Raw genomic sequence first — 57,671 nt, 5'->3', positions numbered from 1 at the left:
CGGGCACGAAGCCGGGGAAGTCGAACGCGCGCTCGTAGCCCGCGAGCTTCGCCTCGCCCCGGATGGAGTTCCCGTAGTCGAAGACCTCGGCCCCCGCGTCCTGGAAGCCGACCATGGCCTCGACGTGCCGGGCCATCGACTCGCGCGCCCGCAGGGTGAAGTCGGCCGGGTCCTCGGCGGCGCGGTCGGCCATCTCGTCGAAGGCGACGCCGGCCGGGAGGTAGGAGAGCGGATCGTGGGCCGAGGTCTGGTCGGTGACGATGTCGACGGGCGCGCCGGCCGCCAGCAGCCGGGGGAAGACCTCGGCCGCGTTGCCGAGGACGCCGACGGAGAGCGGCCGCCGGGCGTCGCGCGCCTCGACCGCGAGGGCCAGGGCGTGGTCGAGGGAGTCGGCCCGGACGTCGAGATAGCCGTGCTCGATACGCCGCTCGATCGCGCGCGGGTCGCAGTCGACGCAGATCGCGACGCCGTCGTTCATGGTGACGGCGAGCGGCTGCGCGCCGCCCATGCCGCCGAGGCCCGCCGTGAGGGTGATCGTCCCGGCCAGGGTGGAGCCGAACCGCTTGGCGGCGACGGCGGCGAAGGTCTCGTAGGTGCCCTGGAGGATCCCCTGGGTGCCGATGTAGATCCAGGACCCGGCGGTCATCTGCCCGTACATCGTCAGGCCGAGGGCCTCCAGCCGCCGGAACTCCTCCCAGTTGGCCCAGTCGCCCACCAGGTTGGAGTTGGCGATGAGCACACGCGGGGCCCATTCGTGGGTCTGCATCACCCCGACCGGCCGGCCGGACTGGACGAGCATCGTCTCGTCCTGCTTGAGGGTCCTCAGGGTGCGCACCATCGCGTCGAAGGAGCGCCAGTCGCGGGCCGCGCGGCCGGTGCCGCCGTAGACCACCAGCCGGTCGGGGTGTTCGGCGACCTCGGGGTCCAGATTGTTCTGGAGCATGCGCAGGGCGGCCTCCTGCTGCCATCCCAGGGCGCTCAGTTCCGTACCGCGCGGGGAGCGTACGGGGCGTGGTCCTGACATGGGCGGTGCCTCCTCGCGACGGCGCGCCGCCCGTCGCGGCGGGGCCGGGGGACGGCGGCGGGCCCTCAGTGTGTTGGGTTGCCTATTCACATCCTGAACACATGAATACTCCTAGTCAACAGCTGCGCGGGGCACGCCCGGGATGGTTGGCTGGCACATATGACTGTCGAACGTCGGAATCAAGCCGTACGAGCCGCTGTCGAACAAGGGCTGCTCAGCGAGGACCAGCCCGTCGCCGCCCTGCTGGACGTGGCCGGGATCCGGGAGTCCGCCGCCGCCCTGCGGGCCGCGTTCGCCGCCGTCACCGACGCCCCGGTGCTGCACGCCTTCGCGGTGAAGGCCACCCCGCTGGTGCCCGTGCTCGCCCTGCTGAACGCGGAGGGCATCGGCGCGGAGGTGGCGAGCCCCGGTGAACTGGCGCTGGCGCGCGCCGCGGGCGTACGCCCCGAGCACACGGTCCTCGACTCCCCCGCCAAGACCACCGCCGAGCTGCGCGAGGCGTTCGCGCTCGGCATCGCCGTCAACGCCGACAATCCGCAGGAGCTGGCCCGTATCGACGCGCTGGCGGCGGACGGCGTGGCCTCCCCGGTCGGGGTGCGGGTCAACGCGCAGATCGGCGCCGGGTCGATCGGCGCGCTGTCGACGGCGACCGCGACCTCCAAGTTCGGCGTGGCCCTGCGCGACGAGGGCGCGCGCGAGGCGGTCGTCCGGATGTATCTGGACCGGCCCTGGCTGACCCGGCTGCACACCCACTCCGGCTCCCAGGGCATACCCCTGGCCCGGATGGCCGAGGGCGTGGCGGCGGTCTACGAGCTGGCCGAGGAGATCAACGCGGCGGCCGGGCGGCAGCAGATCGACACCGTGGACATCGGCGGCGGGCTGCCGGTGAACTTCGCCTCCGACGAGACCGACCCGACCTTCGCCGCGTACGCCCGGCTGCTGAAGGAGCGGGTCCCGGGGCTGCTGGACGGGCGGTACGGGCTGGTCACCGAATTCGGCCGGGCGCTGATCGCCAAGCACGGCACCACCCTGGCCCGGGTGGAGTACGCCAAGGTCTCGGGCTCCCGCCCCATCGCGGTCACCCACGCGGGCGTCCAGGTCGCCACCCGTACGGTGTACGACCCGGTCTCCTGGCCGCTGCGGATCGCCGCGTACGACGGGAAGGGCCTGCCCAGCACCGCCCCCGAAACGGTGCAGGACATCGCGGGGCCCGCGTGCTTCGCGGGCGATCTGCTGGCCGAGGGCCGGTCGCTGCCCCGGCTGAAACAGGGCGATGTGATCGCGGCGCTGGACACCGGGGCGTACTACTTCTCCAGCCACTACGGCTACAACAGCCTGCCCCGGCCCGCGGTGTACGGCTTCGGGGTGCGGGCCGGCGCGGTGGAGTTCTCGCCGGTGCGGGCCGCGCAGAGCGTCGCGGAGATCGTCGCCGAGGCGGGCGGCGACCGGGCGGACGCGCTGCTGGGGTGAGCGTCCGGGCGGGCGGGGCGGGCGTCCGGGGGCGGTCGCCGCGCCCGGCTGCTTTCCTGGAGTCATGGCGAACAGAAGCGTGGTCGTCGAGCGCCGGATCGCGGCCCCCGCCGAGCGGGTCTGGCGGGCGCTGACCGATCTGGAGCGCGCGCCCGCCGTGCTGAGCGCGGTGGAGTCGGTCGAGCTGCTGTCCGAAGGGGCCTTCGGCGTCGGCACCCGCTGGCGCGAGACCCGGCGGATGCTGGGGAAGCGGGCCACCGAGGAGATGTGGGTGACCGCGAGCGAGCCGCCGCTCGGCTATGTGGTGGAGGCCGCGTCCCGGGGCGCGCGCTATGTCTCGGACTTCGCCCTGCGGCCGGCCGGGCCCGCGGCGACCGATGTCCGGATGACGTTCACGGCCGTGCCCCCGGGCGGGGCCGCCGGACTGGCGGCCAGGCTCCTCGGCGGGCTGGGCGCGCGGGCGGTGGCCAGGGCGATCGCCAAGGATCTCGAGGACGTGGCGGCCTCGGTGGAGCGGGAGGGGCCGCCGGGCGGCGGCTGAGCCCCGGCGCGCACCCGGTCGCCCACGCGCCGGATCGCGGCCCCGGCCGAGCGCCCCCGCTCCCGCCCGCACGCCGGGCCGTGCCCCGCAGCGCCCGTGCTTCCCGTACTCGCCGGGCCCCGGCGTCCCTCCCGTGTCCTCCCGGCCCCGGCGTACCTCCCGTACCGGCCGGGCCCGGCGCCTCCCTCCGTACCGCCCGCGGCCGGCCGCCGGAGACCGTTCCGTACCGCCGTTCCGTACGGCTCCGGCGGGCCCGGCGGGGCGCGACGGCCGCATTACCTCCACATCCCCGAGGCATCACCGGCGGCCGTCCGGGCAGTCCTCCTCCCGTACCGCACACCAGCGTTACGCACATCAGCCGTACCGCACGAGCGAGCACCGCGCGACGACCGGGGGAGAGCCCTTTGACCACCACGACCGCCACCGACAAGAGCCCCGGAGCCCCCGACGGGGACGGCCCGCTGAAGCGGGCCATCGGGCCCAAGCTGCTGATCCTCTTCGTCATCGGCGACATCCTCGGCACCGGCATCTACGCCACCACCGGCAAGGTCGCGGGCAAGGTCGGCGGCGCGCTCTGGCTGCCGTTCGTGATCGGCTTCCTGGTGGCGATCCTGACCGCCGCGTCCTATGTCGAACTGGTCGGCAAGTACCCCAAGGCCGCCGGGGCCGCGCTCTACACCCAGAAGGCGTTCAAGGTCCCCTTCCTCACCTTCATCGTCGCCTTCATGGTGATGTGCTCCGGGCTGGCGTCCGCGAGCGCCGCGGCCCGCGCCTTCAGCGGGGACTACTTCCTGGAGTTCACCGACGCCGTACCGGCGACGCTGATCGCGGTCCTCTTCATCCTCGTGCTCGCCGCGCTCAATCTGCGCGGGGTCTCGGAGTCGGTGAAGACCAATGTGGTGCTGACCATCGTGGAGCTGTCCGGTCTCGCGATCATCCTCGCGATCGGCGCGTGGGCGGTGTTCTCCGGCGACGGCGACGCCTCCCGGCTCACCCAGCTGGAGTCGGGCGGCACCGGATACGCGCTGATCACCAGCGTGCTGGGGGCCACCGCGCTGGGCTTCTTCGCCTTCGTCGGCTTCGAGGACTCGGTGAACATGGCCGAGGAGACCAAGGACCCCGTCCGCACCTTCCCCCGGGCGATCTTCATCGGGGTCGCGGTCACCGGAACCGTCTACGTCCTGGTCGCCCTGGTCTCGTCGCTGCTGGTCGACCACCGGACGCTGGCGGGCTCCAGCGGGCCGCTGCTGGAGGTCGTCAAGGCGGGCGGCATCGCCATCCCGCCCAAGCTCTTCGCGCTGATCGCGCTGTTCGCGGTCACCAACTCGGCGCTGATCAACATCATGATGGCCTCGCGGCTCTGCTACGGCATGGCCAATGAGCGCATCCTGCCGAAGGCCATGGGCCGGGTGCTGCCCAACCGGTGCACCCCGGTCGTCGGCATCGTCTTCGTCTCCGTGCTGGCGATCGGCCTGGTGCTCACCGGCGAGATCGAGGGGCTCGGCGACACCACGGCGTTCCTGCTGCTCTGTGTGTTCGCGGTGGTCAACATCGCGGTGCTGGTGCTGCGCCGGGACCCGGTGGCGCACCAGCACTTCCGTACGCCCACCGCGCTGCCGGTGCTCGGCGCGATCACGGCGCTGGTGCTGGCCAGCCCGCTGGCCGACCGGGACGCCGAGGTCTACATCCGGGCGGGCGTGCTGGTGGCCATCGGCGTCGCGCTGTGGGCGGTGAACCGGGCGGTCATGAAGGCGCGCGGGGAGGACGCCCCGCGCGAGGCGGCGGGGGACCCGAAGCCGTAGCGGAGCCTGGTGCCCGGGCCGGGGGCAGGGCCTGGTGCCCGGGCAGGACGCAGGGCCTTGTGCCCGGGCCGGGTGCAGGGCCGGGTGCTGCCGGGGCGCGCCGGGCGACGGCCGGGCTCAGCGGCGACGGGACCGGGTTCAGCGGCGGCGGGCCCCGCCGGGCGCCGCGTCGCCCGCCGCGACCCCGGTGGTACGGAAGCCCTCGGCCGCCCGCCCGGCCGGGCCGGAGACGATCCGGTCGGCGGGCAGCCAGAACAGGGTCTCCGTGTCGCGTTCCCGGCGGCCGAGCCACACGGCCTTCGCCCACAGCCCCGCCCCGGCTCCGGCCATCAGCATCCCGCCCGCCGCGGGCAGCGCGAAGGAGGAGCCCAGGGCGGCGAGGAAGGCGATCAGCAGGGGCCACCGGCGGGCCCGCCGCCAGGTGCGCAGGGTGACCCGGCGGTCCTGGAGGAAGTCGCCCCGGCCCGCGCGGGACGCGCCGTCCGCGAGCCGGGTGTGCCGCCCGCGCCCGGCCAGCGCGGTCACGACGGCCGTCACCAGCAGCAGAGCCGCTCCGGTCAGCAGCCCGATCCGGCGCCCGGTGAGCCCGGGGAGCAGCGCCCCGATCGCCGCGGCCGTCAGCCCCAGCCACCACAGGGGCGCTGCCCCGGCTCGTACCACGACCGCCACTCTCGCCAGCGCCTGTGCCCCGCGTCCCACGTCAGCACTCCCTTTCCGCTTCCCCGACCGTCGGTCCGTCCTCTCGCGGGCGGAGATTAGCCGCGGTTTCTGAGGGCCGTCTGAGAACGGCCGCGAAGGCGAGGGCCCGAGGGGCGGGCGGTCACTCCGCGAAGAGGCCGCGGGCCGCCGCCCGGGCGTCGAACTCCTCCAGCCGCGACTGCGCGTCCGGCAGTCCGTCGCACATCGCCTCCAGCAGCACCCGGCCCAGCAGCATCGGCGCGCAGACGGTGTCGAAGGAGAGCCCGGTGCCGACGGCGGCGGGGATCAGCAGATCGCTCTCCCCGGCGACCGGCGCGAACGCCGAGTCCGCGACGGTCACCACCGTCAGCCCGGCGGTACGGGCGTACGCCAGCGCCTCCACGACCTCCTTCGGGTGCCGGGGGAGCGCGAAACAGAGCAGCGCGCTCGCGCCCGCGCGCCGGGCGGCGTCGATCCGGTCGGCGAGCAGGGAGCCGCCCTCGTCGAGCAGCCGCACATCCGGGTGGACCTTGGCGGCGAAGTAGGCGAAGCCCCGGGCCTGCGCGGCGGCGGCCCGCAGCCCGAGCACCGGCAGCGGGCGGGAGGCGGCGAGCAGCCGGCCCGCGCGCTCGACCGGGGCGGGATCGGCGAGCAGCTCCGCGAGCCGGCGCAGATTCTCGATCTCGGCGCGCACCGCCTGCTGGTACTCGTTGGGGGCGGGGTCGGCGGGCTCGCTCGGCGCGGGGGTGATCTCGCGCAGATGGCGGCGGAGCGCGGGGTAGCCGTCGAAGCCGAGGGCGACGGCGAAGCGGGTGACGGACGGCTGGCTGACCCCGGCGACCTCGGCGACCTCCACGCTGGAGAGGAAGGGCACATCGGCGGCCCGGCGCACCATGCTGTGGGCGATCCGCCGCTGGGTGGGGGTCAGCCGGTGGCCCTCGAAGAGCTGTTGCAGTCGTGCGGCCGGGCTGTCGCTCACGCCGTCCACCTCATCCTCGTCACTCGCACCGTCATGGCTCGGCCACGCGGTCCCGCACGGTGGCACGGACAACCTATTCAGCCACCGAGAACTCTGCATGCCCATATGCAGAGGAGCAAGGGAGGGGTGGTCCCGGGCGCTCGCGGGCGGGGTGCGGCGGGCGGCGGGAACCGGTCCGGGGAATGGGGGGATACCCCCACTGACGCGGGCGGCCGGGATCCGTAGCGTGCCGGTATGGACGCTCACGACCAAGAGCTCAAGAAGGAGCTCGACGCCGCCCTGCACGCCCGCCGCGAGCTGGGCGAGGAGTACGAGTCCGCGCTCGTCGAGTCCTTCCTGGCCAAAGTCGAGCAGCGCCTCGACGGGACGGTGGACCGGGAACTGCGCCGCCGGCTCGCCGAACAGCAGATGACGGTCGCCCGCGGCACTCGCTCACCGGCGCGGCCCGCCGACGACCCCAACTTCGGCGAACGCTTCGGCTTCGGCGTCGTCTCGCTGATCCTGGCCGTCCCCCTCTCGGCGATCGGCGTCACGAACGCCGACCTCCCGGGGTTGGTCGTGGCCTGGGCGGGGATCGTGGGGGTGAACGCGGTGCACGCGGCAGGAGGGTTTTCGCTGGCGCGGGCCAGGAAGAGGCGCGCTCCCTCCGACTGGCAGGACTGAACACCGCCGTTGCCCAAGCCCCGGCCCGGACACCCCGCCACCCGACGGAGCCCCGCAGCCCAAACCCCAGCCCGCCCGCCGCTTGAGGACGAACCCCAGCACGGACACCCCGCCACCCGACGGAGGCCCGCAGCCCAAACCCCAGCCCGCCCGCCGCTTGAGGACGAACCTCGGGCTCGGGCACCCCGCCTCCCGACATGAGCCCACGGCCCAAACCCCAGCCCGTCCGGCGCTTGAGGACGAACCCCGGCCCGGGCACCCCGCCACCCGACGGAGGCCCGCAGCCCAAACCCCAGCCCGCCCGCCGCTTGAGGACGGACCTCGGGCTCGGGCACCCCGCCACCCGACGGAGGCCCCGGGGGGCAGGGCAGGCTCGGGAAGCCCCGGACAGCAGCACCGGCAGGCTAGGCCCCTACCCCGCGCGGCCCCACGTCGGGGGCCAGCCCCCGAAACCCCCGCGCCTCAAACGCCGGCGAGGCTGAAGTGGTCCACATTCACCCCGCCCGGTAACCCAAACCCCAGCCCGTCCGGCGATTGAGGACGAACCCCGGGCTCGGGCACCCCGCCACCCGACATGGGCCCACGGCCCAAACCCCAGCCCGTCCGGCGCTTGAGGACGAACCCCGGGCTCGGACACCCCGCCACCCGACATGGGTCCACGGCCCAAACCCCAGCCCGTCCGGCGATTGAGGACGAACCCCGGGCTCGGGCACCCCGCCACCCGACAGGGACCCCAGGCAGCAGGCCCAGGCTCGGGAGGTGGAGTGGATGCGGCCGTCGGGCGGGACGGTGGGCGCGGGGCCCGGGTGGGGGCGGTCCGGCGCGGGGGACACGGTGGGGAAGGCTGGGGCGGGGGCCGCCGCACCCCCGGCCGGGGCCGGAGGGCGGGACGACGGCGGCCCCCGCGAGGGACACGCGACCGGTCGGAGGACCGGTCGCCGCGCCCGTGACGCCCTCGGTTCCGGGAGCCGCTCCGGAAGGCGGGAGACGCCGTTCAGGCGTCGGAGCGGGGCCCGGAAGGGGCCCCTGCCGACACGCACCACTCTGCGGGACGCGTGTTAAGCCGGTACTGCGCGCGTGTGACATACGCGTACCGATCGCGCGAACGGCTCCCCGCCCCCGGGGGCGGGACCCGTACCCCCGTACGGCTACTTGGCGCCGTTGGCGAGGAACGCGAGCAGGTCCTGACGGCTGACCACGCCCTTCGGCTTGCCCTCCACCAGCACGATCGCCGCGTCGGCCGCGCCGAGGACGGTCATCAGATCGCCGACCGGCTCACCGGAGCCGACCTGCGGCAGCGGGTCGGACATGTGCTTCTCCAGCGGGTCGCCCAGCGAGGCGCGCTGGGTGTAGAGCGCGCCCAGCAGCTCCCGCTCCACGACGGAGCCGATGACCTCGGCGGCCATCACATCGGGGTGTCCGGCTCCCGGCTTGACGATCGGCATCTGGGAGACGCCGTACTCGCGCAGCACCTCGATCGCCTCGCCGACGGTCTCCTCCGGGTGCATGTGCACCAGGCTGGGGATCGCGCCGCCCTCCTTGTGGCGCAGCACGTCGCCGACGGAGGCGGAGGGGCCCGCGTCCTCCAGGAAGCCGTAGTCCGCCATCCACTCGTCGTTGAAGATCTTGGAGAGGTATCCGCGTCCACTGTCCGGGAGCAGGACGACCACCACGTCGTCGGGCCCGAGCGGCTCGGCCACCCGCAGCGCGGCGACCACGGCCATCCCGCAGGAGCCGCCGACGAGCAGGCCCTCCTCCTTGGCCAGCCGGCGGGTCATCTGGAAGGAGTCCTTGTCGGAGACGGCCACGATGTCGTCCGTGACGTTCTGGTCGTACGCCGTCGGCCAGAAGTCCTCGCCGACGCCCTCGACCAGATACGGGCGGCCCGAGCCGCCGCTGTAGACGGAGCCCTCGGGGTCCGCGCCGATCACCTTCACCCCTCCGCCGCTGACCTCCTTGAGATAGCGCCCGGTCCCGGAGATGGTGCCGCCGGTGCCCACGCCCGCGACGAAATGGGTGATCTTTCCCTCGGTCTGTTCCCACAGTTCGGGACCGGTGGTCTCGTAGTGCGAGCGGGGGTTGTTCGGGTTGGAGTACTGGTCCGGCTTCCAGGCTCCGGCGATCTCACGGACGAGGCGGTCGGAGACGTTGTAGTACGAGTCCGGGTGCTCGGGGTCCACGGCGGTGGGGCAGACGACGACCTCGGCCCCGTACGCACGGAGCACATTGATCTTGTCGGTGGAGACCTTGTCGGGGCAGACGAAGACGCACTTGTAGCCCTTCTGCTGGGCCACGATCGCCAGGCCCACGCCCGTGTTGCCGCTGGTCGGCTCCACGATCGTGCCGCCGGGCAGCAGCGCTCCGCTCTCCTCGGCGGCCTCGATCATGCGCAGGGCGATGCGGTCCTTGACCGAGCCGCCGGGGTTGAAGTACTCGACCTTGGCCAGCACGGTGGCCTGGATGCCGGTGGTGACACTGTTCAGTTTCAGCAGCGGGGTGTTGCCGACGAGGCTGATCATCGAGTCATGAATGCGCACAATGCTTCTCCGGGGTCTCCGTAGTGAATGCGGTCAGAGTATGCGGACCCGGGCGGGATTGGGCGACGGTCGCTTCGGGGCAGTTAGGTCATGACCGGCTTGGCGGGCCCGACGGGGCGCGGCGGCCGGGGCCCGCCCGGCCGTGACCCGCCGGGCGCGGCGGACGAGAAGCGGACGGCCGAGGAGCGGAGGAGCGGACGGTGTCGAGGGCGAGAGTGGCACGGCGCATCGCGGCGGGCGCGGCCTACGGCGGCGGCGGCATCGGCCTGCTCGGGGCGGCGACCGTCGGGGTGGTGCTCGCGGAGGTCCAGCTCGCGAAGCGGTCGGTGGGCGGCGGCGCGGCCCCGCTGCCGCCGCGCGCGGACGGGCTGTACGGGCTGGTCTTCGGGCGGACGGACCCGATGCTGCTGGGGATGCTGGGCGATTCCACGGCGGCGGGCCAGGGGGTGCGGCGGGCGGGCCAGACGCCCGGGGCGCTGCTGGCGTCGGGGCTGGCGGCGGTGGCCGAGCGGCCGGTGGAGGTGTGCAATGTGGCGCTGCCGGGGGCGCAGTCGGACGATCTGGCGCGCCAGACGACGCTGCTGCTCGCGGACGCCTCCCGGCGGCCGGACGTCTGCGTGATCATGATCGGTGCCAACGATGTCACGCACCGGATGCCGCCGACGCAGTCCGTTCGCCATCTGGCGTCGGCGGTGCGGCGGCTGCGGACGGCGGGGGCGGAGGTGGTGGTGGGGACCTGCCCCGACCTGGGGACCATCGAGCCGGTGTATCAGCCGTTGCGGTGGCTGGCCCGGCGGGTGTCGCGGCAGCTGGCGGCGGCGCAGACGATCGTGGCGGTGGAGCAGGGGGGCCGGACGGTGTCGCTGGGGGATCTGCTGGGGCCGGAGTTCGCGGCGAATCCCCGCGAGATGTTCGGGGCGGACAACTACCACCCGTCGGCGGAGGGGTACGCGACGGCGGCGATGGCCCTGCTGCCGACGGTCTGCGCGGCGCTGGGGGTGTGGCCGGAGTCGGACCGGCCGGAGGCGGCCCGGGACGAGGGGATGCTGCCGGTGGCGGAGGCGGCGGTGACGGCGGCGAAGGAGGCCGGTACGGAGGTCACGGGGGCCCGTGCGCCCTGGGCCCTGCTGAAGCACCGCCGGCGTCGGCGGCTGCCGGACGCGTCGCCGGACCAGTCACCGCCGCCGGACCAGTCGTCGTCGCCGTCACCGTCGCCGTCGCCGTCACCGGGCTCGCCGCCGGAGACCACGGCGCAGTGAGCGCTCGAACGAGCCCCGCCCAAGTGAGCGCTCGCTTAGAATTGAGGCCCGAGTCACACTCCGAGCCCCGTGACCCCGCCGCTACCTACAGGTAACTTCCCAGCGAGTCCACCTTCTCCCCTCCTGGAGCCGTGATGCCTGAAGCCGTCATCGTTTCCGCCGCCCGCTCCCCCATCGGACGGGCCTTCAAGGGCTCGCTGAAGGAGTTGCGCGCCGACGACCTGACCGCGACGATCGTTCGGGCCGCCCTCGACAAGGCGCCCGGGCTCGATCCCCGGGACATCGACGATCTGATGCTGGGCTGCGGGCTGCCCGGCGGGGAGCAGGGCTTCAACCTCGGGCGGATCGTCGCCGTACAGCTGGGGATGGACCATCTGCCCGGCTGCACGATCACCCGTTACTGTTCCTCCTCGCTGCAGACCTCGCGGATGGCCCTGCACGCCATCAAGGCAGGCGAGGGCGATGTCTTCATCTCGGCCGGCGTCGAGATGGTGTCCCGTTTCGCCAAGGGCTCGTCCGACGGTCTGCCCGACACCCAGAACCCGGTCTTCGCCGAGGCCGCGGCCCGGACCGCGAAGACCGCCGAGGGCGGGGCCGACTCCTGGCACGACCCGCGCGAGGACGGGCTGCTGCCCGACGCCTACATCGCCATGGGGCAGACCGCCGAGAATCTGGCCCGGCTCAAGGGCGTCACCCGCCGGGAGATGGACGAGTTCGGCGTACGGTCGCAGAACCTCGCCGAGCAGGCCATCGCGAACGGCTTCTGGGAGCGGGAGATCACCCCGGTCACCACGCCGGACGGCACGGTCGTCAGCACCGACGACGGCCCGCGCGCGGGGGTGACCCTGGAGGGCGTCGAGGGGCTCAAGCCGGTCTTCCGCCCCGACGGCCTGGTGACCGCCGGAAACTGCTGCCCCCTCAACGACGGCGCCGCCGCCCTGGTGATCATGAGCGACACCAAGGCCCGCGACCTGGGCCTGACCCCGCTCGCCCGGATCGTCTCCACCGGGGTCTCCGGCCTCTCCCCCGAGGTCATGGGATACGGCCCCGTCGAGGCGTCCCGGCAGGCGCTCTCCCGCGCCGGGCTCACCGTCGGCGACATCGACCTGGTCGAGATCAACGAGGCCTTCGCCGCCCAGGTCATCCCCTCCTACCGCGACCTCGGGATCGACCTCGACAAGCTCAACGTCAACGGCGGCGCGATCGCCGTCGGCCACCCCTACGGCATGACCGGCGCCCGCATCACCGGCACCCTCATCAACAGCCTCCAGTTCCACGACAAGCAGTTCGGCCTCGAAACGATGTGCGTGGGCGGCGGCCAGGGCATGGCCATGGTCCTCGAACGCCTCAGCTGAACCCGTCGGGCACCCGCCTGAACCCCTCGGGCACCCGCCCCCGCCTCCCGGCCCGCCCGGCCCCGGACCGCTGCGGTCCGAGCCGGGCCGACGGCGGACAACGCGTCGGGCGGGTGCCGGCGCGGGCGGACCGGGCCGGGCGCGAGCCGGGCGCGGCCGCCGGGCCGCGCGGGCCCGGGCGGCGGCCCGACGGGCCGGGCCCGGAGAGCCCCCGGGACCCCCGGCGCAGGGGGTGGAGCCCAAGTCGTGACCGAAACTCGCCCAGGATGTGACCTGCCCCCCGGGGTGGCGCTATTTCCCCAGCTCAAACCCTTGGAGCGGTAAACACCAGGCCAAAAGTCCTGTCCATTTCATGACGTAATGCACTGCCAGGAGGAGCGGGCTCCCCGCAAGCTGATGTAGGAAGTCGGGGGTGTCGAATGAAACCGGGAGTACGTCAGTGAGCGCCATGTCTCTTGCCCTGCTGCTGACCACCGCCGCGGCCACGGTGGTGGGAGCCGCCGCCCTGCACGCCGCGTACGGGCTCCGTAAGCAGGTCACGGCCCTTCGCACCGAACTCTCCGCCGCGACCGCCGCCGGTGTCCGCCCGGTCGCCGCCGTACCGCAGGCCCGCCCCACCCCCGCCGCCGAGATACGCGCCGCCGTCGCCGAGGCCCTCGCCGAGGAGCGGGAGCGCGAGCTGGCCGAGGCGCGCGCCTTCTGGGCCGCGCAGGAGACGCGCGACGCGGCCGACGCCTCCGCCCGTCTCGGCGGCGACGCCCCGCTGACGCCGCTGGGCGGCGGCGGTGTGGGCGCGCCCGGCGACGAGCTGCCGTTCTATGTGCCGAGGCAGGCCGATTTCGCGGGGCTGGAGTCGATGGACCTGGACGCGATAGAGGCGCTCGACGAGCCCGCCGACCTGCCGGAGGTGACCGGCTTCGCCGAGGACTCCCCCGAGCTGGCCGCCGCCCGCCGCCGGCACCCCTCGCACCCGGACTTCGTCCCGGTCCAGACCCCGGTGGTCACCGACCACGAGCGGACGGTCCGCCGGCTGGAGGAGCTGGCGCTCGCCCACACCGAGCTGGCCGATGTGCGGCCGGGCCCGCTGGGCACGCTCGACGTCTATGTCTTCACGGACGGGACGACGCTGTGCATGACCCCGGGCCACCGGGAGACCGCCGAGCTGCTCGCCGACGCGCTGCGCCGCGGCGACATCCCGGTGCTGCTGGGCGGCTCCAGCATCTCGGGCGCGTACGCGCTGACGTTCGTCTGCGGCGAGGAGACCGTCTACATCCTCGCGGACCGCGTCATCGCCTCGTTCTGAGCGCGCCGGAGCGCGCGGGCCGCGAGCGCTCGCGCCCCGGCTACAGCCCGGTCCGCTCCGCCGCCGTACGTACCAGACGCGCGGCCTCGTCCACCTCCGCCTGACGGCGGGACGGGGCCGTTCTGAGCGCTTCGGCCAAATCCTCGGCGGCCACAGTCAGCTGGTCGGCGACGGCGAACACACCCGCGTCGGGCATGATCCTGGGCGGTTCGTCCGGGGCTTCGACGCGCTGGGCACGGAGTGCCAACTCCCTGGCCAGCCCGAGCGCCTCCGCCGCCGCGCCCCGCTGGAGGCGGCTCTGCGGCGCGGCGCGCAGCCGGTCGGCGAGGCGTTCCACGGCAGCGGTCAGATCCGTCGTATCAAGCACACCGCGACCTTATGCGCACGCCGGGGAGTGTTGCCAATACGCGAACGCTCAGGCACGGTGGCCTGAAGGAGCACACGCGCGACGCGTCCGGAGGCGCCGATGTCCCCAGTCTTCTCCGAAGAGACCCATCGAAATCTGCTCTCCCGTATCCCCCAGTGCACCGGTCGTGAGATCTCCGACTGGCTCCGCGCCGTCGAGGACGGCCCGTCCCTCTTCCGTTTCGAGGAGAAGGTCAGCTGGCTCCGGAGCGAGCACGATCTGTCGTACGGCCACGCCAAGGCGATCGTCCACGAGTACGACCTGAGGCGGGCCGCCCGCAAGCTGCTGTAGGTCCGCGCGCGACACCGGCGACCCGGCGGACCGGCGACCCCGGCGGACCGGGCGACCGGAGCCGAGGACCGGATCTGCCGGGCGGACCCGGGCACCCCCGACGACCGGGCAGACCAGCCAGACCGGGCAGACCGGGCAGACCGGAACAACACGAAGGGCCCGCGGGCGGTGCGCCCGCGGGCCCTTCGTCAGCCGTCGGCCGCCGGTCGAAGACCGCCGGCGCCGGGCCGGGTACCGGCTAGTCGTTGCCGGTGATGATCGAGACCAGCCGCAGCATCTCCAGGTAGATCCACACCAGGGTCATGGTGAGGCCGAAGGCGGCCAGCCAGGACTCCTCGCGCGGAGCGCCGTAGGTGAGCCCGTCCTCGACCTGCTTGAAGTCGAGGGCGAGGAAGCAGGCGCCGAGGATGACGCCGATCACACCGAAGAGGATGCCGAGGCCGCCGCTGCGGAAGCCGAGGCCGTCGCCGCCCCCGATGAGGGCGAAGAGCAGATTGACCGCCATGAGCAGCACGAAGCCGAGGGCGGCGGCCATCACGAAGCCGTAGAAGCGGCGGTTGACGCGGATCCAGCGCATCTTGTAGGCGATGAGCACGCCGGCGAAGACCGCCATGGTGCCGAGGACCGCCTGCGGGACGGCGCCCGCGCTGATGTGCGTGGTGACCGCGCTGGAGAGCACTCCGAGGAAGACGCCCTCGAAGGCCGCGTACGCCAGGATCAGCGCCGGGACCGGCTTGCTCTTGAACGCCTGGATCAGGGACAGGACCATGGCGACCAGGAAGGCGCCGATGGCGATGCCGTACGACTTGGCCAGGTTGGCGCCGTCGACGGGCAGCAGGACCCACGAGAGTACGGCGGTGAGGACGACGGTGCCGAGCGTGATCGCGGTGCGCGACACGACATCGTCGATCGTCATCACATTCGCGCGCGCGGGCGCCTCGGGGCCCGTGGCGAGCTGGGGATCGGCGGGCGCGTACGGATTGGTCGCGTACGGGTTGCCGGTGCCCTGGGCGTAGGGGTTTCCTGCGACGGGTCCCCCGGCCTGCGGCTGCGCGTTGAAGCCCGCATAGCCGTTGTCGCGGCTGAACCCCCGTCGCGAGAAGACCGGGTTACTGCTCCTCATCTCACTCCTCCATGGCCACCTTGCGCGGCCTTGCGTCAAGAGTAATGCGGGAGCAAAGGAAGCACCCTAGTGCCTGGGGAGGATCTTTCCGGATTGTGACCTCGGATCACGGTTTCGGGTGAAGGGGGTGTGAGCCACGCGACGCATGGGCCGTGCGTGTCGCGCGCCCGCCGCCCGCACCCGTCGGAGCCGCGCACCGACCGCACCGCCCGCACCCGCCGACGCCGGCCACCCGCCCGCACCCGTCCGCACCCCTCGGCGCGCCGACCGCACCGCCCGCCCGCGCCGATCGTCCGCCCGGCGGCCTCCGCACCCCGGGCGCGTCGGGGCGGCCCGTCTCCGGGATCGGTTCGAGGTGCGCTCAGGGGTGGGCGGCGGGGCCGCGGGCTGTCACTATGGGAGAGAAGCGACGGTCAAGCTTTCAACTACCGTCGAGGGACAACCGGTCACTGAGAGTGCCCGGAGCCGGACTCGAACCGGCACGGCCATGAAGGCCAGCGAGGTTTAAGCTCGCCGTGTCTGCATTCCACCATCCGGGCCAGGTGCGTGGCTCCGCGTAAGCAGCAGGAGCCTATCCGGGGAGATCCATCGGCCAGTCGGCCCTTGGCCCGATGTTGTCTTATTTTATTGCCGCTTGAGGGTGCGTCAGCCCAGGTGGCAGAACCTGCCGGCGGGGCTGTCCCAACAGGTGGGCGGGAACGCCGTCAGGCGTGATTGACGGAAACTCGTCGCACCGAGGCCCTGCGGGGCGCCGGGGCGGGGTCAAACCGGACGAGGGACCGCTTTTTACGGCACCTGCGACCCGGTGCTACCCGGCACACACCCGCAGCTATCGAACCCGCACAAAACTCTCACCAGATCCCCGCCGCCCTGTCACACAGCGTTGCCACCGGCTCCGGGGCCGCTTTTTGGCCACACCCCCCGCCACACCCCCCGCCACACCCCCGCCGACGACCCTCTCGGGGACGCCGTCATACCAGAGGAGGACGGACGGGCCCTCCGGTGCGACCAAAGAAGGCCCCGGGAACGGGCACGCGGGCTGACGAATCGGGTACACGAACCGGCCAGGATGGAAACCGTCCCCACAGCTCACCCCACTGTGAACAGGAGTGCCCCCTCGTGACCACCACGCCCCTCGCACACCGCGCCACCGCCGTGGCCGCCCGCGCCACGGATCTGTCCAAGGTGTACGGACAGGGCGAGACCCAGGTGGTCGCTCTGGACCGGGTCAGCGTCGACTTCCGGCAGGCCGAGTTCACCGCGATCATGGGGCCGTCCGGCTCCGGCAAGTCCACCCTGATGCACTGCGTCGCCGGACTGGACACCTTCAGCTCCGGCTCGGTCCGCATCGGCGAGACCGAGCTGGGCTCCCTCAAGGACAAGCAGCTCACCCAGTTGCGCCGGGACAAGATCGGCTTCATATTCCAGGCGTTCAATCTGCTCCCCACGCTCAGCGCGCTGGAGAACATCACGCTCCCCATGGACATCGCCGGGCGCAAGCCCGACAAGGAGTGGCTGGAGACGGTCATCTCCATGGTCGGACTGCGCGACCGGCTCAGCCACCGCCCCACCGAGCTGTCCGGCGGACAGCAGCAGCGCGTCGCCGTGGCCCGCGCCCTCGCCTCCCGGCCGGAGATCATCTTCGGTGACGAGCCCACCGGAAACCTGGACTCCCGCTCCGGCGCCGAGGTGCTCGGCTTCCTCCGCAACTCCGTGCGCGAGCTGGGCCAGACCGTCGTGATGGTCACCCATGACGCGGTCGCCGCCTCCTACGCCGACCGGGTGATCTTCCTCGCCGACGGCCGGATCGTGAACGAGATGCTGCACCCCACCGCGGACGGCGTCCTCGACCAGATGAAGGCGTTCGACGCCAAGGGCCGGACCAGCTGACCCAGGCCGCCCAGCAGAACTCCGGCTCTCACCCCAGGACTCACTGACATGTTCCGTACCGCCCTGCGCAATGTGCTCGCGCACAAGGCCAGGCTGCTGATGACCGTGCTCGCCGTCATGCTCGGCGTCGCCTTCGTCTCCGGCACCCTGGTCTTCACCGACACCCTCGGCAACGCCTTCCGCAAACAGACGGCCAAGAGCTTCGACAGCACCGCCGTCGTGGTCTCCAGCCCCACCAGGGACAGCGGCGGCGGCCCGACCGAGACCGGGCTCTCCACCGCCGCCCTCAAGAAGATCCAGGGCGCGGACGGCGTCGCCGAGGCCACCGGACGGGTCTCCGGGTTCGCCGGAGTCGCCGATCAGAAGGGGAAGCTGATCGGCAGCGGCTGGACCAACACCGGGGCCAACCACTCCCCCGGCAAGGACGGCGAGGACGACGCGTACGACTTCGCCGACGGCTCCGGCCCGGTGAAGGCCGACCAGGTCGCCCTCGACCGGGCCACCGCCGACAAGGGCGAGTACAAGGTCGGCGACACCGTACGCGTCGCCACCAACGGCCCGGCGAAGGACTTCACCCTCTCCGGCGTCTTCACCACCGACGACGGAGCGGTGAACGCGGGCGGCAGCCTGGTCCTGTTCGAGACCGGGGTGGCCCAGAAGCTCTATCTGAAGCCCGGCCACTTCAGCGAGATCAACGTCGTCGCCGCCGGCGGGACCTCCGACGAGAAGGTGCTCGCGGCCGTCGAGCCGCTGCTGCCCGAGGGCGCCAAGGCCGAGACCGGCGCGGCGCTCGCCGACAAGCAGGCCAAGGAGATCGAGAGCGGCCTCAACCACCTCAACACGATGCTGCTCGCCTTCGCCGCGATCGCGCTCTTCGTCGGGGTCTTCCTGATCGCCAACACCTTCACCATGCTGGTCGCCCAGCGCACCAAGGAGCTGGCGCTGCTGCGCGCCGTCGGCGCCTCCCGCGGCCAGGTCAAGCGCTCGGTGATCACCGAGGCCGCGGTGGTCGGCGCGATCGCCTCCGCCGTCGGCTTCCTGCTGGGCCTCGGGCTCGCCTCCGGACTGCGCGCCGTGATGGGCTCGCTGGGCATGGAGCTGCCCGCCGGGCGGCTGGTCATCTCCTCCACCGCGGTCCTCGCCGCCTTCGGCGTCGGTGTGCTGATCACCGTCCTCGCCGCCTGGCTGCCCGCCCGCCGGGCCGCCCGCATCGCCCCGATGGCCGCGATGGGCAGCGCCCACGCGGTGGCCACCACCAAGTCCCTGGTCGTACGGAACTCCATCGGCGGCGTCATCACCCTCGCCGGAGCGGCGGCGATCCTCGCCGGGGCCGCGGCCAAGGGCGGCGACGGCCGGATGCTGATCGGGGCCGGCGCCTTCCTGGCGCTGATCGGTGTGATCGTGCTGATCCCGCTGCTCTCCCGGCCCGTGATCGCCCTGGTCCGGCCGGGGCTGCGCCGGGTGTTCGGCGTCGCCGGCAATCTCGCCGGGCAGAACGCGGTCCGCAACCCGCGCCGCACCGGGGCCACCGCCTCCGCGCTGGCCATCGGGCTCACCCTGGTCACCGGTCTCACCGTCATCGGCGTCACCGTGGGCCAGGCCATCGACAAGATGACCACCGACCACGTCCGCGCCGACTATGTGGTCACCATGGCCAGCGGCGACCCGCTGGACGGCTCGGCGCTCGCCGCGCTGGAGAAGGCCGACGGCGTCAGCGCGGTCTCCGGCCAGCAGGCGTTCTTCCTGAAGATCGGCGGCGAGGAGCGGGCCGTCTCCGCGGTCAGCCCCACCGATGTGGACGAGGTCCTCCGGCTGAAGACCGTCGCCGGCTCGCTCGACTCCCTCGCCGACGGCCAGGTCGCCGTCGCCGAGGAGACCGCCGAGAAGAACGGCTGGAAGCCCGGCGACACCCTGTCGGCGAGCTTCGCCCGGGACGGCGACCCGAAGAAGACCGAGCAGCGGAAGCTGACGGTCGGCGCGGTCTACGAGAAGAACGAGTTCGTCTCCCCGTTCGTCGTCTCCGCCGCCGTGGTCGCCGCGTACGACCCGACCCCGGACATCCGCGAGATCTGGGTGTCGATGGACGGCGGCGAGACCGCCGCCAATGAGCAGGCCCTGGTGAAGGCGCTGGGCGACAACCCCGGCATGAACATCATGGACAAGCAGGAGCTGCGCGACGAGTTCGGCGGCATGATCAACGACATGCTGAACATCATGTACGGGCTGCTGGCCATGGCCCTGGTCATCGCGGTGCTCGGGGTCGTCAACACCCTGGCGATGTCGGTGTTCGAGCGTCAGCAGGAGATCGGCATGCTGCGGGCGATCGGCCTCGACCGCGGCCGGGTCAAGCGCATGATCCGTCTGGAGGCGGTGGTGATCTCGCTCTTCGGCGCGCTGATCGGCGTCGGCCTCGGCGGCTTCCTCGGCTGGGCGATCGGCGAGACGCTCCGCAGCAGCATCCCCGAGTACACCCTCGTGCTGCCGTGGGAGCGGCTGGGACTCTTCCTGCTGCTCGCCGGCGTGGTCGGGGTGCTGGCCGCGATGTGGCCGGCCCGCAGCGCCGCCCGGCTGAACATGCTGACGGCCATCAAGACGGAGTAGCCGCCCCGGCGGCGGACGGGCCCCGCGGGGGAGAGCTGTACGGCTCTCCCCCGCGGGGCCCTTCGCACGGGCGGGTGCGATCAGTTCCAGGTACGGGCCCGCAGCGGCAGCCCGGAGTCCCCGCCCTCCGCGGTCTTCACGGCCAGGATCTGGTTCACACCGATCCTGTTGTGCTCGAAGGCGAGCGCGCAGGCGGCCATGTACAGCAGCCAGACCCGGGCCCGCCCGAAGGAGGTGAGGCGTACGGCCTGCTCCCAGTTCGTCTCCAGATTGGCGACCCAGCGGCGCAGGGTCAGGGCGTAGTGCTCACGGATCGACTCCACGTCCCGCGCCTCGAAGCCCGCCTCCTCCAGCAGGGAGACGGTCCGGCCGAGGGGGGACAGCTCCCCGTCGGGGAAGACGTAGCGGTCGATGAAGGGGTCCACCCGATAGGCGCCCTCGTCCTTCTCGGGGCGGCGGGCGATCTGGTGGTTGAGCAGCCGCCCGCCGGGCTTCAGCAGCCCGTGGAGGAGCCGGGCGTACTCCAGATAGCGGACCGCGCCCACGTGTTCCGCCATCCCGATGGAGGAGATCGCGTCGTACGGGCCGTCCTTGACGTCCCGGTAGTCCTGAACGCGGATCTCGATCCGGTCGGTGAGCCCGGCCTCGGCGATGCGCTTGCGGGCGTAGGCGGCCTGCTCCCGGGAGATGGTGACGCCGGTGACGGTGACGCCGTACTCACGGGCGGCGTGCATGGCCATCGAGCCCCAGCCGCAGCCGACGTCGAGGAGCCGCTCGCCCTCGCGGAGGCCGAGCTTGCGGCAGACGAGATCGAGCTTCTCCCGCTGGGCGTCCTCCAGCGACGCGGCCTCGTCCCAGTAGGCGCAGGAGTAGACCATGGACGGGCCGAGGACCAGCTCGTAGAAGGGATTGCCCACGTCGTAGTGGTGGCTGATGGCCTGCCGATCGCGCCACTTGGTGTGCGGGCCGCCTCTTCGGCGGCGGGCCTCCTCGACGGGCGGCCGGGGCGGGGGCAGCGCGCCGCCCAGCTCGATCAGGGTGCGGGCCGCGGCGAGCAGTCTCGGGTCGCGCGGCGAGACGCCGTCGCCGTCCCGCTCCCACACGATGCCCGAGAGCCGGTCCAGGGCGGTGTACAGATCGCCTTCGACGTCGATGTCCCCGGCGACCCAGGCCCGGGCGAGTCCCAGCTCGCCCGGCTGCCACAACAGCCTCCGCAGCGCCCGCCGGTGCCGCAGGACCAGCACCGGTCCGTCGGGCGGGCCCGACTCGGAGCCGTCCCACGCCCGCAGGCGGACGGGGAAGGGAGTGTTGAGCAGTTCTTCGGCTAAGGTCGTCAGCCGCAGTGCGGCGTCGGCCATGACGCACACCTCCGTGGTGGTGATTCCGCTGCCTCGGGGTCCTCGGTTCCATGCCCCGCTCACTGGGGACAACAAGTCGGGCACTGTGCGTGCTTCCCGTCTGGACACGATCTCGCACAGATTTCTGGGCGAGCCCCTCGCACGGCGGTTGCCGAGACGACCGGCCGGGTGGACCGGGCGACGGTTTCCGGACAGCGGCCGGCACTCCCGATCTGGTGCGGACATGCCGAAGGGCCGTCCGCACCACGGATGGCGGACGGCCCTTCGGTCAGGTTTCCTGGCTGGTCAGGAGGCCTTGGCCTTCTCCGGAGCGGGAGTGGAGACCGGGGCCGGGGCGGGCTTGGCCGCCTCGTAGAACTCCTCGCGCGGCGACTCGATCGCACCGAGCGAGACGACCTCGCGCTTGAGGAACATCTGGAGCGTCCAGTCGGCGAAGACCCGGATCTTGCGGTTCCAGGTCGGCATGGCCATGCCGTGGTAGCCACGGTGCATGTACCACGCGAGCCGGCCGCGCAGCTTGATCTTCATCTTGCCCATGACGATCATCGCGACGCCCTTGTGCAGGCCGAGACCGGCGACCGCACCCTTGTTGGCGTGGCTGTAGTCCTTCTGCGGGAAGCCGCGCATCCCGGAGATGACGTTGTCGCCGAGGAGCTTGGCCTGGCGCAGCGCGTGCTGGGCGTTCGGCGGGCACCAGGCGTTCTCGACCCCGGCCTTGCGGGCGGCGAGGTCGGGGACCTGGGCGTTGTCGCCCGCGGCCCAGACGTAGTCGGTGCCCTGCACCTGAAGGGTGGTGGCGGTGTCCACATGGCCGCGGGGGCCGAGCGGCAGGCCGTAGCGGGCGAGCGCCGGGTTGGGCTTCACGCCGGCGGTCCACACGATGGTGCTGGAGTCGACCTCCAGGCCGTTCTTCAGCACGACGTGGCCGTCGACGCAGGAGTCCATCGAGGTCGAGAGGTAGATCTCGACGCCGCGGCCCTCCAGGTGCTCCTTGCCGTACGCGCCGAGCTTGGGCCCGACCTCGGGAAGGATCTTGTCGGCCGCGTCGACCAGGATGAAGCGCATGTCCTCGCGCTTCACGTTGTTGTAGTACTTGGCCGCGTCGCGGGCCAGGTCCTCGACCTCGCCGATGGTCTCGGCGCCGGCGAAGCCGCCGCCGACGAAGACGAAGGTCAGGGCCTTGCGGCGGACCTCCTCATCGGTGGTGGAGTCGGCCTTGTCGAGCTGCTCCAGCACGTGGTTCCGCAGGCCGATGGCCTCCTCGATGCCCTTCATGCCGATGCCCTGCTCGGCGAGTCCGGGGATCGGGAAGGTCCGGGAGATCGCACCGAGGGCGACCACCAGATAGTCGAAGGGAAGCTCGTAGGCGTCGCCGACCAGCGGGGCGACGGTGGCCACCTTGCGGTCCTGGTCGATGGTGGTGACCCGGCCCGTGAGCACCTCGGCCTTCGGGAGCACGCGTCGCAGCGGGACGACGACGTGCCGAGGCGAGATGCTGCCGGCGGCGGCTTCGGGCAGGAAGGGCTGGTACGTCATGTACGAGCGCGGGTCGACGACCGTGACGGTCGCTTCGCCATACCGCATCTTCTTCAGAATGCGGCGCGCCGCGTACAGGCCTACGTACCCACCGCCTACGACGAGGATCCTGGGACGCTCCGTGGTGCTCATGCCATCGAGTATCCACCCCGTCGGTAGGGGGTGCTCGTGAGCCCCTTCACAAGGAGTGGGGTGACCTCTGCTACACTACGCGGCCCCCGTCCCGGGGATCATGGCTCCGCGAAGGAACCAGAAGCCTTCCCCCGGCCCGGTGAACCCCTTGTGAGCTGGCCTTTAACCCTTCCTTACAAAGGAACCACACCCAGGGTGCGGCCGACCGACATTTCCCCCGGACCGTCCGATCCCCCCGCCGGAGGGCCGAACGGCCCCCCGGAGAGGGGCTTTCGGCCTCCCAGAGCGCCCATCAGGGCTCTTTTCCTTGTGAAGAACTTCACGAACTTCTTCAGCGGGCGATGGACCAGGCGATCCCGTCGAGGATGTCGTGCTCGCTCACGACGACCTCCGCGGCGCCGGTCCGCTCCATCACCGCGAGCAGTACGAGGGCTCCCGCGACGATGACGTCGACCCGGCCCGGGTGCATGACGGGGATGGCCGCGCGCTCGGCGTGGGTGGCGGCCGCGAGGCTCCGGGCGATCTCCGCGACCCGCTCGTACGGGATCCGCGCGTGGTGGATCGCGGCCGAGTCGTACGCGTCCAGACCCAGGGCGATCCCGGCGACGGTGGTGACCGTCCCGGCCAGGCCCACCAGGGTGCGGGCGCCGTCCAGCGGCACCGACTCCGCCGCGAGGTCCAGCGCGGCGTCGGCGTCGGCGCGGACGGCGGCCAGCTCGGCGGGGGCGGGCGGATCGCCGCGGATGTGGCGCTCGGTCAGCCGGACGCAGCCGATGTCGACGGAGCGGGCGGCCTCGACGTGCGCCCGGCCCAGGACGAACTCGGTGGAGCCGCCGCCGATGTCCACGACCAGGCGCTCCTCGTGGCCGGGCAGCTCCTTGGTGGCCCCGGTGAAGGAGAACTCGGCCTCCTGGTCGCCGGTGATGACCTCGGGCTCGACGCCGAGGATGTCCAGCACCCCGTCGACGAACTCCGCGCGGTTCTCGGCGTCGCGGGAGGCGGAGGTGGCGACGAAGCGGACCGCGTCCGCGCCGTGCTCCTTGATGACCGCCGCGTACTCACGGCAGGCGGCGAAGGTCCGCTCCAGCGCCTCGGGGGCCAGCCGGCCGGTGCGGTCGACGCCCTGGCCGAGCCGGACGATGGTCATCCGCCGGTCCAGCTCGACCAGTCCGCCCGTGGCCGGGTCGGCGTCGGCGACGAGCAGCCGGATGGAGTTGGTACCGCAGTCGACGGCGGCGACCCGGGTCATACGCGCTCCTCGGGGAGGGATCGGGGGATCAGGCTTCCACGGGCGCGCACGGCGTCACGCACGGGCCCTTGCGCCACCACTCGGGCAGCATGGCGATCGCCTCGTCGCCCAGCGGATTGACCCCGGGGCCCGCCGCCAGCGAGTGGCCGACCAGGACGTGCAGACACTTCACCCGGTCGGGCATGCCGCCCGCGCTGGGGAAGCCCTGGAGCACCTCGATCTCGTCGCGGCGCGCGATGTAGTCCTCGTGCGCCGCGCGGTACGCCGCCGCCAGCTCCGGGTCCGTCGCCAGCCGCTCGGTCATCTCCTTCATGACCCCGTTCGCCTCCAGCGTGCCGATCGCCGACGCGGCCCGCGGGCAGGTCAGGTAGTACAGCGTGGGGAAGGGGGTGCCGTCGGGCAGCCGGGGCGCGGTCTCGACGACGTCCGGCAGCCCGCAGGGGCAGCGGTGCGCGATGGTGCGCAGCCCGCGCGGCGGGCGGCCGAGCTGCTCTTTGAACGCCGCGATGTCCGCGTCGGTCGGCTCGGTGGGTGCGGTGTGGGGAGGAGGGGTTTCCATGCCTGCCTTGGCTCTAACAGTTCCGTGATTCTGCCCGGCGGTGCCGCCGGTGTGGTGCGGTGTCGCCGGTCCGGCCGGCGGCCGGGCCCGGCGGCGTCAGCGGCGGTCCGCGTCGTCGACGCCGTCCCAGACGTTGGAGTACCAGGGCCGGTCGGCCGAACCGTCCTCGGTGCGCCGCTGTTCCACGACGTCCGGGTCGATCATCGTGTATCCGGTCTCCCCGGGCAGCACATAGTGCAGATGCTCCCGGGCGAGCCGCCGGACGTACTGGTCGTCCGCCAGCCGGGCCTTCTCGTCCCGGAGGCGTTCGACCTGCTCCCGGGCGTCGGCCATCCGTTCGCGCTGCTCGGCCATGTCGCCGCGCTGGGAGACGTACTGCCGCATGGGGTAGGCCAGGGCCACGACCAGCGAGCAGACGATGAGCGCGAGGAAGGCCGCGCGCCCGGTGAGCCGGGAGCGGCGGGCCTGGCGGCGGGTCTGGGAGCGGTAGACACGGGCGGCGGTCTGCTCGCCGAGCAGCCGCAGCCTGGTCGCGGTGGAGAACCGGTCGCGGTTCTTCCCGGCCATGTCGTTCCGCCTCCCCTGCTCCCGCTCGGTGCGCGGTCCTCACGTACATACGTCCCCGGACACGGTACGGGACCGCGGCCGGGGACGTGTGGACGACGGGGCTGGACGACGGGCCGCCCCGCCGTCCGGGCCGGTCCCGGGGGCCGCCGCCGGCCCCCGGGGCGGATCAGCCCTTGAAGCGGGGGAACGCGCTCCGCCCGGCGTACACCGCGGCGTCGTCGAGGATCTCCTCGATGCGCAGCAGCTGGTTGTACTTGGCGACGCGCTCGGAGCGGGCCGGGGCGCCGGTCTTGATCTGGCCGCAGTTGGTGGCGACGGCCAGGTCGGCGATGGTGACGTCCTCGGTCTCGCCGGAGCGGTGGGACATCATGCACTTGAAGCCGTTGCGCTGGGCCAGCTCGACGGCGTCCAGGGTCTCGGTCAGCGAGCCGATCTGGTTGACCTTGACGAGGAGGGCGTTGGCGGCGCCTTCCTCGATGCCGCGGCCCAGACGCTCCGGGTTGGTGACGAAGAGGTCGTCGCCGACGATCTGGACCTTGGAGCCCAGCTTGTCGGTGAGGGCCTTCCAGCCGTCCCAGTCGTCCTCGAAGAGCGGGTCCTCGATGGAGACCAGCGGGTAGGCCGCGACCAGCTCCTCGTAGTACTCGGTCATCTCGGCGGCCGAGCGGGACTTGCCCTCGAACGCGTAGACGCCGTCCTTGTAGAACTCGGAGGCGGCGACGTCGAGCGCGAGCGCGATGTCGGTGCCCGGGGTGTAGCCGGCCTCCTTGATGGCCTCGAGGATGAGGTCGAGCGCGGCGCGGTTGGAGTCGAGGTTCGGCGCGAAACCGCCCTCGTCGCCGAGGCCGGTGGACAGGCCCTTCTGCTTCAGGACCTTCTTGAGCGTGTGGTAGACCTCGGTGCCCCAGCGCAGCGCCTCGGAGAAGGACTCCGCGCCGATCGGGGCGATCATGAACTCCTGGATGTCCACATTGGAGTCGGCGTGCGAGCCGCCGTTCAGGATGTTCATCATCGGAACGGGCAGCAGGTGCGCGTTCGGGCCGCCGAGGTAGCGGAAGAGCGGCAGGTCGGAGGCCTCGGAGGCGGCGTGGGCCACCGCGAGGGAGACGCCGAGGATGGCGTTGGCGCCGAGCGAGCCCTTGTTGTCGGTGGCGTCCAGGTCGAACATGGCCTGGTCGATCAGCCGCTGCTCGGTGGCGTCGTAGCCGACCAGCTCGGGGCCGATCTGCTCGATGACGGCGAGGACGGCCTTCTCGACGCCCTTGCCGAGGTAGCGGTTCTGGTCGCCGTCGCGAAGCTCGATGGCTTCGAAGGCACCGGTGGAGGCGCCGGACGGCACTGCAGCACGACCCGTGCTGCCGTCGTCGAGGCCAACCTCGACCTCGACCGTGGGATTGCCTCGGGAGTCCAGGATTTCCCGGGCTACGACGACGTCGATGGACGGCACGAGCATCTCCTTCTGGGATGTGACGCGTGAAGTGCAGGGTCTCTTTGGCCTTGCGACAAGAGCCTAACCGGCGGGCGGGTCCCGCCCTGCGGATGCCCGCCCCCTGGGACGAAAAAGGGGGTGAAGTCCAGCTCCCGGGGACGGACCGACCCTGCCTACTGACTGGTAACACAAGAGAGCCCCGGTCCGCGCGTTCGGGGGAAGCGCGCGGACCGGGGCGTTCCGCGACCCGCGGAGGGGCGGGGCCACGGCTCGGGTCGTACGGTCGGGCGGGGCGGCCCGGGGCGCCGGCCGCGAGGGCCGGCGGGGTGCGTCAGCTCAGGTCGAGCTGCTGGCCCACGTAGATGACGTCAGCGTCGTCGACGATGTCCTTGTTCAGCTCGAAGAGCTTGGACCAGCCGCCGTCGACCTTCTCGGCCGCGGCGATGGTGCTGAGGGTGTCGCCGGCCTTGACCTCGTACTCGCCGTCGCCCTTCTGGTAGCCGCCGGCGGGCTTCGACTGCGGCTGCTGCGCGGGCTGCGGGGCGGCGGCCGGGGCCTCGGTGCGCTCGGAGCGGGTGGTCGGGGCCTCGGTGCGCTGCTCGGGCTGGGCCTGCTGCGGGGCCTGCTGCTGCGGGGCCTGCTCGGCCTTCGGCTGGGTCTTCGGCTGCGGGGCCGCCTCGGCGGAGCCGCCGCCGTACGCGGCGTTGGACAGGCCGACGCCGCAGCTCGGCCACGCGCCCTTGCCCTGGCCGGCGAGGACCTTCTCGGCGATCTGGATCTGCTGGGCCTTGGACGCCTTGTCGGCGGTGGAGGCGTACGCGGTGCCGCCGTAACCGGCCCAGGTGGAGGCCGAGAACTGGAGGCCGCCGTAGTAGCCGTTGCCGGTGTTGATGGACCAATTGCCGCCGGACTCGCACTGGGCGACCTTGTCCCACTCGGCGGCGGTGGCCGCGGAGGCGGTGGAGGCGCCGATCAGCGGGGCGGCGACGGCCGCACCGGTGACACCGGCGAACGTGACGATACGGACAGCCTTGGACGGGCGGCGGTGCTTGCCCTTGCCGGAAAACAGCATGGAACGTCTCCTCACCGACGCCTACGAGGTGAGCTGTCGGGTTCGGGCCAAGTGAGTTGCCCGGTCACGCGTCCTTGCGCGCGACTTCACCCCTAGCCGGTTCCCGCCGTCGGATTCGACGGCCGGCGCCCGGCGCTTACCTGGGTCCCCCGCTCCTGCCTTCGGCGCACTGAGCGTCGTGTTCCCCCGACCGACGGCAGGATTCGGCGTGACGGTCGTGGTGCCCGCGGTGGCGAGCGGTTCAGACCGTAAGCGCACCTCTCCCCGATGTTCAAAGGAGAACATCGGGGAGAAATCGCCCATCGCGCCACTCCGGTACCTTGCGTTTCCGCAGGTCGGGCCTGGAATGCGAGATTCCGGAAGGCTATGTGGGCCAGTTACCGCAAAGAGACCCTTGTCTCATTTGAGCAAACTAGGACAGAGGGCATCGAACTGCCCCTACTTCGAGGCGAGGTCGAGGTTCTGGCCCGGGTGGATGAGATCGGGGTCGGAGCCCACGGTCTCGCGGTTCTCCTCATAGAGGGCGTTCCAGCCGCCGTCCAGCTTCTGCGCCTGGGCGATGGCCCAGAGGCTGTCGCCGGGCCGGACGGTGTACGCGCCGTCCTTCTCCTCCGCCTTGCCCTCCGCGGCCTCGTCCGCCGTCTTCTCGACGGCGTCACGGGCCGGGGACTCGCCCCGGGAGGGGTGTCCGGCGTCCGCCTCGCGCTCGGCGACCGGATCGCCGGTCGCGGTCCCGTCCTCGGGTACGGCCGTCTCGTCCTGCCCGTCGGAGCGGGGCGGTCCGCCGGCGGCGGGGGCGCCGTCCGACCCGTTCCCCGCCTTGGCGTCGTCCGTACGGTTCGAGCCGGTCGCCGGCTCCTCGGCGGGCTCGCCCCGGTGCTTGCCGGAGCCCTCGGGCTTCCCGGCGGGCTTCTCGGCGGCCTTGTCGGCCTTCTCGGCCTTCTCGGTGGCCTTGTCCGCCTTCTCCGTGGCCTTCCCCGCCTCCTCGGCGGCCTTCTCCGTCTTCTTGGCGACCTCCCGGTCGGCGCCGGGGCCGGTGCCGCCGGCTCTGTCCGCGCCGCTGCCCACGCCCTGGGTCGGACCCGGGGCCGGAGCCTTCGACTCCTTCGCCGCGCGCTCGGCCTTCTCGGCCGGGCTCGGGGAGGAGGACGGCTCCGTGCCGCCGGCGTCGGCCCCGAGGGTGAGACCCGCCATCGCGGCGCAGGAGGCCCAAGCCTTCGCGCCCTGTGCCGCAAGTACCTTCTCGGCCACATCTATCTGCTGCGAGCGGCTCGCGAGGTCGGCGCGGGAGGCGTACTCCGTACCGCCGAAGGCCTCCCAGGTCTCCTGGGAGAACTGGAGCCCGCCGTAGTAGCCGTTGCCGGTGTCGGCGCTCCACGCGCCGCCGCTCTCGCACTCCGCGACCCGGTCCCATGTCGTGGACTCGACCGCGGCCGCCGAACCCGCGCCGAGCAGGGGGATCGCGATGGCCGATCCCGTCACCCCCGCCGCGACGACGAGAGCCGGAACCTGGCGGGGTCGGCGATGTCGCCCATTCCCGGAGAGCATACGGTTGCCTTTCGCCTGACTGCTTGAGACGGGGTGAACGTAGCCGCACTCGAACACGCGTCACAAGTCGATGCAGCGGAGATCACGCGAAAGTCACAATCCTGACGGACCGTCAATTCAACGCCCCGTGAACTCCACCGGCAGGGTCCGCAATCCACGCATAATCAGCCCTCCGCGCCATCGCAGATCCGCCGGATCCGCGGCCAGCCGAAGGTCCGGCAGCCTTCTGAGCAGGGTGGCGATGGCCGTCTGCCCCTCCAGCCGGGCGAGCGGCGCGCCGAGGCAGTAGTGGATGCCGTGCCCGTACCCCAAGTGCTGGTTGTCGCGCCGGGAAAGGTCGAGTACGTCCGGTTCCGAAAATCTCTCCGGATCGCGGTCCGCGGCGGCCAGCACCACGAGCACCGGATCCCCCGCCGCGATCCGCTCGCCGCCGAGGACCAGTTCCTCGGTGGCGAACCGCCATGTGGCCACCTCGACCGGCCCGTCGTACCGCAGCAGCTCCTCCAGTCCGGTCGCCAGCAGCCCGCTCTCGCCCGCCGCCAGGGACGCCTGGAGGCGCTCGCGCTCGGCCGGTTCGCGCAGCAGCGCGTAGACGCCGTTGCCGATCAGATTGACGGTGGTCTCGAAGCCCGCGAAGAGAAGAATGAAGGCCATCGCGGCGGCCTCGTTCTCGGTGAGATGCTCGCCGTGGTCACTGGCCCGGATCAGCCCGGAGATCAGATCGTCGCCCAGGTTCTCGCGTTTACGGTGAATCAGCTCGACGAGATAGCCGCGCATTTTCTTCACCGAGCGCGCGACACCGCCTCTCGGGCCGCCGCCGTGACGAATCATCATTCCGGCCCAGTCCCGGAAGTCATCCTGATCCTCCCGGGGGACGCCCAGCAGGTCACAGATGGCGTAGATGGGGAGCGGAAAGGCGAACTCATGGATCAGATCCGCCTCCCCGCGCTCGATGAAGCCGTCGATGAGGGTGTCGGTCAGCTCCTGGACCCGGGGTGCGAATTCGGCCACTCGGCGTGGAGTGAATGCCTTGGACACCAACCGGCGCAGCCGGGTGTGGTCCGGGGGGTCGATATTGAGCAGATGAGTCATCAGCTCGGCCTTGCGCTCCCCCGGAATACCGGTTTTGCCCTTGGCGTGCGCCGGCTCGTCATGATGCGCCGGATTCTTCGACAGCCGCTGATCCGCGAGCGCCTGCCGCGCGTCGGCGTACCGCGTCACGAGCCACGCCTCGACCCCGCTGGGGAGGCGGGTGCGGTGGACGGGGGCGTGGGTGCGGAGCCAGGCGTAGGCGGGGTAGGGGTTGGTGGCGAACTCCCACGTGAAGAGTTCTGGGGTGGGGGTGGGGGTGGGGGGCGGGGGGCTGCTCACCCCCCGACCGTATCCGCCCCGCGCGGGGCCTCGCCGACGCGGGGCTCAAGCGAACTCAGCCCCGCCGGCGTTTGCGCCGCAGGCCGGGCAAACCTGGCCCCGCCGGGATTGAGGCGCGGGGCTCAGGCAAACCCAGCCCCGCCGGCGATTGAGGCGCGGGGGCTCGGGGGCTGGCCCCCGACAACGGCCCGCACCCACGGGACCAGGTCCGTCCTCAAACGCCGGACGGGCTGGAACATGGGCCACAGGCCCCCACGACAGCCAGCACCCCACAGCACAGGTCCGTCCTCAAACGCCGGACGGGCTGGAACTTGCGCCACAGGCCGGGCAAACCTGGCCAGCCGGGATTGAGGTTCGGGGGCTCAGGCAGACCCAGCCCCGCCGGCGATTGAGGCGCGGGGCTCAGGCAGACCCAGCCCCGCCGGCGATTGAGGCGCGAAGGCTCAAGCAAACCCAGCCCCGCCGGCGATTGAGGCGCGAAGGCTCAAGCAAACCCAGCCCCGCCGGCGATTGAGGCGCGGGGGGTCGGGGGCAGGGTGCCCGGCGGTGGCACGGGTGGGGCGAGGGGGATCAGGAGGGGGAAGGGTGGGGTTCGGCGGTGCGGATGGCGGTGTGGTAGGCACGGGCGGCGGCGCGAAGGGCGGCCTCCGGGTCGACGCCGGCCGCCTCGGCCCGCACCGCCAGCGCGAGCAGCTCGTACCCCACCCCCTCCCCCTCCGGCAGCGGCACCTCCAGCCCCGCCGCCCGCGCCCGGAACGCCAGCTTCGCCGCCAGCGCCAGCCCCGGCTGCCCCAGCGGCACCCCGTCCGTCACCGACTCCCGCTCCTTCTCGACCGCCTTCATCCGCAGCCACTGCTCCCGCACCTCCTCCGGCGTCTCCGCCCGCGCGTCGCCGAAGACATGCGGATGCCGGTGGATCAGCTTCTCCACGATCGTCCCGGCCACATCGTCGACGGAGAACGGCTCCTCGCCGTCCTCCTCGGCGATCCGGGCGTGGAAGACGACCTGGAGCAGAACGTCCCCCAGCTCCTCGCGCAGCTCGTCGCGGTCGCCGTCCTCGATCGCCTCGACCAGTTCGTACGCCTCCTCGATGCCGTACTTCGCGAGGCCCTGGTGGGTCTGCCCGGAGGCCCACGGGCACTCCGCGCGGATCCGGTCCATGATCTGGACGAGATCGAGGAGCCGGGCCCCGGGGAGGTCGTACGAGCCGGGCAGCAGCTCCAGGTCGGGCATCCGCTCCCGGCCCGAGCCCGCGAGCCGGGCCAGCCCGTCGGTGAGCGGCCCGTCGCCCTCGCCGGCGGCGATGACGACGACGGTCACGCCCCCGGCGCAGGCGTCGACCAGTTCGCGGGCGGAGGGCGCGGCGATCTCGACCTCGACGCCCGCCTCACGGAGATAGGGGAGCTGGGGGTGCGCGGCGTCGGCGCACAGCACCCGCCCGGCCGTGCGCAGCGTCTGCCACGCGGGCCAGGACAGCAGCCCCGGGGCGACGCGATGGCTGGCGGTGAGCAGGACGATGCGGCCGGTGGCGGGGTGTTCTGTGGTCACCCCTCGAACCTACCTCCCGGCCGAGGGGCGCGGCCCTCCGGTCAGACGGCGTCCGGCTCGGCGGGCTGGGCGGCCTTGGTGACCTGGGTGATCCAGGGGGCCTTGTAGTCGCCCAGCTCCAGCTTCTGGTCGTTCCAGCTGCCGAAGCGCGGATTGACGTCGATGTCGAGCGACTTCGCGGCGGCGGTGAAGGCCGCGTTCAGCCGCTGCTGGCCGTCGGGGGTGTTGGCCGCGCCGATGGACTCGGCGAGCTTGCCGACGAGGATGTCCCGCCGGACCACGTCGTCCACCTGGTCCGGGGCGACCCCGCGCTGCTGGAGATACATCGCGGTGAGCTGCTCCTCGCCGCCCGACTGCTGGGCGAGGGCGATCCGGCCGTCCTCGACCTCCTTGCGGCTCGCGCTCACCCCGGCGTCGTCGGCGGCGCGCTCCACGACCCGGCTGACGATCAGGTCGTAGAGCTTGGCGCGGCTGAGCTGGCCGCTGTCCTTGACGAGCTGCGCCGACTGCGGGGAGCTCCGCTGCGCGGTGCGGACGTCCTTCACGCCGGCCTGGAGGGCGGAGACGTCGATCCGCTGGCCTCCGACGACGGCGGCCGCCCCGGGGTGCGCCTCATTGCCGCAGGCGCTGAGCAGGGGCGCGGCGAAGAGCAGCGCGGCGGAGACGGTGATCGCGGTGCGACGGCGGCGGTGCAAAGGAGCCTCCCGGCATGATTGTGCTGCGCTTCACAAGCCTGCGGGAACGATGTTAGGCAGTCCGGGGTGGCGGGGCCACTACTTCGCGGACACTGATTCGGCCGATACGGGCTCCGGTTCGGCCCCCCGCCGCCCGGGCTCGGGCCTGAGCATGATCGTCCGGGAGACGACGAAGGTGATCGGGATCGCGGCGGCCGAGGCGATCAGCGGCGCGTAGCGGCTGCCGAGGCCCAGCACGTCGACGAGGAGATAGACCCCGGCGGTGGTCACGGCGAAGTTGGCCGCGTTGGTGAGCGGGAAGAGCAGGAACTTCCGCCAGGTGGGCCGGGTCCGGTAGGTGAAGTAGGAGGTCAGGAAGAAGGAGCCGATCATGCTGAGCGCGAAGGCGGCGACATGGGCGGCCACATACGGCAGCCAGTTCAGCAGGATCAGGTAGAGGCCGTAGTACGTTCCGGTGTTCACGGCTCCCACCAGGGCGAATCTGACCAGCTGGCCCCGGACTGTCATCGTCTCGCTCACTCCCCCGTACGGATCCTGCGCTGTGGCGGTCTCCAGCAGCGTGCCACACCCGTCGCCCCGGATCCGGCCGGGGCGCTCAGGGTCCGCGGAACTGGCGCTGGCGCTCCAGCTGTCTGCGCACCTCGACGGCGAGCGGGTGGTAGGGCCCGTACGCCCGCTCGGCGTCGTACAGCAGGGCCTGGAACTGCCGGCCGGCGGCGGTGTGGTCGCCGACGGCGAGGAGGAGTCCGGCGATCCGGCGGCGTACGTCGAAGGCGCGGGCCGGGTCGGTCCCGTCGCCGTGGTACGGCAGCAGGGCGCGGTATTCGGCGATCGCGGCGGCGGCCTCGCCCAGCTGTTCCAGGCACTGGGCGGCGTCGTAGCGGAACTGGAGGGTCTGCGGGTCGCCGGGGCCGGCCTCGGCGGCCCGGTCGTCGGCGAGTCTGCGCAGCTCGGGCAGGGCGCGGCGGTACTGGCCGTCGTCCATCAGCGTGGTGGCGTACTGCTTGCGCAGGATTCTGACGACCGGGGAGTGCTCGCCGTGCTCGGCGGCGGCGGCCGGGAGTATCCCCCCGAGGATGTCGACGGCCTGGGTGACACCGCCCTCCCCGAGGAGGCGTTTGACCTCGTCGACGGCGGCGGCGACGTCGACGCGGGGCGCGGACTCGGGCGCGGACGGGGCCGCGGACCGGTGGTCGGGCCGGGCGGCGGCGGGCTGCGGGGCGGCGGCGCGGTCGGGCCAGGGGGCGGAGGGCCGCAGGAAGGGCCGGGTGGGGTCGAGCGGTCCGCCGGGCGCGCCGTGCGCGGGCAGCAGCGGGGCGAGCGCCGCGTACACCTCCTGCGCGTCGGCGGGCCGGTGCTGCGGGTCCTTGGCGAGCAGCCGCAGCACGAGCGCTTCGAGCGGCTCGGGTATCTCGGGGCGGAGCCTGCGGACCGGGAGCGGGGGTTCGTAGAGATGGCGGTGGAGGACGCCGAGGGCGGTGGAGCCGGCGAAGGGCACCTGGCCGCTGAGGAGTTCGTGGATCAGCACGCCGAGGGCGTACAGATCGGTGTACGGGCCGACCGCGCCGCCCATCGCCTGTTCGGGGGCCATGTAGGCGGGGCTGCCGATGGGGGAGCCGGTGTGGGTGAGGCGGGTGGTGTCGGTGTCGATGACGGAGGCGACGCCGAGGTCGAGGACGGTGACGGAGCCGTCGGGCTTGACCATCACATTGCGGGGTTTGAGGTCGCGGTGGACGATCGGGACGGCGTGCACGGCGGCGAGGACGGCGGTCAGCTGGGCGGCGACGGAGACCGCCCAGGTCCAGGGGTAGGGCTCGTGTTCGGCGAGATGGTCGGCGAGGTCGGCGCCCTCGACGTACTGCATCACGAGGTAGAGGTCGTCGCCGTCCTTGCCGGCGTCGTGCACGGTGACGAGTCCGGGGTGGGCGACCTGGGCGGTCACCCGGCATTCGCGGACGAAGCGGCGGCGTATCTCGTCGGCCCCGGTGGCGGCGGCCATCCGGTCGGGCCGCAGGAGCTTGACGGCCACGCGCCGGTCGAGCCGTCCGTCGTACGCGGTCCACACCTGGCCCATGCCGCCCTGGCCTATGACGGTGGAGAGTTCGTACCGGTCCGCGATGACGCGTCCGTTCACCGGCCCTGCTCCTTGCGGAGGTAGTCGCTCAGCTCGTCGAGTTCGGCGCGGACCTGCTCGATCCGGGGGGCGCCGGGGGCGGGGGCCGGGGCGGTGTACGGGGACGGCTGCGGGGGTTGGGGCTGGGGTTGCGGCTGGGGCTGGGCCTGGGCGGTGTACGGGGAGGGCGGGCGCGGCGGCGCGGTGTACGGGGAGCGGGCCGGCGGCGGAACGGGCGGGTGCGCCGGGGGCGGGTAGCCGTAGGCGGCGGCCCCGGGCCGGGCGGGCGGGTAGCCGTAGCCCGGGGCCGGGGGCCCCGGCGGCACGGGCGGTCCGGCGACGGGCACGGTCACGGAGTACGGCGAGGGCCCGGCCGGCGGCTGCGGGCCCGGCCGCTGGTAGTGGCGGATGTCCGCCACCAGATAGTGCACCGAGACCCCGATCGCCATCGCGACCATCGCCAGCGAGCCCGCGACGCCCGCGGGCGTGGTCCCGGGCTCCTCCGGCTTCGCGGGCGCGTCCGGGTCCTGGACCTCGCCGAAGACCACGAGGATCCCGATCGCGGCGGCGAGGGCGAGCCCGAACAGCACCCAGTCGAGACGGCGTCCGCGCACGATCGCCAGCCTCAGCAGGGCGGCCCAGGAGAACAGGCCGAGGCCGGCCAGGGAGATCGCCACGAAGACCACGCGCAGCGTGACGAGCGTCGCCGTGGCCGGTCGTCTGGCGGGGGGCGAGGCATAGCCGTGGCCGTGCATTCCTGCTCCTGATGGCCTGGGGACGAGGCTGAGTAGGGGACGAGCGTATACACCGACACGGACGAGGGCTCCCAGGTTGCACGGCGCGGCTGTCCCGTGCGTCACGCCCCTGGCCGCCGGGGCCGGTGGCTAGTCGGGGCGTACGGTGCCGTCCGCCAGCCCGTCGTACAGGCCCTGCACCAGCTGTTCGCCGAGCCGGCCCGTGAGCCTCAGCGCGTCCTCGAAGGCGGCGAGGGCGCGGTAGCGGTCGCCGTAGCGGCGCTGGTCGGCCAGGGGGAGCCGGGGGATCTGGAGCCTGCGGACGTCGAGCCGGGTCGCGGTGGAGGCGTAGCTGCTGGCCTGCCGGGTGTTGGCGGTGCCGCGCAGGAATCCGGCGAGGAACCAGACGTCGAGCGCGGCCGGGTCGGGCCGCAGCAGATGGAGATTGCGGCCGAGGACGGCCCCGGCGGTGGCCTCGTCGACGACCCGGACGACGGAGCCGCCGCCGAGGACGGGCACGACGGCGTCGCCCGTCTCGACGCGGACGAGTTCCGCCTCGGAGCCGTCGGAGCCCTCGGCGGGTGTGCCGGAGGGGGCTGTTCCGGTGAGGACGTCCTGTTCGGTGAGGACGGCTCCCGGGCCGCTGTGGCCGCCCGGGGCGGCGGAGGCCGATCCGGCCCGGAGCAGCAGGGCCCCGGCGCGGGCGAGTTCGCCGACGGTGGTGGCGGGCCAGGGCGCGGGCCGGTCGGACGCGGGCGGCGGCGGGGTGAGTTCGGCGGTGAGCCGGAGGGTGTCGCCGAGCCGGTCGCGCACCCGCAGCAGTTCGTCCGCGCCGACGGCGGAGTCCGGCGGCGGGACGTGCCGGGCGGGGGCGAGGTCGACGTCGTCGTCGAGGAGTTCGAGTACGGGGACGGCGCGGCCGATCCCGCCCTCGGCGGCGGTGTCCCCCGGGGCGCCGCCGGGGCTGTCGTCACGGTCGCCGCCGCGGTCGCGGTCGTCACGGTCGCGGTCGCGGTCGTCACGGTAGTCGCGGTCGTCACGGTCGAAGGAGTGCCAGGCGTCGAGCACGGCCTGCCGGACGGCCGGCCAGTCGAGCCGGTCGCGTCCGCCGCCCGCGCCGGCGAGTTCGGCGGTCTCCACGAGGAGCAGTTCGGGCGCGGGGGCCCGGCCCGGTTCGGGCTTGCGCAGCACCCAGAGGTGGAGCGGGATGCCGTACGGCGGGGCCGCGCCCGCGGGCAGCGCGATGACGGCCCGCAGCGCGCCCCGGCGGAGCAGCCCGGCCCGGATGCGGCGGCCGGAGCGGCGGGAGGCGGCGGCGGGCGGCATCAGGACCACGGCGGTGCCGCCGGGCCGCAGCCGGGCCAGGGCGTGCTGGACCCAGGCCAGTTCGGATTCGGTGCGAGCCGGGAAGCCGTACTCCCAGCGCGGGTCGTAGGCCAGCTCGTCGTGGCCCCAGTTGCGCTCGGTGAAGGGCGGGTGGCAGAGGACGGCGTCGGCGGCGTCGGCGGGGAAGGCGTCGGCGCGCAGGGTGTCGCCGGCCCGGGCGCGGACGGCGGCGCCGGAGCGCAGGGCGAGCCGGAGCGCGGTGAGCGCGGCGAGGTCGGGGTCGGCGTCCTGGGCGTGGAGGGCGGCGGGCCGGTCGACGGCGGCGAGCAGGCCGCCGGCTCCGGCGGCCGGGTCGAGGACGGTCGCGCCCTCGCGGGGGGCGGCGAGCGCGGCCATCAGGGCGGCGGGCCCGGGCGGGGTGAGCGTGTACTGACGGAGGTTGGCGTCGAGGAAGCGGCCGAGCAGGAACTCGAAGGTGTCGCGGGGGCCGAGTTCGGCGGCGAGTTCGACGGCGGAGCGCAGCAGGGCGGCGGAACCGAGCGCTCCGGCGGCGGCCGATCCGGCGTCGGGAGCCGGGTCGGTGGCCCCGGAGGTCAGGGATCCGAAGTTCAGGGATCCGGAGTTCGGGGCTCCGGAGGCCGGGGGCCCGGAGGCGGCGGCGCGGGGCAGGGCCGTGCGGAAGAGGGCCGTACGGTCCGCTCCGAAGCGGGCGGCCAGCACCGGTTCCACGGCGGTGGGCAGCAGTTCGGCCAGCTCCGTGTCGGGGGCGGCCGCCAGCTCCCGCCAGCGGGCCGGCCGCTCGTGGACGAGGAGCAGGGCGCAGCCGGTGCGGATCAGGGCGGTCGCGGTGGTCGCGGGGTGGTCGGCGAGCTGCTGCCAGACCCGTTCGCGGAGCGGGACCTCGGCGAGTTTGCCCTGGGCGCGCAGCCAGCGCTCGACCTCGGGGAGGGCGAAGGCGGGGCTGGTCTCGGTGCCGCCGACGGGTTTGGGGAAGTCGGCGTGCCTCCGCCGCCAGTTGCTGACCGCGGCCCGTCCGACGCCCGCCAGCCGGGCGATCCCGGCCGCGGTCACCTCGCTTGCGTTCTCCGGCATCTGGCCGCCTCCGTCATCCGTCGCCGCTGGTCAGAACGGTGTGTTGTGTCGCAGAGCATAGCGGCAGCACATCGGGACCCCACTTCACAGTGCGAGTGAACCAAAATCCCGTGAACAGTGTTGACTCGGTTCACAGGCTCTGGTCTTATTAACCCGTCACCACGGGGGCTCCTCATCGGGCCCGATCACACGCCATGTCCGGGAGGACACATGTCCCACTCCACGCACCAGCCCCAGTACGGCGGCGGCCCTCAGCCCCACGGGCAGCACCAACAGCCGTACGGACATCACGCGCCGGCCCCCCGGCCGATGCGGAACGGGCTCGGTACGGCCGCGCTGATCCTGGGCATCCTCGGCGTCATCACCGGCCCGATCCCGCTGATCTTCTGGCTGGGCGGCACCCTCGGTCTGATCGCCCTGATCCTCGGCCTGGTCGGCCGGGGCCGGGTGAAGCGCGGCGAGGCGAGCAACAAGGGCGTGACCACCGTCGGCGCGGTCCTCGGACTCCTCGCGATGATCGGCGCGACCGTCGGCGCGGTGATCACCTTCAAGGCCGTGGACGACGCGGTGAACGAGCTGGACAGCTCGATGAGCGCGAGCAAGGAGCCCGCCGCCGGATCGGACGGCGACTCCGGCGGCGACTCCGATGGCGGTTCCGACGCCAAGAGCAAGGACAAGAAGAAGGGGAAGGGCAAGGGCGCGGGCGGCGGCTCCGGAAGCGACTCCTCCGGAGCGCTCGCCGCCGGGGAGAGCGCCGTCTACAAGAACGGTGTGAAGATCACCGTCTCCGCCGCCAAGAGCTACTCCCCCAGCGAGTACGCGGCCGGCCACACCGCGGGCAACAAGGCGTACGAGATCTCCGTGACCGTGGAGAACACCGGCGACGAGAAGTTCGAGTCCGGGCTGCTGACCACCGAGGGCCGGGCCGGGGCCGACGGCGTCACCGCCGAGCAGATCTTCGACGACAAGGTCGGCTCCGGTCTCACCGGAACGGTCCTCCCCGGCAAGAAGTCCACCGTCCGCCACGCCTACTCCGCGCCCGCCGACGCGAAGACCCTCATGATCGAGGTCAGCCCCGGCATCCTGCTGGACGCCTCGGTGTGGGAGCTGTCGGTCTGACGGGCAGCGCCCCGTACCGCCGCCGCGCTGCCCCCGGGCGCGGCGGCCCCGCCCGTACCGCCCGTATCACCCGTACCGGCCGCGAGCGAACGCCGGTCAGCGGCACTGGGCGAGCATCGCCTCCTTGTCGGCCGCCGTCACGGGCATGTCGTACGCGACGGCCACCTGGGAGATCCGCACCGCGTAGGAGCAGCGGATCTTCTTGTTCGGCGGCAGCCAGGACGCCGGCCCGGAATCGCCCTTGGAGCTGTTGGACGGACCGTCCACCGGCAGCAGATTCAGCGGGTCGTTGGCGAGCCGCCGCCGCTTCTCCGCGGTCCACCGGGCCGCGCCCATCTGCCAGCTGTACGAGAGGGGAACGACATGATCGATCTGGACCGCGGCGGCCTTGCGCTTGCGCCACTCGATGGAGGTCCCGGTATAGGGGTCGTCCAGGGTGAGGGCCGTGACCACACAGTCGGAGCCGGAGCGGTACGCCAGCTTCCGGCCGTCCCGGGCGAGCAGGTCGTTACGGGTGTCACAGCCGTTGCGGGCCAGCGGCACCCCGTCGGCCGAGTCCATCCAGGCGTACCCGAAGCGATCGCGCTCGTACCCCGTCCTCGGTCCGCGGCCCTTGGTCGTCACCTTCTCGATCAGGCGGCGGGCCGCCGCCCGGTCCGCGTCGGAGGTGAGCGGCGCGAGCCCCGGCCCGGTGCCGTCGGGGTTGGCGAGCGGGCTGGTGCCCGAGGAGGAAGAGGAGGAGGAAGCGGAGTCCCGGGGCGCGGAGCCGTCGGCCTCGCATCCCACGAGAGCGGCCGTCGCGGCCAGGGCCAGCAGGCAGCCGACGATCGTACGGGGTCCTGGGATCCGGGCATCGTTCACCCGCGCAGCCTACTGACCGGGCCTCAGACCGCCCGCCGTCAGGGCTGATCGGCGCCGGCCCCCGCGCCCCGGCCGCGCGACGGCGGGCCGGGACGGGGCGGGCGAGGCGGACGAGGTCGGACCGGGCGGACCGGGCGGACCAGCCCGGGCGGGTCAGGAGCCCAGGATCGTGGTGAGGAACTCCCCGGTCCAGCCGAGCAGTTCCCTTCCCACCACCGGCTTCCCGCCGATCTTCCCCGAGGTCGGCCTCGGCACCAGCACCTGCTTGGCCGCCGGCTTGACGACCGTACGCGGATGCAGCCGCTTCAGCCGCAGCTCCTGCGACTCCCGCAGCTCCACCGGAGCGAACCGGATATTGCTCCCCTGAAGCACGATCTCGGCGACCCCGCAGGCCCGCGCCAGCATCCGCAGCCCCGCCACCAGCAGCAGATTCTCCACCGGCTCCGGCAGCTTGCCGTAACGGTCGACGAGTTCGTCGCGGACCGCCTTGATGTCCTCCTCGGTGTTCGCGGCGGCGATCGCCCGGTACGCCTGGAGCCGCAGCCGCTCACCGGGGGCGTAGTCGTGCGGGACATGCGCGTCCACCGGCAGCTCGATCTTGACCTCCAGCGGCGGCTCCTCCTCCGTCCCGCCCTCCAGCGAGGCCCGGTAGTCGGCGACCGCCTCGCCCACCATCCGTACATACAGATCGAAGCCGACGCCCGCGATATGGCCGGACTGCTCCCCGCCGAGGAGATTGCCCGCGCCCCGGATCTCCAGGTCCTTCATCGCCACATACATGCCCGCGCCCATCTCGGTGTGCTGGGCGATCGTCGCGAGCCGCTCGTGCGCGGTCTCGGTGAGCGGCTTCTCCGGCGGGTAGAGGAAGTACGCGTAGCCCCGGTCCCGGCCCCGGCCGACCCGTCCGCGCAGCTGGTGCAGCTGCGAGAGGCCGAAGTTGTCGCCGCGCTCCACGATCAGCGTGTTGGCGTTGGAGATGTCGATGCCCGACTCCACGATCGTCGTGGAGACCAGCACATCGAACTTCTTCTCCCAGAAGTCCACCACGACCTGTTCGAGCGCCGACTCCGACATCTGGCCGTGCGCGGTGGCGATCCTCGCCTCGGGGACGATCTCCCGGAGGCGGGCCGCGGCCCGGTCGATGGACTCCACCCGGTTGTGGATGTAGAAGACCTGGCCCTCGCGGAGCAGTTCACGGCGGACGGCCGCGCCGATCTGCTTCTCCTCGTACGGGCCGACGAAGGTGAGCACCGGGTGGCGCTCCTCCGGCGGGGTGGTGATGGTCGACATCTCGCGGATGCCGGTGACCGCCATCTCCAGCGTCCTGGGGATGGGGGTCGCTGACATGGTCAGCACATCGACATTGGCCCGCAGCTTCTTCAGCTGCTCCTTGTGCTCGACGCCGAAGCGCTGCTCCTCGTCCACGATGACCAGGCCCAGGTCCTTGAACCTGGTCTCCGAGGAGAAGAGCCGGTGGGTGCCGATGACGATGTCGACCGCGCCGTCCCGCAGCCCCTCCAGGGTCGCCTTGGACTCGGTGTCGGACTGGAAGCGGGAGAGCGCCCGCACCTTCACCGGGAACTGCGAATACCGCTCGGAGAAGGTGCCGAAGTGCTGCTGCACCAGCAGCGTGGTGGGGACCAGGACCGCGACCTGCTTGCCGTCCTGGACCGCCTTGAAGGCGGCGCGCACCGCGATCTCCGTCTTGCCGTAGCCGACGTCGCCGCAGATCAGCCGGTCCATCGGGACCGTCTTCTCCATGTCCTCCTTGACCTCGGCGATCGTGGAGAGCTGATCGGGCGTCTCCATGTACGGGAAGGCGTCCTCCAGCTCCCGCTGCCAGGGGGTGTCCGGGCCGAAGGCGTGGCCGGGGGCCGCCATCCGGGCCGAGTAGAGCTTGATCAGATCGGCGGCGATCTCCTTGACGGCCTTCTTGGCGCGCGCCTTGGTCTTCGTCCAGTCCGCGCCGCCGAGCCGGTGCATGGTGGGGGCCTCGCCGCCCACGTACTTGGTGATCTGCTCCAGCTGGTCGGTGGGGATGTAGAGCCGGTCGCCGGGCTGGCCGCGCTTGGCCGCGGCGTACTCCACGACCAGATACTCACGGGTCGCGCCCTGGACGGTGCGCTGCACCATCTCGACGTAGCGGCCGACGCCGTGCTGCTCGTGGACGATGTAGTCGCCGGTCTCCAGGGTCAGCGGGTCGATCGTCTTGCGGCGGCGGGTCGGCATCCGGCGGCCGTCCTTGCCGGCCGCCTTCTGGCCGGAGAGGTCGGTCTCGGTGAGGACGACCAGCTTCAGGGCCGGGTCGATGAAGCCGAAGTCGATCGATCCGCAGGCCACATGGACCAGGGACGGGGAGATGTCGGCGAGGTCGGCGTCCAGCCGGGCCGGCACGCCCTCGCCGCCGAGCACCTCGACGGTGCGGGTCGCCGGGCCGTGCGCCTCGGTGACGAAGACCGTGCGCCAGCCGTCCGCGAGCCAGCCCTTGGTGTCGGCGAGGGCCCGGGCGGTGTCGCCCCGGTAGGACTCCGGGGCGTGCATGCCCAGCTTGAGGGTCTCGTCGGTCAGCTCCTCGTCGGCGGCGAACGGGGAGATGGACCACCACATCATGTCCAGCTCACGGGCCCGGTCCCGGACGTCCGCGATCCCCCGCAGGGAGGCCGCGCCGACGTCGATGGGGGCCTCGCCGCCGCCCGCGGTCGCCGCCCAGGAGGCGTGCAGGAACTCCTGGCTGGTGGCGACGAGGTCGGCGGCCCGGGTGCGGACCCGCTCCGGTTCGCAGACCACGGTCATGGAGCCCTCGGGGAGCACGTCGAGCAGCAGTTCCATCTCGTCCACGAGCACCGGGGCGAGGGACTCCATGCCCTCGACCGCGATCCCCTCGGCGATCTTGCCGAGGAGTTCGCCCAGCTCGGGGTGGGCCTCGGCGAGGGTCGCGGCGCGCTGCCGGACCTCGTCGGTGAGCAGCAGCTCACGGCAGGGCGGGGCCCACAGTCCGTGCTCGGCGATCTCCAGGGAGCGCTGGTCCGCGATCTTGAAGTAGCGGATCTCCTCGATGTCGTCGCCCCAGAACTCCACCCGGAGGGGGTGCTCCTCGGTCGGCGGGAAGACATCGAGGATCCCGCCGCGCACGGCGAACTCGCCGCGCTTCTCGACCAGCTCCACCCGGGAGTACGCGGCGGCGGCCAGCGCGTCCACGACCTCGTTGAGATCGGCGCGCGCGCCGGTGCGCAGCGAGACGGGCTCCAGTTCGCCCAGGCCCTTGACCTGCGGTTGCAGTACGGAGCGGATCGGCGCGACGACGATCGAGACGGGGCCCGCGGCAGGGTCGTCCGCCGAGGGGTGGGCGAGCCTGCGGAGCACCGCGAGGCGGCGGCCGACGGTGTCGGAGCGGGGGGAGAGGCGTTCGTGCGGGAGGGTCTCCCAGGAGGGGTACTCGACGATGCCCTCCTCGGGCAGCAGCGAGCGCAGGGCGGCCGCGAGGTCCTCGGCCTCACGGCCGGTCGCGGTGACGGCGAGCACCGGGCGGCCGCTGTCGCGGGCGAGGGCGGCCAGGGCGAGGGGGCGCGCGGCGGGGGGCCCGACCAGGTCGACATGCGGACGGCCCGCGTCCCGGGCGACGCGCACCGCCTCGGCGAGCGCGGGGTCACGGACGACGGCGTCGAGCAGACCGTGCAGGCTCATGAAAGGGGGTCCCTCCCGGGAAGGCGGAGCGGGCAACGCGAACGGCCCGACACGTTGAACGGGCCGGGGTCCTCCAGCGTACGCCCGCCCTCCCCACCCCCGCCCCCCGAGGCACCGGCCCCCGCACCCGGCAAACCCAGCCCGTCCGACGATTGAGGACGAACCCGGAGCACAAGCCCCCGCACCCGGCAAACCCAGCCCGTCCGACGATTGAGGACGAACCCGGAGCACAGGCCCCCGCACCCGGCAAACCCAGCCCGTCCGGCGCTTGAGGACGAACCCGGAGCACAGGCCCCCGCACCAATACCGGCCCCCGCCGGGGACCAGCCCCCGAACCCCCGCGCCTCAAACGCCGGCGAGGCTGAAACACACCACCCACACCCAGCCCGTCCGGCGCTTGAGGACGGACGCGGGGCCCGGGCGCCCGCAGGGATGCGGGGGCACGGGCCCCGGGAGGGGGAGGGGGAAGGAGGGCTATTCGGTGGCGATGGCGTTGAGGACGTTCATGCGGCCGGCGCGGAAAGCGGGCACCAGCGCCGCGAAGAGCCCGACGAACGCCGACGCCACGAACACCACCGTGATCGTGGACCACGGAATCTCCAGCAACTTCATCCCTTCCAGCGCGAGCAGCTGCTGCGCCGCCACCCCCCACCCCATCCCCAGCCCCAGCCCCAGCAGCGCCCCGAAGAGAGCGATCACCACCGACTCCAGCCGGATCATCCGCCGCAGCTGCCTGCGCGAGAGCCCGATCGCCCGCATCAGCCCGATCTCCCGGGTGCGCTCCACCACCGAGAGCGCCAGCGTGTTCACCACGCCGAGCACGGCGACGATGATCGCGAGCCCGAGCAGGCCGTAGACGATGTTCAGGATCTGGTCGATCTGCTTCTTCAGCTCCGCCTTGTAGTCGCTCTGATCGCGCACCTTGTACTGCGGATAGTCGGCGAGCGCCGCGCTGAGCCCGGCCTTGGCCTCCTTGACCTGTCCCTTCTCGGCGGTGGCGAGCAGCATCTGGTTCTGCGGCATCCGGTCGGCGGGGAGGTACCGCGCGACGGTGTCGATGGCGAGGTACTTCGCGCCCTGGTCCAGGGCCGCGTCGTCGGAGGTGATCGCGGCGACCTTGAGCCGGGCGGCGCGGCCGCCGTCGAAGGCGACGGCGAGGGTGTCGCCGATCTTCACCCCGTGCTTGCGGGCGTAGTCGTCGCCGACGGAGATCGCGTCCTTGCCGTACGCGGCGGACTGCTCCCCCTCGACCATCTCGCGGCGCAGGTCCGTCGCGTAGGACGGGTCGGTGGCGGAGAGCGCCTCGTCCGCGGTCGTGCCGTCGGGCGCGGTGATCTTGGCCTTGACCATTCTGTACTCGGACACATGGGTGAGGCCGCCGGCCTTCTCCACGGCCCGGTGGGCCTGCGGGACGATCGGCTGTCCGTTGCCGGTCTGGATGATGAAGTCCGCGCCGACGCTCCGGTCCAGTTCGTCGGTGGCCGAGGCGACCATCGAGGAGCCGACCACGGAGAGCGCGGCGACCAGCGCGAGGCCGATCATCAGCGCGGCGGCGGTCGCCCCGGTGCGGCGCGGGTTGCGCAGCGCGTTGCGCTCGGCGAGCCGGCCGACGGGGCCGAACATCCGCAGCACCAGCGCGCCGATCGCCCGGACCACGACCTGGGCGAGGAGCGGCCCGATGACGATGAAGCCGAGCAGGGTCAGCAGCACTCCGAGGCCCAGGAAGAGGGAGCCGTCGGCGGCCTTGTCGACCTGGGAGGTGGTGATGAGGGCCGCGGCTCCGGCGCCGGTCAGCACCAGGCCGAGGGCGGCCCGGATCCGGCCGGACTTGCCGTCGGCCGGGGTCCCGGCGTCGCGCAGGGCGGCCATCGGGGAGACCTTGCCGGCCCGGCGGGCGGGGACGTAGGCGGCGAGGACGGTGACGACGACCCCGAGGACGAGCCCGATCACGGGCACGCTCCACCGCACGGTCAGATCGTCGGTGGAGAGGTTCATGCCCATGGCGCCCATGAGCTCCATCAGCCCGATGGCGAGCCCGACCCCGGCGGCGACGCCGGTGACGGAGCCGACGACGCCGAGGAAGAGCGCCTCCACCAGGACGGAGCGGTTGACCTGCTTGCGGCTGGAGCCGATGGCCCGCATCAGACCGATCTCGCGGGTGCGCTGGGCCACCAGCATCGAGAAGGTGTTGACGATGAGGAAGATGCCGACGAGGAAGGCGATTCCGGCGAAGCCGAGCATCGCGTACTTCATCACGTTGAGGAACTCGCCCAGCTCCTCGCGGCCCTCGTCGGTGGCCTCGGCGGCCGTGCTGACCTTGTAGGAGCCGGCGCCCAGCGCCGCGGCGACGTCCTTCTTGAGCCGGTCGTCGGAGACCCCGTCGGCCGCGGTGATCGAGAGGTAGCTGTAGCGGCCCTCCTCGCCGAGCAGTGCGCGCTGCGCGGTGGCGGACTCCAGGTAGACGATGGTCGCGCCGGGGTTGGTGACCTTGAAGGAGGCGATGCCCGAGATGGTGGTCCGGAGGTCCCCGGTGACGGCTATGACGCGCAGTTCGTCGCCGACGGCGAGCTTGTGCTTCTTCGCGGTGTCGGCGTCGATCATCGACTCGGCGGGGGCCCGGGGCGCGTGGCCCGAGGTGATCTCCATCGACTTGAGGTCGTTCCTGGTCCAGTCGCCGGCGATGGTCGGGGCGCCGCTGGTCGCGCCGACGTCCTTGTTGTCGGCGTCGACGACCGTGACGCTCATGCTGTTGACGGCGCCCTCGGCGAACTCGACCCCGTCGACGGCCTTGGCCTTCGCCAGGGCGGAGGCGGGCAGCGAGTCCGGCTTGCCGGTCTGCGACGCCGTCCCGTCGCCGTCGCCGGACTCCTTGGGCTTGACGCTGACATCGCTGGCGGTGACGGCGAAGAGCTTGTCGAAGGTGGTGTTCATGGTGTCGGTGAAGACGAGCGTCCCCGACACGAAGGCGACGGACAGCAGTACGGCGATCGCCGAGAGCGCCATGCGCCCCTTGTGCGCGAGGAAGTTGCGCAGGGAGGTCTTGAGGACGGTCACGAGGTACGCCCCCGGGCGTCGAAGTCCTTCATCCGGTCGAGCACGGCCTCGGCGGTGGGCCGGAACATCTCGTCCACGATCCGGCCGTCGGCGAGATACAGCACCCGGTCGGCGTAGGAGGCGGCGACCGGGTCATGCGTGACCATGACGATGGTCTGGCCCAGCTCGTCCACGGAGCGGCGGAGGAAGCCGAGGACTTCGGCGCCCGCGCGGGAGTCGAGGTTCCCGGTGGGCTCGTCGCCGAAGATGATCTCGGGCTGGGCGGCGAGCGCCCGGGCGACGGCGACGCGCTGCTGCTGGCCGCCGGAGAGCTGGGTGGGCCGGTGCTTCAGCCGTTCGGAGAGGCCGACCGTCGACACCACCCGGTTCAGCCAGGCGGCGTCGGGCTTGCGGCCCGCGATGTCCATGGGGAGGGTGATGTTCTCCAGGGCGTTCAGCGTGGGCAGCAGGTTGAACGCCTGGAAGATGAAGCCGACGCGGTCTCTTCGGAGCTGGGTGAGCTTCTTGTCCTTGAGACCGGTGATCTCGGTGTCGTCCAGGTGGATGCTGCCGGAGGTGACGGTGTCGAGTCCGGCGAGGCAGTGCATCAGGGTGGACTTGCCGGAGCCGGAGGGGCCCATGATCGCGGTGAACTGCCCGCGGGCGATGTCGACGTCGACATGGTCGAGGGCGACGACCCGGGTCTCCCCGGCGCCGTACGCCTTGACGATCTGACGTCCACGCGCGGCGACGGCCGTGCGCCCTCCGGTGCCCCCGTGCTGGGGAATGGTCACAGCCGTTGTCACGTGATGTCTCCTATGTCGGTCGATCCGCGCGAGTGTCGCCGCGGCCATTCGAGTCTGTCGAGGGGGGCGGGACGGCGCACTGGTGCCCGGCGCAGTTCGAGCCGGGGGTTTACCCCACCCCCGTCGTGCGGCCCTCGGCCCCCCGGCGCCGCGTAAGAACAACTTAAGGAGTCGGCCCCGCCGGACACGTCGTCCCTCGGGACGAACGCGCCCCGGCCGTTCGTAGGGAGGAGCCCCTAGGGGTGCCGTCGCCTTCCGCCGGGGTTCCCGGTCGGGTTCGCGCGCCCTCCCACCGGGCGACCTCGGGTGAGAGGGTGTCCCCGGGGCAAATAGGTGCAGGGGGAAAGGAATTCGGCGTGCCGAAGAAACCGAGACTGTCCGAACCGGAGCGCCAAGCCCCGCAGGCCGATGAGACACGGGCCCGCAAGGCGGTGGTCGCCGCGCTGATGGCGGGGATGGCGCTCGCCGCGCTCGACGGGACGATCGTGTCGACCGCCGTCCCGCAGATCGTCGGCGACCTCGGCGGATTCGCCGTCTTCTCCTGGCTCTTCTCCGGCTATCTGCTGGCCGTCACCGTCACTCTGCCGGTGTACGGGAAGCTCTCCGACACCCTCGGCCGCAAGCCGGTGCTGATCGCGGGGATCGTCCTCTTCCTCATCGGCTCGCTGCTCTGCGCCGTCGCCTGGAACATGGCCTCGCTGATCGCGTTCCGTATCGTCCAGGGCCTGGGCGGCGGGGCGCTCCAGGGCACGGTCCAGACGATCGCCGCGGATCTCTATCCGCCGAAGGAGCGCCCGAAGATCCAGGCCCGGCTCTCCACGGTGTGGGCGGTGTCGGCCGTCGCGGGCCCGGCGGTCGGCGGGCTGCTGGCGACCTACGCCGACTGGCGCTGGATCTTTCTGATCAATCTTCCGGTGGGGGCGGTCGCCCTGTGGCTGATCGCGCGCCATCTGCGCGAGCCGGACCGGCCGCGAGCGCCCGCGGCGAAGCCGCCCACAAAGCCCGGCGCGACGTCGCGTAGCGAGCCCGGCACGAAGTCGCGGACAAGGCCCGGTACGGCGTCCGGCACGCGCGGGCCCGGGTCCCGCATCGACTGGCCGGGCGCGCTGACCGTCTTCGGCGCGGGAGCCGCGCTGCTCACCGCGCTCGTCCAGGGCGGCGTCGCCTGGCCCTGGCTCTCCGCGCCCTCCCTGGCGCTGCTGGGCGGCGGGGCGCTCCTGGCGGCGGCCACCGTCGTCGTGGAGCGGCGGGCCGCCGAACCGATCCTGCCCGGCTGGGTCTGGCGGCGGCGCACCATCGCCGCGGTCAATCTCGCGCTCGGCGCGCTGGGTCTGCTGATGATCGCCCCCATGGTCTTCCTGCCGACCTACGCCCAGTCGGTGCTGGGACTCGGCCCGGTGGCGGCCGGATTCGTCCTCTCCGTGATGACCATCAGCTGGCCCATCAGCGCGGCCCTCTCCAGCCGTCTCTACAACCGGATCGGCATCCGCAGGACCGCTGCCATCGGCATCGCGTTCGCCGCGCTGATCCTGGCGGCCTTCCCCCTGCTCCCCTACCCCGCCTCCCCCTGGCAGCCCGCCCTGATCATGCTGCTGCTCGGCGCGGCGCTGGGCCTCTTCCAGCTGCCGCTGATCGTGGGCGTGCAAGCCTCGGTGGGCTGGTCGGAGCGGGGGACGGCGACCGCCTCCATACTCTTCTACCGCCAGATCGGCCAGAGCGTCGGCGCGGCCCTCTTCGGCGCGGTGGCCAACACGGTGCTCACCTCCCGGCTCGGCGGCGCGGGCGACCTCGAATCCGTCGCCCAGTCCCTGGAGAACCCGGCCGCCCTCACGGCCGAATCCGCCGACCGGCTCCGCCGCGCGGTGGACGCGGCGGTCGACCATGTCTACATCGGGGCGGCCGCGGCGGCCGTCGCCGCGCTGCTCGCCCTGCTGCTGCTGGCGCCCCGGCACTTCCCGGTGGTCGACGAGACCGCCCCCGCGCCCGCCCTCAAGGACGGCGACGGCTGAGGGCGCGCGCCGGGGCGGGACGGCGCGCGGGGCGCGGCGGGGCGGGACGGCGCCCGGGGCGCGGCGGGGCGGCGGGGCGGCGAGGCAGCACGGGCGGACCGGGACGGCCCGGCCCCCGACGGGCGGGTCAGTCGTCCGCCGGCGCGCGCCCGGTCAGGGCGGCGAGGCTGTCGCTGATGTGCGCCATGTGCGCGTTCATCTCCTCGCGGGCCTCCTCGTGCTCCCGCAGGATCCGCTCCGTCTCCCGGACGGTGCGCTCCTCCGCGAGACGCGCCTGTGTGAGCAGCTCCGCCGCCCGGGCCTCGGCGTCCTCCTGGCCGTGGCGGGCCTGCTCCCGGGTCTCGGCGAGGGCGCGCTCGGCCTCCGAGAGGGCCTTCTCGGCGAAGGCGGTCAGCTCGGTGTGGCGGGTGTCCAGTTCCGTACGCCGGCCGTCCAGTTCACGCCCCTGCGACTCCCAGCGCTCGGCCTGCTCCGACTCCAGATCGGCGAGCAGGCCCTCCGCCCGCAGCCGGGTCTCCTGCCAGACGGTCAGCGCGTCGGCCCGCCGGACCTTCGCCTCGGCCCGCGCCTGGCCGAGACGCTCCTCGGCGGCGGCCCCGGCCGTGGCCAGCACCTCCGCCGCGTGCGCCTCGGCGGCCTCCAGCACCGCGTCGGTCTCGGCCCGCGCCGCGTCGCGCACGCCCCGCCCGTCGGCCTTGGCCTCCTCCAGCGCGGCCAGCGCGTCACCGCGCGCCGTGGACCGTACCGACTCCGCCTCCTCCTCCGTGAGCGCGAGCAGCTCCTGGGCGCGGGGACCCATCACCTCGTAGGTCTGGGGGCTCAGCGCCGCCACCGCCTCGCGCAGCCGGGCCGCCTCCGCCTCCATCTCCTTGGCGAGCACGGTCAGCCGCGCCGCGCGCTCCCACGCGTCGTCGCGGCCTCGCGCGAGAGCGGCGACATGGGCGTCAGCCTCCTCCATGCGATAGCCGCGGCGTACGACGGCGAAGCCATGAGGCGAAACCGATGCTGCACTCATCCTTCGAGTCCCTTCCAGATCCACAACGACGCATTACGCGATTGTGCTCATATCCTTCCGGACCCAAAACAAACGCTCATAACGCGACACTGTGACATCAGGCGAAAGAAGACAGCGGAAGGGGCGTCCGGTCCACCGTCGTGGACCGGACGCCCCGGGGCGTGCGCGAGAGGCGCGGGCGTTACAGCAGCCCGTCCCACATCTGTTCCAGCAGCACCGACCACCAGGTGTCCGGGGAGGACAGCGCCGCCGGGTCCAGGGCCGCGAGCTGCGCCTGGAAGTCCACCGTCCAGCGGCCGGCCTGCTCCGGATTGAGGCCGTACCGGAAGCGCCACATCCGGCCGAGCAGCGCCATGCACCGCACGAACTCCGGCAGCCCGCTGTTCACGAACTGCGGCGGGGTGGGCTGACCGCCGGGGCCGGCCTCCACCGGGACCGCCACGATGTGCGCGGTCCCGTACTGGACGCAGATGGCCCGGCCGAAGTCATTGCCCACGACCAGATACGAACTGGCGTCGATCGCGGCCTGCACCTGCCGCTGCGCCGCCAGCTCGGCGAGCGTCGGGACGACCGGGTGCGCGGGCTGCGCCCAGAAGAACGGGTTGAAGTCGCCCGGCAGACCGGCCCACACCAGGGTCGCCGCCACCGTCTCGGGCACCCCCTGCCGGGAGACGGCCCGCTGGTCGAACCGGCAGATGCCCTGCGGCCCGAACGCCGACACCAGCTCCTGGGCGACCGCCTGCTGCGGCACCGGCGGGGCCTGCTGCACCTGCGGCAGCGGGGCCCGGACCGGCGCGGGGCGGGCCGGCCCGTCGGCGACCTGGTGCAACTCGCCCTGATGGGTGAGGAGTTGGCTCATCCCGCGCTGCCGTCCGGCGTGGTCGGTGCCGTACGGGGCGATATGGGTGATCCGCGCCTGCGGCCAGGTCTCGCCGATCATCCGGGCGCAGTATCCGCCCGGCAGCAGACACGACTCCAGCTCGGTGTGCAGCTCCAGCACCTGCTGCGGCGGCACATTGAGCGCGCGCAGCTCGTGCAGGATCTGCCACTCCGGGTGCGGGGTGCCGGGGGCCGATCTGCGGATGATCTGCGCCTCGGAGCCGTCGGGGGCGCGATAGCGCAGTACGGCCTGGTAGCCGGGCCCCACCGTGGGCACGCCGGGGCGCGGATAGCCGTACGAGGGGGGCGGGCCGCCCTGCGGTACGGCTCCGGGCGGCGGTACGGCTCCGGGCGGCGGGCCGGGCGGGCCGGGCGGCGGCGGGACTCCGGGGCCGGAGCCCATCCGGCCGGGGTCGGACAGCACCGTCGCCGCCTGGTGGACTCCGCCGGGGGGCGGGGTCGAGCCGGGCGGTGCGGGCGGGGCCGGCGGCGGCGGGGTCGGGGCGGACTGCCCCGGGAGGCCGGCCGGGACCTGGGGGCTCAGCTGGGTCGGCAGATATCCGGCCGCGGGCGCGCCGGGGGCGCCCGGTCCGGACGGCGGCGGGGTCGCCCCCGGCGGACGGGCGGCGGGCGCGCCGGGCACGCCCGGCGGCGGACCGGGGGGCGGCGGGGTCGTCGGACCGCCGCCGCGCGAGGGGCGTCCCGGGGGCTGGGCCCTGCTGGTCGCCGCGTCGGCGATGTCGGCCGCCCCGCCGGAGCCGGGGGCCGTCTCCTTGAGCGTCGGCCGCACGGCTGTGGGCGGCAACTGGCTGCCGCCCGCCATCAGCGCGGTGGGCGCGTCCGCGCCCGCCGCCGGGTCCGCGCTCCCGCCGTCCCGGCCGACCGGCGGCGCGGAGAACACGGTGTCGGGCAGGGGTACGGAGGCGTCGTCCGTGTCCACCGCGCTGGTGTCCGTCCACGACGTGGACCCGCCGCCGCTCGACGGCGTACGCGACCCGGCGGGGGCGGGCGGTGCGGCCGGCGGGGCCGGGGACGCGGGCGGCGGGGTCGGCGCGGCCGAGGCTCCGGGCGCGCCCGGGAAGGCGGGCGCGGGCGGGGGCGTCGGCGACGCGGACGGCGGTACGGGTGCGGAGGGCGCGGGAGCCGGGGGCCCGGGCGGCGCGGCGGGGGCGGGCAGGCCCGCGCCCAGCGAGTCGGACCAGGCCGAGTCGCCGCCGCGCGATCCCCCGCCCGCCTGGGAGGCGTTCTGCGAGGCGCTCCGGGAAGCGTGGTCCCGGGCGGCGGGGGCGGGGGGCGCGACGGGCCAGTCGTCCTCGGGCGGGGCGGCCGGCTCCGGCTCCCGCGCCCGCTCGGACCGCGCGGGCCCCTCGGACCGCCCGGGCCCCCCGGCCTCCTCGGCTCCCTCGGGTCCCGCGGGCTCCTCCGGCTCCTCGGCGCCGATCCGGTCCGCCGCGTCCTGGAGCCACTCCGGCGGCGTCAGCAGGAACGACGTCTGGTGCAGATCGATCCGCTGGGGCGGCTCGGCCGCGGCCGGGCCCGCGGCGACGGGAGCGCCGTACTCCTCCTCGTACCGCCGGATCACCTCGCCCACCGGCAGCCCGGGCCACAGCGACGCCTCGCCGCCGTCCCGCGCGATCACCAGGCGCTGTTCGCCGCCGTCCGGGCGCGCCCCGCTCTCGCGGTCCTCCGCCCAGACGACGAAGCCCAGATCGAACTCCCGCACCCGCACCTCACGGTGCTGATACGGGGGCACATCGCCGTTCACCCATTCTTCCGCGCGCTCCTGCGCCTGTGCGAAGGTCACCATCGGAGCGTCACTCCTCGCCGGAGACGGGAACGGCGCGCGCGAAGCCGCCGTCCACCATCAGATTCGCCACGGTCTCCAGCTCCGCGGGATTGCCCGCCAGCCGCCGGAGGAAGTCGTCGAAGTCGTCGCCGCAGGGCAGCAGCAGCCGGTCGACGCGCTGCTGCACATTCCAGCCGTCGCGGTCGCGCCCGTCGTCATAGGCGCAGAACCAGACCGAGCCGATCGCCGTCCCTCTGACCTTGACCGCCAGGATGCCGCCCTGGACGAACGCGACGCCCAGATAGTCCTTGGTCAGATGGTCGCGCAGGCACTTGTTGACGTACACCAGGTCATTGACGGCCGCCTCGTCGCGGACGGTCAGGAACGGCTGGTCCACCAGCAGCCCCAGCTCCGCGTCGAGGGCCGCGCCGACGGGGGCGCAGCCGCCCGCCGCCTTGAGGAAGGTGCGGTACGCGCCGGGCAGCCGGTAGCCGAGGTCCTCCTCGGCGCCGAGCAGTTGCTGTTCGGCGACGGAGAGCGCGCCCCGGGGCAGGCCGAAGTGGACCGGCCGGGTCTCCTGGAGCGGGCGGGTGCCGCGCTTGTCCTGGTCGACCGGGGTCGTCGCCAGACCGCCGTGGTGCCTCAGCAGAGCCTTCACCTCGACCGGGACCAGTTCGAGCCGGCGGGTGCCGCGCACATGGTGCCAGGTCCAGCCGTGCGGGGTGGCGACGGCGGGGAGGGTGTCCCAGAGCGCGTGGCCGGCGGCGTGCAGCGCCGCGTTGGCCGACACGTAGTCGGTGAGACGGAGTTCGTCGACGCCGAAGCCCTCCGGGGGTTCGGCGATCTCGGCGGCGGCCCTCGCGTACGCCGAGAAGTCCGGGTAGCCCTCGGCGTCCACGCGGACGCCGCCGGGGTGGCGGGCGGCCCGTACGGGGTCCGGGAAATGGACGGTCTGACCGGCGTAGGCCGCGTTCGGCGGCCGTCCGGGGCCGTCCGGTGGCGCGACGGTTCCCCCGGCTCCCGCGGACTGGGGGCCGGGAGGCGTCCCCAGCCCTTGCCGACCTGTCGTCATGGCGATCCGCCCCCTGCTGGCTTCTGACTGTTCGGGACAGCCTAAGCGGTGGGGACCCGGGGAGCGCCGGTCGTCGGCCGCCTCCTCGCGACCTCGCCCCGACGGTCACCAACTGTCACAAACGGGTGACCGTATGCCGACGGAGCCACACGTTTCAGCTACCCAGCTTCCACACACTGCTTTGCATTTGGCACGCTGTTCATTCACTTCGGGGGAGTGCGGGGAGGGACAAAAGCACCATGCACACAGCGCAACCAGGGACTCCGGGCACGACGGGTGATCCTCGTCTCAGCTGGAGCAGTACCGAGGAGCCCGGCCCGCCCACGCTCAGCCACCGCCGGGACGGCATTCTGCCCGCCGTCGCCGCGGCACTCTCCGTACGCGGCGAGACGCTCAAGTCGACCGCGGGGAAGGGGGACCGGGCGCCGGTCCTCCACCCTCTCGTACAGGACTTCCTGGACACTCTGGGCAGCGGGCAGCGGGAGCGCTTCACCGGGCGGTGCCCGGAGGCGATCCTGCTCTCGCGCCATCTCACGACGGCGGAGGGCAACCGCTCCAAGCGGGCCCGGCGCAGGCCGCTGTCGCACAGCGAGGCGAAACGCTCGCTGAAGCAGGCGAAACTGACGGCGCGGCGGATCCGTGAGGACGGGGATCCGCTGCACGGCAGTTACGCCCCGCCGTGCCGTTCCTGTACGGCGATGCTCGACCATTTCGGGGTCCGCGCAGTGGACCCGACCGCGACGGACTCCACGAATGGCTGAACCAGCAGCGATGCCCGAGAATCTCAGTACGACCCGGTTCCCCGTCGCCGTCGACGCGGCGCTCCAGGAGGCCGGATGGCAGCCCGGCCGCTGGGACATCAAGCTCGCCGAGCACTGGGCGGACACCCTGCGGGCCTTCGAGTCGCCCGCCGGGCACCGGCACGCGGTCTTCCCGGCGGCGGTGGAGGCGTGGGCGGAGTTCGGGGGGCTGCGGATCGCCGCGCTGGGGCCCGGGCGGCAGACGGCGCCGCCGGTGGTGCACATGGATCCGCTGGCGGGGCTGCATCTGGCGAGGACGCTGGCGGATCTGGGGAGGGCGCTGGGGACGGAGGTGGCGCCGCTGGGGGCGGAGGGCGAGGGGCAGGGGGTGTTGGCGATCGATGCGGAGGGGAGGGTGTACGGGGTGGATCACACCGGGGACTGGTATCTCGGCGCCGACATCGACCGCGCCCTCTCCACCCTCATCACCGGCCTCCAACCCCCCCGGCTCACCACCTCCCACCCCTGACCCACCCCCACCAGCGCGCCACCAAGACGCCACCCCCAGCCCGTCCGGCGATTGAGGACGAACCCACACCCCAGGAACCCGGGGCAAAGCAAGACCGTCAATCCCAGCCCGTCCGGCGATTGAGGACGAACCCGCACCCCGGGGGCCCGGGCCAAGGCAAGACCGTCAATCCCAGCCCGTCCGGCGATTGAGGACGAACCCGCACCCCGGGGGCCCCGGGGCAAAGCCACCAGCGCGCCTCAAACGCCGGCGAGGCTGAATGGGCCCGAGGGCAAGACCACCACCCCCTCGCCAAGCCCAACCCCCCGTCGGGGACCAGCCCCCGAACCCCCGCGCCTCAAACGCCGGCGAGGCTGAGATTTCCCCGCCGCCAGAACCGGACAGACCCGCCCCACACCAAGCCCGCCAACCCCAGCCCGTCCGGCGATTGAGGACAAACCCGCACCCCAGGAACCCGGGCCAAGACCACCCGGGGCAGCCGCGGGGCGCGAGGATCAAGGGGTGGTGGGGAGGACGGCGGAGACGCGGAAGCCGCCGGTGTCGGTGGGGCCGGAGACGAAGACGCCGCCGAGCGCGAGCACCCGCTCCCGCATCCCCACCAACCCATTCCCCCCACTCGGCAACCCCGCCCCCGCCCCCGCGCCCCCCATGTCCGGCGCCCCGTTCTCCACCTGCATGGCGACCTCCCCCTCACGGTGGGCGAGCCGCACCATCACCTTGGCCCCGGCGGCGTGCTTGTGGACGTTGGTGAGGGCCTCCTGCACCACGCGGTAGGCGGTCTGCTCGACCTCCGGCGCGTACGCGCGCGCCTCCCCCTGGACGGCCAGCTCCACGACCATCCCGGTCTGGCGGGACTGCCCGACGAGATCCTCCACATCGGCGATGGCCGGCCCGGCCCCTCCCCCGGCCGCCGCGGCGGCGGCCGCGGCCGCGGCCCCGACGGCGGCCAGCGGCACCTGCGCGCTGCGCCGCTGCTCCCCGTCGCCGGTGCGCAGCACCCCCAGCATCTCGCGCAGCTCGGTGAGGGCCTGCCGCCCCATGTCGCCGACGAGCGCCGCGTTCTTGACCGCCTTCTGGGGATCCTTGGGCGCGACCGCCTGGAGCGCCGCCGCGTGGACGACCATCAGGCTGACGCGGTGCGCCACCACGTCGTGCATCTCGCGGGCGATCCGGGTGCGCTCCTCGGTGCGCGCCCACTGGGCCCGCTGCTCGGCGCGGTCGGCGAGCAGCAGCAGCTCCTGCTCCAGGCTGTCGGCGCGTTCGCGCAGGCTCTCCATGAGCCGGCGGCGGGCCCCGATGTAGAGGCCGAAGAGGACGGGCGGCAGCACCACGCCGACCGCTATGAAGCAGGCCATGAGCGGTACGTACCAGTCGCCGGGCTCGGCGAGGTCGGAGGCGCGGACGTCCTGGCCGACCCGGACGAAGCTGACGATCAGGGTCGCGGACAGGGACATCCCGGTGAGCGTGGCGATGATCCGGCGCGGCACCTCGGACGCGGCGAGCGAGTAGAGCCCGACGAGGGCCATCAGATAGCCCATCTCGGCCGGGGTGACGGCGATCGAGACGAGCACGACGGCGATCGGCCAGCGCCGCCGTACGACAAGGACGGATCCGACGAGCAGTCCGAACAGCACTCCGAGGGGGACCGGGATCGCGGTCCTGTCCGCGAATCCGGCCCCCTCGACAGCGCACTCCAAGGCGGAGAACAGCGCGAGTCCCACGTCCAGCGCGGCACTGCGTCGCCGACCCCACCACAGCCAGGCACGGGCGGTCGCACCCGTGGCCTCCTGGTGTGCCCCCGTTGTGGTCATGGTTCTCAGCCTACGGGCGCGCGCGAGTGGATTTCGCGGCAGATATCCCGGCGCGCGAGCGGCGCGGCGGCCGCTC

43 protein-coding genes, 1 tRNA gene and 1 riboswitch (1 of these 45 cut by a window edge) are annotated in these 57,671 nt (G+C 73.0%); of the genes, 14 read left to right on the top strand and 30 right to left on the bottom strand.

The genetic code is table 11. From position 1 onward, the window contains the following. Positions 1 to 1,024, bottom strand: the 5' portion of a protein-coding gene (gene hutU, locus ACF089_RS24855; RefSeq protein ID WP_392030399.1) for a urocanate hydratase. Its footprint begins 635 nt before the window's first position; only the first 1,024 of its 1,659 coding nucleotides appear in the window; the start codon lies at positions 1,022 to 1,024; its stop codon lies beyond the left edge, outside the window. A gap of 159 nt (positions 1,025 to 1,183) precedes the next feature. Here hutU and ACF089_RS24850 point away from each other — a divergent pair, with 159 nt between their 5' ends. The 3 genes from ACF089_RS24850 to ACF089_RS24840 all read left to right on the top strand — a co-directional run bounded on the left by ACF089_RS24850 (position 1,184) and on the right by ACF089_RS24840 (position 4,837). Continuing rightward, positions 1,184 to 2,494, top strand: coding sequence for a diaminopimelate decarboxylase (locus ACF089_RS24850; RefSeq protein WP_392030396.1), 1,311 nt, complete (start codon positions 1,184 to 1,186; stop codon positions 2,492 to 2,494). Positions 2,495 to 2,558: 64 nt separating this feature from the next. Then, positions 2,559 to 3,035: an SRPBCC family protein gene (locus ACF089_RS24845; RefSeq protein ID WP_392030393.1), complete on the top strand. Its 477-nt coding sequence runs from the start codon at positions 2,559 to 2,561 to the stop codon at positions 3,033 to 3,035. 404 nt (positions 3,036 to 3,439) lie between these two features. After that, a complete protein-coding gene (locus ACF089_RS24840) occupies positions 3,440 to 4,837 on the top strand; it encodes an APC family permease (protein WP_392030390.1) in 1,398 nt (465 codons plus the stop codon). 138 nt (positions 4,838 to 4,975) lie between these two features. Here the strand turns inward: ACF089_RS24840 and ACF089_RS24835 are convergent, their stop codons facing one another. Together ACF089_RS24835 and ACF089_RS24830 are read right to left on the bottom strand one after the other, a co-directional pair. Next, complete coding sequence (locus ACF089_RS24835; protein WP_392030387.1) at positions 4,976 to 5,536, bottom strand: hypothetical protein; 561 nt, start codon at positions 5,534 to 5,536, stop codon at positions 4,976 to 4,978. 121 nt (positions 5,537 to 5,657) lie between these two features. Then, complete coding sequence (locus tag ACF089_RS24830) at positions 5,658 to 6,494, bottom strand: MurR/RpiR family transcriptional regulator (protein ID WP_392030385.1); 837 nt, start codon at positions 6,492 to 6,494, stop codon at positions 5,658 to 5,660. Between the two features lie 234 nt (positions 6,495 to 6,728). Between ACF089_RS24830 and ACF089_RS24825 the strand changes: the two genes are divergently transcribed. After that, positions 6,729 to 7,157 carry a hypothetical protein gene (locus ACF089_RS24825; protein ID WP_392030382.1) on the top strand — a complete coding sequence of 143 codons (429 nt, stop codon included), beginning with the start codon at positions 6,729 to 6,731 and terminating at the stop codon, positions 7,155 to 7,157. 1,148 nt (positions 7,158 to 8,305) lie between these two features. Here the strand turns inward: ACF089_RS24825 and ACF089_RS24820 are convergent. Next, entirely contained in the window at positions 8,306 to 9,694 is a 1,389-nt protein-coding gene (locus ACF089_RS24820; protein WP_392030379.1) for a cystathionine beta-synthase, read from the bottom strand. Between the two features lie 215 nt (positions 9,695 to 9,909). Between ACF089_RS24820 and ACF089_RS24815 the strand changes: the two genes are divergently transcribed. From ACF089_RS24815 to ACF089_RS24805, 3 genes are all read left to right on the top strand, one after another. Further along, positions 9,910 to 10,953: an SGNH/GDSL hydrolase family protein gene (locus tag ACF089_RS24815; protein WP_392030606.1), complete on the top strand. Its 1,044-nt coding sequence runs from the start codon at positions 9,910 to 9,912 to the stop codon at positions 10,951 to 10,953. A gap of 134 nt (positions 10,954 to 11,087) precedes the next feature. Beyond that, entirely contained in the window at positions 11,088 to 12,308 is a 1,221-nt protein-coding gene (locus ACF089_RS24810) for an acetyl-CoA C-acetyltransferase (protein ID WP_392030376.1), read from the top strand. Between the two features lie 439 nt (positions 12,309 to 12,747). Then, entirely contained in the window at positions 12,748 to 13,611 is an 864-nt protein-coding gene (locus ACF089_RS24805; protein WP_392030373.1) for a hypothetical protein, read from the top strand. Positions 13,612 to 13,651: 40 nt separating this feature from the next. Here the strand turns inward: ACF089_RS24805 and ACF089_RS24800 are convergent, their stop codons facing one another. Then, a complete protein-coding gene (locus ACF089_RS24800; protein ID WP_392030370.1) occupies positions 13,652 to 13,978 on the bottom strand; it encodes a hypothetical protein in 327 nt (108 codons plus the stop codon). Positions 13,979 to 14,077: 99 nt separating this feature from the next. Between ACF089_RS24800 and ACF089_RS24795 the strand changes: the two genes are divergently transcribed. Beyond that, complete coding sequence (locus ACF089_RS24795; protein WP_392030367.1) at positions 14,078 to 14,308, top strand: DUF4287 domain-containing protein; 231 nt, start codon at positions 14,078 to 14,080, stop codon at positions 14,306 to 14,308. 238 nt (positions 14,309 to 14,546) lie between these two features. Here the strand turns inward: ACF089_RS24795 and ACF089_RS24790 are convergent, their stop codons facing one another. After that, positions 14,547 to 15,431, bottom strand: coding sequence for a Bax inhibitor-1/YccA family protein (locus ACF089_RS24790; RefSeq protein ID WP_392030364.1), 885 nt, complete (start codon positions 15,429 to 15,431; stop codon positions 14,547 to 14,549). 456 nt (positions 15,432 to 15,887) lie between these two features. Next, positions 15,888 to 15,970, bottom strand: a tRNA-Leu gene (locus ACF089_RS24785). Between the two features lie 580 nt (positions 15,971 to 16,550). Here ACF089_RS24785 and ACF089_RS24780 point away from each other — a divergent pair. Together ACF089_RS24780 and ACF089_RS24775 are read left to right on the top strand one after the other, a co-directional pair. Continuing rightward, on the top strand, positions 16,551 to 17,321 hold the full coding sequence (locus ACF089_RS24780; RefSeq protein WP_392030361.1) for an ABC transporter ATP-binding protein: 771 nt from the start codon (positions 16,551 to 16,553) through the stop codon (positions 17,319 to 17,321). Positions 17,322 to 17,369: 48 nt separating this feature from the next. After that, positions 17,370 to 19,922: an ABC transporter permease gene (locus tag ACF089_RS24775; RefSeq protein WP_392030358.1), complete on the top strand. Its 2,553-nt coding sequence runs from the start codon at positions 17,370 to 17,372 to the stop codon at positions 19,920 to 19,922. An 80-nt stretch (positions 19,923 to 20,002) separates the two neighbouring features. Here ACF089_RS24775 and ACF089_RS24770 read toward each other — a convergent pair whose 3' ends face one another. The 15 genes from ACF089_RS24770 to ACF089_RS24700 form a co-directional block, all read right to left on the bottom strand. Further along, the gene (locus ACF089_RS24770; protein WP_392030355.1) at positions 20,003 to 21,280 is read right to left on the bottom strand and encodes a class I SAM-dependent methyltransferase; all 1,278 of its coding nucleotides are present in this window, start codon (positions 21,278 to 21,280) and stop codon (positions 20,003 to 20,005) included. A 285-nt stretch (positions 21,281 to 21,565) separates the two neighbouring features. Continuing rightward, positions 21,566 to 22,948: an NAD(P)/FAD-dependent oxidoreductase gene (locus ACF089_RS24765; protein ID WP_392030352.1), complete on the bottom strand. Its 1,383-nt coding sequence runs from the start codon at positions 22,946 to 22,948 to the stop codon at positions 21,566 to 21,568. A 331-nt stretch (positions 22,949 to 23,279) separates the two neighbouring features. Then, positions 23,280 to 24,197 carry an exopolyphosphatase gene (locus tag ACF089_RS24760; protein WP_392030349.1) on the bottom strand — a complete coding sequence of 306 codons (918 nt, stop codon included), beginning with the start codon at positions 24,195 to 24,197 and terminating at the stop codon, positions 23,280 to 23,282. 28 nt (positions 24,198 to 24,225) lie between these two features. Beyond that, on the bottom strand, positions 24,226 to 24,756 hold the full coding sequence (locus ACF089_RS24755; protein ID WP_392030346.1) for a DUF501 domain-containing protein: 531 nt from the start codon (positions 24,754 to 24,756) through the stop codon (positions 24,226 to 24,228). A 96-nt stretch (positions 24,757 to 24,852) separates the two neighbouring features. After that, complete coding sequence (locus tag ACF089_RS24750) at positions 24,853 to 25,323, bottom strand: septum formation initiator family protein (RefSeq protein WP_392030343.1); 471 nt, start codon at positions 25,321 to 25,323, stop codon at positions 24,853 to 24,855. Between the two features lie 166 nt (positions 25,324 to 25,489). Continuing rightward, positions 25,490 to 26,776, bottom strand: a complete 1,287-nt coding sequence (gene eno, locus ACF089_RS24745; protein WP_392030341.1) for a phosphopyruvate hydratase — start codon at positions 26,774 to 26,776, stop codon at positions 25,490 to 25,492. Positions 26,777 to 27,083: 307 nt separating this feature from the next. Next, the gene (locus ACF089_RS24740) at positions 27,084 to 27,824 is read right to left on the bottom strand and encodes a transglycosylase family protein (protein WP_392030338.1); all 741 of its coding nucleotides are present in this window, start codon (positions 27,822 to 27,824) and stop codon (positions 27,084 to 27,086) included. Positions 27,825 to 27,827: 3 nt separating this feature from the next. After that, a riboswitch (cyclic di-AMP (ydaO/yuaA leader) is annotated at positions 27,828 to 28,001 on the bottom strand. A 261-nt stretch (positions 28,002 to 28,262) separates the two neighbouring features. Continuing rightward, positions 28,263 to 29,306, bottom strand: coding sequence for a transglycosylase family protein (locus ACF089_RS24735; protein ID WP_392030335.1), 1,044 nt, complete (start codon positions 29,304 to 29,306; stop codon positions 28,263 to 28,265). 183 nt (positions 29,307 to 29,489) lie between these two features. After that, positions 29,490 to 30,743, bottom strand: coding sequence for a cytochrome P450 (locus ACF089_RS24730; protein ID WP_392030332.1), 1,254 nt, complete (start codon positions 30,741 to 30,743; stop codon positions 29,490 to 29,492). 570 nt (positions 30,744 to 31,313) lie between these two features. Next, positions 31,314 to 32,291 (bottom strand): nucleoside triphosphate pyrophosphohydrolase, encoded by a 978-nt coding sequence (locus ACF089_RS24725; protein ID WP_392030329.1) that lies wholly within the window; start codon positions 32,289 to 32,291, stop codon positions 31,314 to 31,316. Positions 32,292 to 32,332: 41 nt separating this feature from the next. Further along, on the bottom strand, positions 32,333 to 32,986 hold the full coding sequence (locus ACF089_RS24720; protein WP_392030326.1) for a SurA N-terminal domain-containing protein: 654 nt from the start codon (positions 32,984 to 32,986) through the stop codon (positions 32,333 to 32,335). A gap of 78 nt (positions 32,987 to 33,064) precedes the next feature. Continuing rightward, on the bottom strand, positions 33,065 to 33,493 hold the full coding sequence (locus tag ACF089_RS24715) for a GtrA family protein (RefSeq protein ID WP_392030323.1): 429 nt from the start codon (positions 33,491 to 33,493) through the stop codon (positions 33,065 to 33,067). 88 nt (positions 33,494 to 33,581) lie between these two features. Then, a complete protein-coding gene (locus ACF089_RS24710) occupies positions 33,582 to 35,120 on the bottom strand; it encodes a protein kinase (protein ID WP_392030319.1) in 1,539 nt (512 codons plus the stop codon). Beyond that, positions 35,117 to 35,854 carry a hypothetical protein gene (locus ACF089_RS24705; protein ID WP_392030316.1) on the bottom strand — a complete coding sequence of 246 codons (738 nt, stop codon included), beginning with the start codon at positions 35,852 to 35,854 and terminating at the stop codon, positions 35,117 to 35,119. The genes ACF089_RS24710 and ACF089_RS24705 overlap by 4 nt, the downstream gene beginning before the upstream one ends. 129 nt (positions 35,855 to 35,983) lie before the next feature. Further along, positions 35,984 to 38,251 (bottom strand): class I SAM-dependent DNA methyltransferase, encoded by a 2,268-nt coding sequence (locus tag ACF089_RS24700; protein WP_392030313.1) that lies wholly within the window; start codon positions 38,249 to 38,251, stop codon positions 35,984 to 35,986. 210 nt (positions 38,252 to 38,461) lie between these two features. Between ACF089_RS24700 and ACF089_RS24695 the strand changes: the two genes are divergently transcribed. Next, positions 38,462 to 39,370, top strand: coding sequence for a DUF4352 domain-containing protein (locus ACF089_RS24695; RefSeq protein ID WP_392030310.1), 909 nt, complete (start codon positions 38,462 to 38,464; stop codon positions 39,368 to 39,370). Positions 39,371 to 39,466: 96 nt separating this feature from the next. On the opposite strand, the gene ACF089_RS24690 is transcribed toward ACF089_RS24695, so the two are convergent. The 4 genes from ACF089_RS24690 to ACF089_RS24675 all read right to left on the bottom strand — a co-directional run bounded on the left by ACF089_RS24690 (position 39,467) and on the right by ACF089_RS24675 (position 47,754). After that, on the bottom strand, positions 39,467 to 40,231 hold the full coding sequence (locus tag ACF089_RS24690) for an HNH endonuclease family protein (protein WP_392030307.1): 765 nt from the start codon (positions 40,229 to 40,231) through the stop codon (positions 39,467 to 39,469). Between the two features lie 153 nt (positions 40,232 to 40,384). Then, positions 40,385 to 43,915 (bottom strand): transcription-repair coupling factor, encoded by a 3,531-nt coding sequence (gene mfd, locus ACF089_RS24685; protein WP_392030304.1) that lies wholly within the window; start codon positions 43,913 to 43,915, stop codon positions 40,385 to 40,387. Between the two features lie 474 nt (positions 43,916 to 44,389). Beyond that, positions 44,390 to 46,969, bottom strand: coding sequence for an ABC transporter permease (locus ACF089_RS24680; protein WP_392030301.1), 2,580 nt, complete (start codon positions 46,967 to 46,969; stop codon positions 44,390 to 44,392). Further along, positions 46,966 to 47,754 (bottom strand): ABC transporter ATP-binding protein, encoded by a 789-nt coding sequence (locus tag ACF089_RS24675; protein ID WP_392030298.1) that lies wholly within the window; start codon positions 47,752 to 47,754, stop codon positions 46,966 to 46,968. The genes ACF089_RS24680 and ACF089_RS24675 overlap by 4 nt, the downstream gene beginning before the upstream one ends. A 446-nt stretch (positions 47,755 to 48,200) precedes the next feature. Between ACF089_RS24675 and ACF089_RS24670 the strand changes: the two genes are divergently transcribed. Continuing rightward, positions 48,201 to 49,763, top strand: coding sequence for an MFS transporter (locus ACF089_RS24670; protein WP_392030603.1), 1,563 nt, complete (start codon positions 48,201 to 48,203; stop codon positions 49,761 to 49,763). A gap of 127 nt (positions 49,764 to 49,890) precedes the next feature. Here the strand turns inward: ACF089_RS24670 and ACF089_RS24665 are convergent, their stop codons facing one another. The 3 genes from ACF089_RS24665 to ACF089_RS24655 form a co-directional block, all read right to left on the bottom strand. Beyond that, on the bottom strand, positions 49,891 to 50,778 hold the full coding sequence (locus tag ACF089_RS24665) for a cellulose-binding protein (RefSeq protein WP_392030295.1): 888 nt from the start codon (positions 50,776 to 50,778) through the stop codon (positions 49,891 to 49,893). Positions 50,779 to 50,959: 181 nt separating this feature from the next. After that, the gene (locus ACF089_RS24660) at positions 50,960 to 53,464 is read right to left on the bottom strand and encodes an SUKH-4 family immunity protein (RefSeq protein ID WP_392030292.1); all 2,505 of its coding nucleotides are present in this window, start codon (positions 53,462 to 53,464) and stop codon (positions 50,960 to 50,962) included. Positions 53,465 to 53,471: 7 nt separating this feature from the next. Further along, positions 53,472 to 54,515, bottom strand: coding sequence for an SMI1/KNR4 family protein (locus ACF089_RS24655; protein WP_392030289.1), 1,044 nt, complete (start codon positions 54,513 to 54,515; stop codon positions 53,472 to 53,474). 239 nt (positions 54,516 to 54,754) lie between these two features. Between ACF089_RS24655 and ACF089_RS24650 the strand changes: the two genes are divergently transcribed. Beyond that, positions 54,755 to 55,276: a YwqJ-related putative deaminase gene (locus tag ACF089_RS24650; protein WP_392030287.1), complete on the top strand. Its 522-nt coding sequence runs from the start codon at positions 54,755 to 54,757 to the stop codon at positions 55,274 to 55,276. A gap of 10 nt (positions 55,277 to 55,286) precedes the next feature. Then, the gene (locus ACF089_RS24645) at positions 55,287 to 55,784 is read left to right on the top strand and encodes an SUKH-3 domain-containing protein (RefSeq protein WP_392030600.1); all 498 of its coding nucleotides are present in this window, start codon (positions 55,287 to 55,289) and stop codon (positions 55,782 to 55,784) included. 494 nt (positions 55,785 to 56,278) lie between these two features. Here the strand turns inward: ACF089_RS24645 and ACF089_RS24640 are convergent, their stop codons facing one another. Then, positions 56,279 to 57,595: a sensor histidine kinase gene (locus ACF089_RS24640; RefSeq protein ID WP_392030284.1), complete on the bottom strand. Its 1,317-nt coding sequence runs from the start codon at positions 57,593 to 57,595 to the stop codon at positions 56,279 to 56,281. Positions 57,596 to 57,671 lie beyond the last annotated feature (76 nt).

The organism is Streptomyces sp. NPDC014894 (genome assembly GCF_043080985.1).
Lineage (GTDB): Bacteria > Actinomycetota > Actinomycetes > Streptomycetales > Streptomycetaceae > Streptomyces.
Note: the sequence above shows the minus strand (reverse complement) of the source record. Positions and strands in the feature narration are given on the sequence as shown.

What these genes read in the sequence shown, in the direction of transcription:
- ACF089_RS24850 (WP_392030396.1), top strand. Translation starts at nt 1,184, where the DNA reads ATGACTGTCGAACGTCGGAATCAAGCCGTACGAGCCGCTGTCGAACAA.
- ACF089_RS24645 (WP_392030600.1), top strand. Translation starts at nt 55,287, where the DNA reads ATGCCCGAGAATCTCAGTACGACCCGGTTCCCCGTCGCCGTCGACGCG.
- ACF089_RS24790 (WP_392030364.1), bottom strand. Translation starts at nt 15,431, where the DNA reads ATGAGGAGCAGTAACCCGGTCTTCTCGCGACGGGGGTTCAGCCGCGAC.
- ACF089_RS24770 (WP_392030355.1), bottom strand. Translation starts at nt 21,280, where the DNA reads ATGGCCGACGCCGCACTGCGGCTGACGACCTTAGCCGAAGAACTGCTC.
- ACF089_RS24695 (WP_392030310.1), top strand. Translation starts at nt 38,462, where the DNA reads ATGTCCCACTCCACGCACCAGCCCCAGTACGGCGGCGGCCCTCAGCCC.
- ACF089_RS24665 (WP_392030295.1), bottom strand. Translation starts at nt 50,778, where the DNA reads ATGAGTGCAGCATCGGTTTCGCCTCATGGCTTCGCCGTCGTACGCCGC.
- ACF089_RS24795 (WP_392030367.1), top strand. Translation starts at nt 14,078, where the DNA reads ATGTCCCCAGTCTTCTCCGAAGAGACCCATCGAAATCTGCTCTCCCGT.
- ACF089_RS24655 (WP_392030289.1), bottom strand. Translation starts at nt 54,515, where the DNA reads ATGACGACAGGTCGGCAAGGGCTGGGGACGCCTCCCGGCCCCCAGTCC.
- ACF089_RS24705 (WP_392030316.1), bottom strand. Translation starts at nt 35,854, where the DNA reads ATGCACGGCCACGGCTATGCCTCGCCCCCCGCCAGACGACCGGCCACG.
- ACF089_RS24750 (WP_392030343.1), bottom strand. Translation starts at nt 25,323, where the DNA reads ATGGCCGGGAAGAACCGCGACCGGTTCTCCACCGCGACCAGGCTGCGG.
- ACF089_RS24700 (WP_392030313.1), bottom strand. Translation starts at nt 38,251, where the DNA reads ATGCCGGAGAACGCAAGCGAGGTGACCGCGGCCGGGATCGCCCGGCTG.
- ACF089_RS24760 (WP_392030349.1), bottom strand. Translation starts at nt 24,197, where the DNA reads ATGACCCGGGTCGCCGCCGTCGACTGCGGTACCAACTCCATCCGGCTG.
- ACF089_RS24640 (WP_392030284.1), bottom strand. Translation starts at nt 57,595, where the DNA reads ATGACCACAACGGGGGCACACCAGGAGGCCACGGGTGCGACCGCCCGT.
- ACF089_RS24715 (WP_392030323.1), bottom strand. Translation starts at nt 33,493, where the DNA reads ATGACAGTCCGGGGCCAGCTGGTCAGATTCGCCCTGGTGGGAGCCGTG.
- ACF089_RS24775 (WP_392030358.1), top strand. Translation starts at nt 17,370, where the DNA reads ATGTTCCGTACCGCCCTGCGCAATGTGCTCGCGCACAAGGCCAGGCTG.
- ACF089_RS24755 (WP_392030346.1), bottom strand. Translation starts at nt 24,756, where the DNA reads ATGGAAACCCCTCCTCCCCACACCGCACCCACCGAGCCGACCGACGCG.
- mfd (WP_392030304.1), bottom strand. Translation starts at nt 43,915, where the DNA reads ATGAGCCTGCACGGTCTGCTCGACGCCGTCGTCCGTGACCCCGCGCTC.
- ACF089_RS24845 (WP_392030393.1), top strand. Translation starts at nt 2,559, where the DNA reads ATGGCGAACAGAAGCGTGGTCGTCGAGCGCCGGATCGCGGCCCCCGCC.
- ACF089_RS24825 (WP_392030382.1), top strand. Translation starts at nt 6,729, where the DNA reads ATGGACGCTCACGACCAAGAGCTCAAGAAGGAGCTCGACGCCGCCCTG.
- eno (WP_392030341.1), bottom strand. Translation starts at nt 26,776, where the DNA reads ATGCTCGTGCCGTCCATCGACGTCGTCGTAGCCCGGGAAATCCTGGAC.
- ACF089_RS24810 (WP_392030376.1), top strand. Translation starts at nt 11,088, where the DNA reads ATGCCTGAAGCCGTCATCGTTTCCGCCGCCCGCTCCCCCATCGGACGG.
- ACF089_RS24660 (WP_392030292.1), bottom strand. Translation starts at nt 53,464, where the DNA reads ATGGTGACCTTCGCACAGGCGCAGGAGCGCGCGGAAGAATGGGTGAAC.
- ACF089_RS24670 (WP_392030603.1), top strand. Translation starts at nt 48,201, where the DNA reads ATGGCGGGGATGGCGCTCGCCGCGCTCGACGGGACGATCGTGTCGACC.
- ACF089_RS24765 (WP_392030352.1), bottom strand. Translation starts at nt 22,948, where the DNA reads ATGAGCACCACGGAGCGTCCCAGGATCCTCGTCGTAGGCGGTGGGTAC.
- ACF089_RS24650 (WP_392030287.1), top strand. Translation starts at nt 54,755, where the DNA reads ATGCACACAGCGCAACCAGGGACTCCGGGCACGACGGGTGATCCTCGT.
- ACF089_RS24740 (WP_392030338.1), bottom strand. Translation starts at nt 27,824, where the DNA reads ATGCTGTTTTCCGGCAAGGGCAAGCACCGCCGCCCGTCCAAGGCTGTC.